56 protein-coding genes (2 of these 56 only partly in view) are annotated in these 55915 nt (G+C 66.7%); 25 read left to right on the top strand and 31 right to left on the bottom strand.

Annotation, left to right across the window (positions count from 1 at the left end; genetic code table 11):
• Both E8P82_RS05145 and E8P82_RS05140 read right to left on the bottom strand, forming a co-directional pair.
• Positions 1-1399: the 5' portion of a heavy metal translocating P-type ATPase gene (locus E8P82_RS05145; RefSeq protein ID WP_136453421.1), read on the bottom strand. It extends 602 nt beyond the left edge of the window; only the first 1399 of its 2001 coding nucleotides appear in the window; the start codon lies at positions 1397-1399; its stop codon lies off the left edge, out of view.
• An 86-nt stretch (positions 1400-1485) separates the two neighbouring features.
• Entirely contained in the window at positions 1486-1719 is a 234-nt protein-coding gene (locus E8P82_RS05140; protein WP_136453420.1) for a heavy-metal-associated domain-containing protein, read from the bottom strand.
• Positions 1720-1879: 160 nt separating this feature from the next.
• On the opposite strand from E8P82_RS05140, the gene E8P82_RS05135 reads away from it, so the two are divergent.
• On the top strand, positions 1880-2563 hold the full coding sequence (locus tag E8P82_RS05135) for a Crp/Fnr family transcriptional regulator (protein ID WP_136453419.1): 684 nt from the start codon (positions 1880-1882) through the stop codon (positions 2561-2563).
• A gap of 9 nt (positions 2564-2572) precedes the next feature.
• On the opposite strand, the gene E8P82_RS05130 is transcribed toward E8P82_RS05135, so the two are convergent.
• From E8P82_RS05130 to E8P82_RS05110, 5 genes are all read right to left on the bottom strand, one after another.
• Positions 2573-3409, bottom strand: a complete 837-nt coding sequence (locus E8P82_RS05130) for an SDR family NAD(P)-dependent oxidoreductase (protein WP_136453418.1) — start codon at positions 3407-3409, stop codon at positions 2573-2575.
• Positions 3406-4797, bottom strand: a complete 1392-nt coding sequence (locus tag E8P82_RS05125; RefSeq protein WP_136453417.1) for a flavin-containing monooxygenase — start codon at positions 4795-4797, stop codon at positions 3406-3408. Before E8P82_RS05125 ends, E8P82_RS05130 begins: the two co-directional genes overlap by 4 nt.
• A gap of 76 nt (positions 4798-4873) precedes the next feature.
• On the bottom strand, positions 4874-5161 hold the full coding sequence (locus E8P82_RS05120) for a hypothetical protein (protein WP_168796492.1): 288 nt from the start codon (positions 5159-5161) through the stop codon (positions 4874-4876).
• A gap of 77 nt (positions 5162-5238) precedes the next feature.
• Positions 5239-5982 carry a hypothetical protein gene (locus E8P82_RS05115; protein WP_136453415.1) on the bottom strand — a complete coding sequence of 248 codons (744 nt, stop codon included), beginning with the start codon at positions 5980-5982 and terminating at the stop codon, positions 5239-5241.
• Between the two features lie 189 nt (positions 5983-6171).
• The gene (locus E8P82_RS05110) at positions 6172-7059 is read right to left on the bottom strand and encodes an HNH endonuclease (RefSeq protein WP_136453414.1); all 888 of its coding nucleotides are present in this window, start codon (positions 7057-7059) and stop codon (positions 6172-6174) included.
• A 170-nt stretch (positions 7060-7229) separates the two neighbouring features.
• Between E8P82_RS05110 and E8P82_RS05105 the strand changes: the two genes are divergently transcribed.
• Positions 7230-8300, top strand: coding sequence for an App1 family protein phosphatidate phosphatase (locus E8P82_RS05105; protein ID WP_425455990.1), 1071 nt, complete (start codon positions 7230-7232; stop codon positions 8298-8300).
• A gap of 133 nt (positions 8301-8433) precedes the next feature.
• Here the strand turns inward: E8P82_RS05105 and E8P82_RS05100 are convergent, their stop codons facing one another.
• Positions 8434-9381 (bottom strand): LysR family transcriptional regulator, encoded by a 948-nt coding sequence (locus E8P82_RS05100; protein ID WP_136453412.1) that lies wholly within the window; start codon positions 9379-9381, stop codon positions 8434-8436.
• Positions 9382-9906: 525 nt separating this feature from the next.
• Here E8P82_RS05100 and nrdH point away from each other — a divergent pair.
• From nrdH to nrdF, 4 genes are all read left to right on the top strand, one after another.
• Positions 9907-10152, top strand: coding sequence for a glutaredoxin-like protein NrdH (gene nrdH, locus E8P82_RS05095; protein ID WP_136453411.1), 246 nt, complete (start codon positions 9907-9909; stop codon positions 10150-10152).
• Positions 10153-10240: 88 nt separating this feature from the next.
• Positions 10241-10699, top strand: coding sequence for a class Ib ribonucleoside-diphosphate reductase assembly flavoprotein NrdI (gene nrdI, locus E8P82_RS05090; protein WP_136453410.1), 459 nt, complete (start codon positions 10241-10243; stop codon positions 10697-10699).
• Positions 10696-12855, top strand: coding sequence for a class 1b ribonucleoside-diphosphate reductase subunit alpha (nrdE, locus tag E8P82_RS05085; protein WP_136453409.1), 2160 nt, complete (start codon positions 10696-10698; stop codon positions 12853-12855). Before nrdI ends, nrdE begins: the two co-directional genes overlap by 4 nt.
• Positions 12856-12938: 83 nt before the next feature.
• Positions 12939-13913 carry a class 1b ribonucleoside-diphosphate reductase subunit beta gene (nrdF, locus tag E8P82_RS05080; protein WP_136453408.1) on the top strand — a complete coding sequence of 325 codons (975 nt, stop codon included), beginning with the start codon at positions 12939-12941 and terminating at the stop codon, positions 13911-13913.
• A gap of 20 nt (positions 13914-13933) precedes the next feature.
• Here the strand turns inward: nrdF and E8P82_RS05075 are convergent, their stop codons facing one another.
• Both E8P82_RS05075 and E8P82_RS05070 read right to left on the bottom strand, forming a co-directional pair.
• Positions 13934-14383 (bottom strand): pyridoxamine 5'-phosphate oxidase family protein, encoded by a 450-nt coding sequence (locus tag E8P82_RS05075; RefSeq protein WP_136453407.1) that lies wholly within the window; start codon positions 14381-14383, stop codon positions 13934-13936.
• Positions 14380-14847 carry a pyridoxamine 5'-phosphate oxidase family protein gene (locus E8P82_RS05070; RefSeq protein ID WP_136453406.1) on the bottom strand — a complete coding sequence of 156 codons (468 nt, stop codon included), beginning with the start codon at positions 14845-14847 and terminating at the stop codon, positions 14380-14382. Before E8P82_RS05070 ends, E8P82_RS05075 begins: the two co-directional genes overlap by 4 nt.
• A 75-nt stretch (positions 14848-14922) precedes the next feature.
• Here E8P82_RS05070 and E8P82_RS05065 point away from each other — a divergent pair, with 75 nt between their 5' ends.
• Positions 14923-16584 (top strand): GAF domain-containing sensor histidine kinase, encoded by a 1662-nt coding sequence (locus tag E8P82_RS05065; RefSeq protein WP_136453405.1) that lies wholly within the window; start codon positions 14923-14925, stop codon positions 16582-16584.
• Here the strand turns inward: E8P82_RS05065 and E8P82_RS05060 are convergent.
• Positions 16581-17261, bottom strand: a complete 681-nt coding sequence (locus E8P82_RS05060) for a response regulator (RefSeq protein ID WP_136453404.1) — start codon at positions 17259-17261, stop codon at positions 16581-16583. The genes E8P82_RS05065 and E8P82_RS05060 overlap by 4 nt on opposite strands.
• Before the next feature lie 180 nt (positions 17262-17441).
• Here E8P82_RS05060 and E8P82_RS05055 point away from each other — a divergent pair, with 180 nt between their 5' ends.
• The 5 genes from E8P82_RS05055 (at position 17442) to E8P82_RS05035 (ending at position 20731) form a co-directional block, all read left to right on the top strand.
• The gene (locus E8P82_RS05055) at positions 17442-17933 is read left to right on the top strand and encodes a universal stress protein (protein WP_136453403.1); all 492 of its coding nucleotides are present in this window, start codon (positions 17442-17444) and stop codon (positions 17931-17933) included.
• Entirely contained in the window at positions 17930-18802 is an 873-nt protein-coding gene (locus E8P82_RS05050) for a universal stress protein (RefSeq protein WP_136453402.1), read from the top strand. Before E8P82_RS05055 ends, E8P82_RS05050 begins: the two co-directional genes overlap by 4 nt.
• A 117-nt stretch (positions 18803-18919) precedes the next feature.
• Positions 18920-19216: a hypothetical protein gene (locus E8P82_RS05045; protein WP_136453401.1), complete on the top strand. Its 297-nt coding sequence runs from the start codon at positions 18920-18922 to the stop codon at positions 19214-19216.
• Positions 19213-19656 carry a hypothetical protein gene (locus E8P82_RS05040; protein ID WP_136453400.1) on the top strand — a complete coding sequence of 148 codons (444 nt, stop codon included), beginning with the start codon at positions 19213-19215 and terminating at the stop codon, positions 19654-19656. Before E8P82_RS05045 ends, E8P82_RS05040 begins: the two co-directional genes overlap by 4 nt.
• 40 nt (positions 19657-19696) lie before the next feature.
• The gene (locus tag E8P82_RS05035; protein ID WP_136453399.1) at positions 19697-20731 is read left to right on the top strand and encodes an NAD(P)-dependent alcohol dehydrogenase; all 1035 of its coding nucleotides are present in this window, start codon (positions 19697-19699) and stop codon (positions 20729-20731) included.
• Positions 20732-20852: 121 nt separating this feature from the next.
• Here the strand turns inward: E8P82_RS05035 and E8P82_RS05030 are convergent, their stop codons facing one another.
• The 6 genes from E8P82_RS05030 to E8P82_RS05005 form a co-directional block, all read right to left on the bottom strand.
• Entirely contained in the window at positions 20853-22319 is a 1467-nt protein-coding gene (locus E8P82_RS05030) for an HNH endonuclease (RefSeq protein WP_136453398.1), read from the bottom strand.
• Between the two features lie 150 nt (positions 22320-22469).
• Positions 22470-23000, bottom strand: coding sequence for a hypothetical protein (locus E8P82_RS05025; RefSeq protein WP_136453397.1), 531 nt, complete (start codon positions 22998-23000; stop codon positions 22470-22472).
• Between the two features lie 36 nt (positions 23001-23036).
• Positions 23037-26234: a type I restriction endonuclease subunit R gene (locus E8P82_RS05020; protein ID WP_246020965.1), complete on the bottom strand. Its 3198-nt coding sequence runs from the start codon at positions 26232-26234 to the stop codon at positions 23037-23039.
• 119 nt (positions 26235-26353) lie between these two features.
• The gene (locus E8P82_RS05015; RefSeq protein WP_168796490.1) at positions 26354-27436 is read right to left on the bottom strand and encodes a restriction endonuclease subunit S; all 1083 of its coding nucleotides are present in this window, start codon (positions 27434-27436) and stop codon (positions 26354-26356) included.
• A 25-nt stretch (positions 27437-27461) separates the two neighbouring features.
• Positions 27462-29054 carry a class I SAM-dependent DNA methyltransferase gene (locus tag E8P82_RS05010; protein ID WP_136453514.1) on the bottom strand — a complete coding sequence of 531 codons (1593 nt, stop codon included), beginning with the start codon at positions 29052-29054 and terminating at the stop codon, positions 27462-27464.
• Positions 29055-29105: 51 nt separating this feature from the next.
• Positions 29106-31196 carry a hypothetical protein gene (locus E8P82_RS05005; protein ID WP_246020963.1) on the bottom strand — a complete coding sequence of 697 codons (2091 nt, stop codon included), beginning with the start codon at positions 31194-31196 and terminating at the stop codon, positions 29106-29108.
• A gap of 228 nt (positions 31197-31424) precedes the next feature.
• On the opposite strand from E8P82_RS05005, the gene E8P82_RS05000 reads away from it, so the two are divergent.
• Positions 31425-32102 carry an Rv1352/Rv1906c domain-containing protein gene (locus E8P82_RS05000; protein ID WP_136453394.1) on the top strand — a complete coding sequence of 226 codons (678 nt, stop codon included), beginning with the start codon at positions 31425-31427 and terminating at the stop codon, positions 32100-32102.
• A gap of 154 nt (positions 32103-32256) precedes the next feature.
• Positions 32257-33303: an NAD(P)-dependent alcohol dehydrogenase gene (locus E8P82_RS04995; protein ID WP_136453393.1), complete on the top strand. Its 1047-nt coding sequence runs from the start codon at positions 32257-32259 to the stop codon at positions 33301-33303.
• Between the two features lie 3 nt (positions 33304-33306).
• Here the strand turns inward: E8P82_RS04995 and E8P82_RS04990 are convergent, their stop codons facing one another.
• Entirely contained in the window at positions 33307-33672 is a 366-nt protein-coding gene (locus E8P82_RS04990) for an SdpI family protein (RefSeq protein ID WP_136453392.1), read from the bottom strand.
• 233 nt (positions 33673-33905) lie between these two features.
• On the opposite strand from E8P82_RS04990, the gene E8P82_RS04985 reads away from it, so the two are divergent.
• Both E8P82_RS04985 and E8P82_RS04980 read left to right on the top strand, forming a co-directional pair.
• Entirely contained in the window at positions 33906-34676 is a 771-nt protein-coding gene (locus tag E8P82_RS04985) for a CPBP family glutamic-type intramembrane protease (RefSeq protein WP_136453512.1), read from the top strand.
• Between the two features lies 1 nt (position 34677).
• A complete protein-coding gene (locus tag E8P82_RS04980; protein WP_246020962.1) occupies positions 34678-35172 on the top strand; it encodes a DNA alkylation repair protein in 495 nt (164 codons plus the stop codon).
• Here the strand turns inward: E8P82_RS04980 and E8P82_RS04975 are convergent.
• The 3 genes from E8P82_RS04975 to E8P82_RS04965 form a co-directional block, all read right to left on the bottom strand.
• Positions 35169-35930: a glycosyltransferase family 2 protein gene (locus E8P82_RS04975; protein WP_136453391.1), complete on the bottom strand. Its 762-nt coding sequence runs from the start codon at positions 35928-35930 to the stop codon at positions 35169-35171. The genes E8P82_RS04980 and E8P82_RS04975 overlap by 4 nt on opposite strands.
• A 107-nt stretch (positions 35931-36037) precedes the next feature.
• A complete protein-coding gene (locus E8P82_RS04970) occupies positions 36038-36895 on the bottom strand; it encodes a pentapeptide repeat-containing protein (protein ID WP_136453390.1) in 858 nt (285 codons plus the stop codon).
• Position 36896: 1 nt separating this feature from the next.
• On the bottom strand, positions 36897-38429 hold the full coding sequence (locus tag E8P82_RS04965; RefSeq protein WP_136453389.1) for an MDR family MFS transporter: 1533 nt from the start codon (positions 38427-38429) through the stop codon (positions 36897-36899).
• Between the two features lie 207 nt (positions 38430-38636).
• On the opposite strand from E8P82_RS04965, the gene E8P82_RS04960 reads away from it, so the two are divergent.
• The 3 genes from E8P82_RS04960 (at position 38637) to E8P82_RS04950 (ending at position 40908) form a co-directional block, all read left to right on the top strand.
• Positions 38637-39413, top strand: a complete 777-nt coding sequence (locus E8P82_RS04960) for a thioesterase family protein (protein WP_136453388.1) — start codon at positions 38637-38639, stop codon at positions 39411-39413.
• 99 nt (positions 39414-39512) lie between these two features.
• Entirely contained in the window at positions 39513-39797 is a 285-nt protein-coding gene (locus E8P82_RS04955; RefSeq protein ID WP_136453387.1) for a DUF427 domain-containing protein, read from the top strand.
• A gap of 229 nt (positions 39798-40026) precedes the next feature.
• The gene (locus E8P82_RS04950; protein WP_136453386.1) at positions 40027-40908 is read left to right on the top strand and encodes a manganese catalase; all 882 of its coding nucleotides are present in this window, start codon (positions 40027-40029) and stop codon (positions 40906-40908) included.
• A 57-nt stretch (positions 40909-40965) separates the two neighbouring features.
• Here the strand turns inward: E8P82_RS04950 and E8P82_RS14985 are convergent, their stop codons facing one another.
• Complete coding sequence (locus tag E8P82_RS14985) at positions 40966-41130, bottom strand: hypothetical protein (RefSeq protein ID WP_168796489.1); 165 nt, start codon at positions 41128-41130, stop codon at positions 40966-40968.
• Between the two features lie 150 nt (positions 41131-41280).
• Positions 41281-41922: a hypothetical protein gene (locus E8P82_RS14980; protein WP_168796488.1), complete on the bottom strand. Its 642-nt coding sequence runs from the start codon at positions 41920-41922 to the stop codon at positions 41281-41283.
• 389 nt (positions 41923-42311) lie between these two features.
• On the opposite strand from E8P82_RS14980, the gene E8P82_RS04940 reads away from it, so the two are divergent.
• Together E8P82_RS04940 and E8P82_RS04935 are read left to right on the top strand one after the other, a co-directional pair.
• Positions 42312-42950 (top strand): DUF2238 domain-containing protein, encoded by a 639-nt coding sequence (locus E8P82_RS04940; RefSeq protein WP_136453385.1) that lies wholly within the window; start codon positions 42312-42314, stop codon positions 42948-42950.
• Positions 42951-42987: 37 nt separating this feature from the next.
• Positions 42988-43728 carry a lipoate--protein ligase family protein gene (locus E8P82_RS04935; protein ID WP_246020960.1) on the top strand — a complete coding sequence of 247 codons (741 nt, stop codon included), beginning with the start codon at positions 42988-42990 and terminating at the stop codon, positions 43726-43728.
• 27 nt (positions 43729-43755) lie between these two features.
• On the opposite strand, the gene E8P82_RS04930 is transcribed toward E8P82_RS04935, so the two are convergent.
• The 3 genes from E8P82_RS04930 to E8P82_RS04920 all read right to left on the bottom strand — a co-directional run bounded on the left by E8P82_RS04930 (position 43756) and on the right by E8P82_RS04920 (position 45834).
• Positions 43756-44385: an MBL fold metallo-hydrolase gene (locus tag E8P82_RS04930; protein WP_136453384.1), complete on the bottom strand. Its 630-nt coding sequence runs from the start codon at positions 44383-44385 to the stop codon at positions 43756-43758.
• The gene (locus E8P82_RS04925; protein ID WP_136453383.1) at positions 44385-45470 is read right to left on the bottom strand and encodes an S-(hydroxymethyl)mycothiol dehydrogenase; all 1086 of its coding nucleotides are present in this window, start codon (positions 45468-45470) and stop codon (positions 44385-44387) included. The genes E8P82_RS04930 and E8P82_RS04925 overlap by 1 nt, the downstream gene beginning before the upstream one ends.
• A 106-nt stretch (positions 45471-45576) precedes the next feature.
• Positions 45577-45834, bottom strand: a complete 258-nt coding sequence (locus E8P82_RS04920; RefSeq protein WP_136453382.1) for a mycoredoxin — start codon at positions 45832-45834, stop codon at positions 45577-45579.
• A 199-nt stretch (positions 45835-46033) separates the two neighbouring features.
• On the opposite strand from E8P82_RS04920, the gene thrS reads away from it, so the two are divergent.
• Genes thrS through pgsA form a run of 3 tightly spaced genes read left to right on the top strand, consistent with a single transcriptional unit; the run spans position 46034 to position 49268 of the window.
• Positions 46034-48046, top strand: a complete 2013-nt coding sequence (gene thrS / locus E8P82_RS04915) for a threonine--tRNA ligase (protein ID WP_136453381.1) — start codon at positions 46034-46036, stop codon at positions 48044-48046.
• Positions 48046-48648, top strand: a complete 603-nt coding sequence (locus E8P82_RS04910; RefSeq protein WP_136453380.1) for an HIT family protein — start codon at positions 48046-48048, stop codon at positions 48646-48648. The genes thrS and E8P82_RS04910 overlap by 1 nt, the downstream gene beginning before the upstream one ends.
• Positions 48648-49268: a phosphatidylinositol phosphate synthase gene (gene pgsA / locus E8P82_RS04905; protein WP_136453379.1), complete on the top strand. Its 621-nt coding sequence runs from the start codon at positions 48648-48650 to the stop codon at positions 49266-49268. Before E8P82_RS04910 ends, pgsA begins: the two co-directional genes overlap by 1 nt.
• A 61-nt stretch (positions 49269-49329) precedes the next feature.
• On the opposite strand, the gene E8P82_RS04900 is transcribed toward pgsA, so the two are convergent.
• Positions 49330-50133: a sigma-70 family RNA polymerase sigma factor gene (locus tag E8P82_RS04900; RefSeq protein WP_136453378.1), complete on the bottom strand. Its 804-nt coding sequence runs from the start codon at positions 50131-50133 to the stop codon at positions 49330-49332.
• Positions 50134-50354: 221 nt separating this feature from the next.
• Entirely contained in the window at positions 50355-51515 is a 1161-nt protein-coding gene (locus E8P82_RS04895; RefSeq protein ID WP_136453377.1) for a methyltransferase domain-containing protein, read from the bottom strand.
• A gap of 105 nt (positions 51516-51620) precedes the next feature.
• Here E8P82_RS04895 and pdxS point away from each other — a divergent pair, with 105 nt between their 5' ends.
• The gene (gene pdxS / locus E8P82_RS04890) at positions 51621-52535 is read left to right on the top strand and encodes a pyridoxal 5'-phosphate synthase lyase subunit PdxS (protein ID WP_136453376.1); all 915 of its coding nucleotides are present in this window, start codon (positions 51621-51623) and stop codon (positions 52533-52535) included.
• Positions 52536-52664: 129 nt separating this feature from the next.
• Here the strand turns inward: pdxS and E8P82_RS04885 are convergent, their stop codons facing one another.
• The 3 genes from E8P82_RS04885 to E8P82_RS04875 all read right to left on the bottom strand — a co-directional run.
• Positions 52665-54674: a M3 family metallopeptidase gene (locus E8P82_RS04885; RefSeq protein ID WP_136453375.1), complete on the bottom strand. Its 2010-nt coding sequence runs from the start codon at positions 54672-54674 to the stop codon at positions 52665-52667.
• Positions 54675-54799: 125 nt separating this feature from the next.
• Positions 54800-55570 carry a type 1 glutamine amidotransferase gene (locus tag E8P82_RS04880; RefSeq protein ID WP_136453374.1) on the bottom strand — a complete coding sequence of 257 codons (771 nt, stop codon included), beginning with the start codon at positions 55568-55570 and terminating at the stop codon, positions 54800-54802.
• Positions 55570-55915: the end of a Mur ligase family protein gene (locus tag E8P82_RS04875; RefSeq protein WP_136453373.1), read on the bottom strand. It continues 926 nt past the right edge of the window; only the last 346 of its 1272 coding nucleotides appear in the window; its start codon lies off the right edge, out of view — the gene reads right to left on this strand; it ends in the stop codon at positions 55570-55572. The genes E8P82_RS04880 and E8P82_RS04875 overlap by 1 nt, the downstream gene beginning before the upstream one ends.

Genomic DNA, 55915 nt, shown 5'->3' with positions numbered 1-55915 from the left:
CGGCGACGGCGACGACGCCGGTCACCCTATCGTCCACGGCCACGATCATGGGCGTCTTGCCCTCGGCGGACAGCGCCTCCGCCGCCCGAACCGCACTGCCGTCATCGACGACCCCGTACTCGGCCAACAGCGGCGGGTTGCCGATGAGCACCCGACGACCGTCGACGACGGACACGATCCCCTTGCCCGGAACCGGGGTGACAGTGTCCGGGACACCCTGCGGGCCCACACCGTCGGCCTGGGCGGTCTCCAGGATGGGACGGGCCAGCGGATGTTCGGAGCCGGCTTCCGCGGCGGCAGCCCAGCGCAGCACTTCGCTGCGCTCCAGCGCTGAGTCAAGGACGACGACGTCGGTCAGCTCCGGGCGCCCTTCGGTCAGGGTGCCGGTCTTGTCCAAGGCGACCGCGGAGATCTTCGCCGAGGTCTCCAGGAACTCGCCGCCCTTGATCAGGATGCCGTTGCGGGCAGCGCGGCCGATGCCGGCCACGATGGCGACCGGGATGGAGATCACCAGGGCGCCGGGGCAGCCGATGACCAGTAGGGTCAGTGCGAGCACCGCATCGCCGGAGACCAGTCCGGCCGCCAGTGCCAGCACCATCACCGCAGGGGTGTACCAGCCGGAGAAGCGGTCGATGAACGCCTGGGTGCGGGCCTTGGCGTCCTGCGCTTCCTCCACCCGGTGAATGATCCGCGCCAGGGTGGTATCGGCGCCGATGCCGGTGGCCAGGACCTGCAGGAAGCCACCGCGGGACACGGTGCCGGCGAAGACCTGCGCTCCCTCGGACTTCTCCATGGGGATCGACTCGCCGGTGATCGACGCCTCGTCGATGGCTCCGGTGCCGGAGACGACCTGTCCGTCCACGGGGACCTTGGCGCCGTTCTTGACCAGGACGATCTCGCCCATTCCCACCTGTGCGGCAGGGACCTCCCGCTGCTGACCGTCGCGCACGACGATCGCTGAATCAGGGGCGACGGCGACCAGCTCGGCCAGTGCCGACCGCGTCCTGTTGAGGGTGGCAGCTTCCAGGGCGTGACCGACCGAGAACAGGAACGTCACCGCTGCAGCCTCCCAGAAGTTGCCGATGATGACCGCGCCGATGGCCGCGACCGATACCAGCAGATCGATGCCGATGACCCTGACGGTCAGCGCCCGGACCGCCTTCACGACGATCCCGTAGCCGGCGATCACGGCCGCGGCGATCATGAGGACATCGCCGAGGGTGAAAGCTGCGCCGGGTTGCGTGGCGTGAACGCCGGCGTCGAGCCACCACTGCGGGCCGATGGTGGGATCGGCGGCACCGTCTGCCAGCTGCCGGATGGCGAACGAGATGATGATGAGCACGCCGGACGCGACGGGAACGAACCAGTTCCCATGGACCCATTTCTGGAGCCTGTTCACTTTCGGATACGACCTTCCTGCGTTTCGAGCCGGTGGACCGGGATGACCGAAGATTGCCGGCGGGACCCCGCAGGGCCCCGCTGGTCTCAGATGGCTGCGGGAGCGGCCCTGTAACCGGCCTTCGCGACGGCTGCGACGATGTCGTCCACGGAAACGCGCTCGGCGTCGTGGTCGACCTCGATCCGGGCAGATGCGAAGCGGACCTCCACGTTCTCGACACCCTTCAGGCGGCCGATCTGCTTCTCGATCTTGGCGACACAGGAGGGGCACGAGAACCCCTCTGCCCTCAGGACCGTGTGCGTCGTGGTTGTGGTCGTCATGGTGGAGTCCTTTCGTCGTGGTGTTCCTTGATGACACCTTCACGATAGGTCGACCGCACCGCGAACTCCTTGACCTGGGTCAAGTTCGGGCAACGCCGCCGGAGCGCTGCCCACACCGTTCCACGGTGCCCGCCGCGCCGTCGTGCGATACGCTCACTCCATGCCCGAGGACGACCTGTGCGTCACCCGCGTCCCGATCTTCCAGGGTCTCACCTTCCAGGAGCAGGTCCGGGTCGCGGACTTCGCCCGACCGGTTCTCGCAGAGAAGGGGGAGATCGTCCAGTTCCCCGGTCAGCCGGTCTCACGGCTGCTGGTGATGCACAGCGGACAGCTCAAGGTCAGTCGCGCCGCCGCCAACGGTCAGGAGCAGATCCTGCGAACCGTGAGCGACGGCGACGTCGTGGGGGAACGGGCCTTTTTGACCGGCCGCCGCCCCAGCGACCTCGCTGTCGCGTTGGAAGACAGCAGGATGTGCGTCTTCGACCATGCCGACCTGGCAATCCTGCTACGCGACTACCCCGACATCAGTCGGCGTATGCTGCACACGCTGTCCGACCGGCTCTCCTCCGTCGAGCGACTCCTGGCCGCCATCACGTCCAGCGATGTCACGGCCCGCGTCGCCGCCTACCTGCTGGACCTGCCCGGCAGCATCCGTGACGGAGCGGCCACCGTGAGACTGCCGATGGCGAAGCAGGAAGTCGCCTCCTACCTCGGCACGACGCCGGAAACCCTCAGCCGGCGCCTCGCCGCGCTCGCCGCCTCCGGGCTCATCGAACTCGACGGGCGCCGGAACGTCAGGATTCTCGACGTCGATGCACTCGAGGACGTAGCCACACCTCGATAGCGGGCCCCCTCAGGGCGCCATCTTCCGCGCCATGGCTGCCTGCTGCCGGTGGGCCAGGCGCACCACGTACGGCGCAACCCGCACGGCAAGGCCAGGGACCAGGTCGAAGAGCCGGACCTGCACACCCCGCCACACCGGCGCCGTCGTGACCGGCCGGGGCTTCGCCACCACGCGAAGGACGAGCTCGGCGATCTCCTCGGGCTGGAACAGCCTGCCGGAGAAGGACATCGCCGCATCCGGATCGTGCACCTTGTCGAACAGCATGGGCGTCCACATGCCATCGGGGCACACACAACTGATGTCGATGGCACGCTCGCCCTCCACGCGGAGATCGCAGAGCGCGGACGTGCTGAACCCCATGACGGCGTGCTTGGACGCCGCGTAGACGCCCTCGCCGGGGACGGAGACGAGTCCGGCGAGGGAGGCGATGTTGACGACGTGACCGCGATGGGCCGGGCGCATCACCTCCAGCGCGGCGATGGTCCCGTGCATCGTCCCGAGGGCGTTCACCTCCATCATCAGGCGCCGCTGCTGGTCGCTGTGCGACCAGACCGGACCGGTGGTCAGGACTCCGGCGTTGTTCACCCAGAGACCGAGTGCGCCGCTCTGTGCAGCTGTCGCCCTGGCCGCTGTGCGACACGCGTCGGGATCGCGGACGTCGACGGCGGACGAGCTTGCGGAGCCGCCCGCATCCCGGATCTCCGCCGCGACGGACCCGGCGAGCGCCTCGTCCATGTCCGTCGCGTGAACGTGCCACCCGAGCCGACCGAGCCGCAGGGCGATCTCCCGGCCCAGGCCGCTCCCCGCGCCCGTGACGACGGCGCCGCCGTCACGTGGGCTGCTCATGCGGCCACCTTGCCTGCGGGTGCATCCTCGGCGCGGCGGGCACCTCGTCTGCGTTCGCGCGCCAGGTCCCACAGGTAGTGGTCGAAGTCGACCTCCATCGTGTGCCGGGGCGAATCGTAGAACCGACGTCGAACCCGTTCGTGCTCCGACATCATCTGGCGACGGATCTCGCCCGGAGCCGGCTGGACGTAGCGGCCGGTGAGGTGTTCGGCGACCCACTGGGACTGCGCCTCGGCCAGCGGCATGACCGCCCCGACGGGCTGCAGCAGCCCGATGAAGAACAGACCGGGCAGGTCGGGGTGGACCGTGCGCTTCCACAGAGGCAGGTTGTTGTTCTCGGCCTTCAGCAGATCGGCGTCGAAGAACGGGAAGCTCACGTTGTACCCGGTGGCCCACACGATCAGATCGGCGCGGCTGGAGCTGCCGTCCGTGAACACCACCTCGTGGCCGTCCAGCCGCTCGATGCCGGGACGGGGAGTGACGGCACCGGAACGCAGTGCATCGCGGATCTCCTCGGACTGCACGGGGTGCGATTCACCGGGCGCGTGCTGCGGCTGGGGCAGACCGAGTCGCGCAGCATTGCCGGAGGTGAGTGCTCCGAAGCGGAGCCGTGCCTTCGTGGCCCACCACGGCATCCAGCCGGGCAGGGCGATCAGGTCCGAGGCGAGGCCGAGGGTGAACTTGCGCAGCACCCACTGGCCCCGGCGCTGGGACAGCACGGTGCTGCGGGCCACCCTGCCGGCCTCGGAGGCGATGTCGAGAGCCGAGTTGCCCGATCCCACGACGACGACGTCCCGGTCGCGTAACTGGTCGCCCGAGCGATAGTCGTGGGAGTGCATCTGCTCACCGTCGAAGTGCCCGGGATAGGCGGGATCCGGCCAGCGCGGGTCCCAGTGATGACCGTTGGCGACCAGGACGGCGTCGTAGTGGCGGGTGAGCTCACCGTCGGCGCCTCTCGTCACGACGTCCCACCCGGAGTCCGCGCGGGAGACGTGCACCACTGTGGTGTTGAAGGTGATCCTGTCCCGGAACGCGAAGTGGTCGACGTAGGCGTCGAAGTAGGCCGCCACCTGGTCGTGCCGCGCGTAGGGCGGATAGTCGCGGGGCATCGGGAAATCGGAGAACGCCATGCGCGGACACGAGGTGTTGATCTGCAGTGTCTCGTAGCAGGCGGAGACGCCGTTCGGGTTGTCGAACACCCAGTTACCGCCTATGGCGCTGCCCTGTTCGAAGCAGTCGAAGGGTATACCTGCGGCGTGCAGTGCCTTGGCGGCGGCCAACCCCGACGAGCCTGCACCGATGATGCAGGCGCGGGGAAGATTCGGGTCCGGGGGAACCGGGCGGATGACGGCGGGAGCACGGTGGCGTTGCCTGACGACGTAGGGCATGCGCCCAATGATGACACGATCCAGAACCGGCCGGAACCCGCCTTCCGGTATCAACGGTCCGGCGCCGGAGTGTCGGCTACGGCTCGTCTCGGCGGGCCATGCGCTGCCCGGAGAAGCGACGCACCAGATCCGTCAGGGCGAGGACGGCGACGATGATCGACGCCGCAACGGCCACCAGCATCAGGTAGAGACCTGTGAGCATCGCCATCGGTGAGGTGGCGTCGTGGAGGAAGCTGATACCGCCGAAAGCGCCGACGACCCAGAACACCGCCACCCCGAGCAATGCGAGGACGGATGGCAGGGCCGTCCGGTTGTCCTTGAGCCATTGTGCTGGTCGTGCCGTTTCGATCCCCATGAGTACCATGCTTCAAGTGTCCCGCCCCTCGGTCGTGAAACCTCCGACGACACGTGTCGAACTGGTCACAATTGGCGGGGCGGACGTCAACGCGGCACCCGCCTCCCGGGCACACCGAACAGTGCGACGAGGCCGGCGATACAACCGACGATCACGACCGACAGGACGGCGAGGAGAGGCACGTTCAGCGGTGTCTGCGACTCGGTCGGCTCCAGCGCTGCAGGATCAGCGCCCGTACTTGCAACCGAGGTGGGAGACGGCACCTGGGTTGCCGACGCCGTGGCAGTCGGCGGTGTCGAGGACGGAGAAGGATTCGTGGTCGCCTTCGGAGTCCTCGTCGGGGAGGGACGGCGTGCGGGTGCGTCGTCCAGCGGGGGCGGGAGTTCCGCGACGAAGCTGTCGGGAGCGGGGACCTGCGGCGGTTGTGCCGGCGGGATGATCTGCTGTTCCTCAGGAGCGGGAAGCTGGGGAGCTGGCGCGGGAGCCGGGGGCGCGGGAGCTGGCGCAGGCGCGGGATCCGGGGGCGCGGGAGCGGGAGCCGGGGGCGCGGGAGCTGGTGCAGGCGCGGGAGCGGGATCCGGCGCCTCCGGGACCACGGACGGCTCTGGCTCGGGATCCGGAGGCGGGTCCACTCCCGGTTCGGTGACCGGCGGCGTCGTGGGGGAGGACGGCGGAGCAGTGGGCGGACTCGGCTCGGTGGGCGGACTCGGCTCGGTGGTCGGCGCGGGCGGGCCGGGCTCGACTGCGGAAGCGGCAGTCCCGCCGAGCACCAGCCCCGTCCCCAGTACGGCGGCGGTCGCCATCACCGTCCGTGTCCGCTTCTTCTCCATGACGAGCTGGTCTCCAGACCATGTCCGAGCATCAGACATACCACCCCATAGTGTCACGATCGCGCGGTATCGGATCCTGCTCCTGATCCGCGTCACTCGTAGTCAGACGTCGAGATCAACGGCCACCGGCGAACACACGGACGTGGGGCGCAGGGAGTCAGGGAGCGAAGATGCTCGGGCCCCAGCCACTCACGGAGTCCCGGATTCGCGGGCGGTCACGCCGAGAATGCGCGCTGCGGCTGCCTCGGAGGCACGCTGCTCGTCCGTGAGGATGCTGCCACGCAGGAAGCCGTTCTCCCGCAGCATCCGCTTGATCTCCTCGGTGGAGTAGGGCTCCGGCCAGCGACTGTGCGCCACCACATGGCAGCTGGCACACAGTGGAACCAGGTCGGTCAGTGGGTCGGGCTCGTACCCGGGCCCGAGGAGTTCGAGAGGCGTGATGTGGTGTACCTGGATGAGGTCGCGGCCTGCGGCACCGTAGCGTTGTTCCATGTCCAGGCCGCAGGCGTGGCACGCAGAGCCACGGTGGGCCAGCACGATGCGCCGGAGATCCGGATCCCGTTCGAATCTGTCGGCCCGTACTCGTCGGGTTGCGTTCGGTGGAAGCCAGCCCGGCAGCGGTTCCACGACGGCCCGCTCGGGGCGTGCTGCTTCGGTCCACAGGCGACGCAGGATCCGTGCCGATGCCGCGCCCACCACCTGCACACTCTCCTCGTCGAGGGGATCGGGCAGTTCCCCGACGAGCCGGGACAGTGTGAGCTGGTCACCGTGCTGGAGCAGGGCATCGAAGTCGACATCGATCTGGAGGGTCGATGCGTCGGTTCGCGGCCCGGGTACGCGTGTCACGGTACCGTGTCCGCTGAGCCCGCGCATGGCGGGCCGGCGCCCGACGACGACGAGCCAGACGTCCATCTCCACAGTCTCGTCCGGCGACGCCCACAGGTCGCCTGAGAGCACGGAAGGAACGCTCCAGCTCTGCCTCACCGAGCCACTCGCCCGCACGGCCAGCACGGCCTCGGCGTAGCTTCCGGACCAGACCGGCCGCTCGGGGTCCCAGGCGAGGATGAGTGCCTCCATGGGGTCGAGTCTTCCACGCTCGCCGGCAGGACCCTGCACCCAGGACGTCAGCAGCGGCGCACCGCTCGTCGCCGTCGTCGCTGCATGCCAGACTGGGGATCATGCGTCTTCGTCGTGCCGTGTCGTCGTCCCTGAGGTCTCTCCGATCCACCACCGGAGCTCCCTCTCCCGTGAGCGAGGCGAGCAACATCGCCCTGCGCCTCGACGACGCCTGGCTGGGGTTCCAGACCCGGCGCGCGGTGCGCCTCGGGAGAACCAAGACGGTCATCGGGTACACGGGCTACGGGACGACGTCGTGGGTACGGGTGCTGGCGCGCGTCGTCCTCAGCGATCCGAAGGACAACGACCGCGATCCCGAGGAGGGTCCGCTCAGGCCGCTGCAGGAGGGCATCCGGGGGTGGCGGAACTTCACGAGTCCACCCGTGGGCGATGCCGTCGTGAGCGTGAGCGTCGGAGACACCGTGCACGAGGTCCGGTCCGACCACGGGGGAGTGGTCGACGCCCGGATTCCGGTCTCCCTCGATCCAGGGTGGCACACGGTCTCCCTCCGGTCGGGCGATTCGCGATCGGTGGAGGCGCCGATCCGCATCGTGGCCGACAGTGCGGACTTCGGGGTGGTGTCCGACATCGATGACACCGTCATGGTGACTGCGCTCCCGCGGCCGTTCCTGGCTGCCTGGAACACCTTCGTGCTCGACGAGCACGCTCGCACCCCCACACCGGGGATGGCGGTGCTCTACGAGCGGATCGTACGCACCCTTCCCTCCGCGCCGGTCTTCTACCTCTCCACCGGTGCCTGGAACGTCGCGCCCGCCCTGTCCCGTTTCCTTTCCCGCAATCTCTATCCTGCAGGACCCAAACTCCTCACCGACTGGGGGCCCACCCGCGACCGTTGGTTCCGCAGCGGACAGCAGCACAAGCGGTCCTCCCTCGAGCGGCTCGCCGAGGAGTACCCGAACGTGAAGTGGCTGCTGGTGGGGGACGACGGCCAGCACGACGAAGCCATCTACTCGGAGTTCGCGCAGCGCCACCCGGAGAATGTCCGGGCCATCGCCATCCGGCAGTTGTCGGTCGGCGAGGCGGTGCTGGCCGGAGGCCGCTCGAAGTCCGGTGTCCGGCCGACACCGGGAATACCGTGGATCTACGCACCGGACGGCGCCGGGATGTCGGCGGAGCTGGAGAGAATGGGAGTCATCCGCAGTGGCTCGCGCCCGGCGGGTACCTCCGAGCGCACCCGCTGACCCGGCTCGTAGCAGATCCGACAGGCTGACCGGGCAGGCAGAGCACCGCTGAGGCGCCCGGAGGGCTCGCTGCCGCGCTCGTCGTCCGCAGGGCAGACGGCGGCGCGCCGGTGTCCTGTCGTGCGCCGCTACCCTACTGTGTGGCGGTGTCCGGTGCGGCGGTATGTCGTGGCCCTATGCTCCGGCTGCGCAGGATGTCGGCCAGCTGGTCCATGAAGAGCCGGACATGCGCGTCGTCGGCGTCGCCCGTTCTCAGCGCGAAGATGCTGCGGGCCAGGCGGATCTCGGGGACATCCAGGGTCACGATGCCCTCGGGCCGGTTCACCATGGCCAGTTCTGGGACGAGGGCTGCGCCCAGTCCGGCGGACACGAGTTCGAGGCTGGCGTTGAAGTCGTCGCAGTAGGCGGAGATGCGGGGATGGAGGTTGCAGCTCGCGAAGAGCCGTTCGATCACCGTCGCGTCAGCCGTCCCAGGATGGTGCATGATCCAGGGCATGTCGGCGAGCTGGTCCGCTCGCACCCGGGATCCGCTGCGGATGCCCCAGCTCGCGGGCAGGACGACGCGGAAATCGTCGTCGCCGATCCACTCGCGGCTCAGTGTCGACGGCCACGCGAGCCCGGCCTGGCCGACCTGGTAGACGAGAGCGAGATCGAGATCACCTCCGGTGCGCAGACCCTGGATGGTGTGGGCGGGCTCGCCGACGAACAAGCGGAGCGAGATGTCCAGGCGCTGCCATTCCGCCAGGCGCAGGAGGCGGGGGAGCGCGAAGGTCGCAAGGCTCGGGAAGATGCCGAGCCGGAGTTCCTGCGTGGTCCCCGAGTGCGTACGGGACGTCGATGCGAGCAGTGCGTCGATGTCGGTCAGGACCTTCGCGGCGTGCCGGGACAGCGTGAATGCGGCGTCGGTCGGGATGGCGCTTCGGGCGGCGCGGGTGAACAAAGTGGTACCCGTGTCACGTTCCAGGGCCGACATCTGCTGCGACACCGCCGACGCCGTGTACCCGAGGCCGGTGGCTGCTGCGCTGAACGAGCCGTGGCGGATGACCTCGAGCAGGGTTCGCAGGTGAGTCGGATTGACCACTCGTGTGTCTCCTTCAGCGTCGTTCGCCCGGCGATCCGACGGGGGCCGTGGCGCGGCTCCGTCGAGCCTACCCGGGGTCGGGGATGGACGAACCGACGGCCTCGGTCGGCGGGTCGCACGGGCCTCGGGCGACACGCCGAGGAAGTGCGACACGGGATGAATTTTCCTGTGGTGGAACTCCTCCACAGGGTGTGGGCGAAGGCGCCATTCACGCTGTTGAATCGCGTGATGGCGGGCTTTGCAGGGCACTCCATCTGTGGACATCGTGTGGACTGCCCCGGGGGTAAATGACATACTTGTAATACATCATCTAGGGGTTGGTTCCGCCGACGTGCACTAGATGTAGTATCGAAGAGCAGAAGCAGCCGCTGGGTGCACAGAGGCGGGGAGGCCCGGAAATTGACGGATTTCCGCCCTTCACGCCGTACACCACCCATGACGCCGGACCTCTGTCACAGCAGACTTCAGCAGCAGATTCCACGAGCAGGACAGAAACCCAGTAGTAGAGGAAAAGGGGACCAGGACATGACAGTCACGGTGTACACGAAGCCGGCCTGCGTGCAGTGCAATGCCACCTACCGGGCGCTGGACAAGAAGGGCATCGCCTACCAGAGCGTCGACATCACGCAGGATCCCGCGGCACTCGACCGACTGCGCTCTATGGGCTACCTGCAGGCACCCGTCGTCATCACGGACAACGACCACTGGTCGGGGTTCCGCCCCGACAAGATCCAGTCGATCGCGGACTCCGCCGTCAGCTCGGTCGCCTGAGCCGTAGCTCCGGGGAACCAGCGAAGCAGCACCGCCGCAACACCGACGCAGCACCGTCGAGATCGGAGTCAGGATGACTGGAATCAGGATGGATGAGCGAAGCGCCACCGGTGTGTCGGGTGATACCGACACGACGGACGGTGCCTTCACGGAGGCACCGCTGATCTACTTCTCGTCGGTCTCCGACAACACACATCGCTTCGTCGGGAAGCTGGGCATCGAGTCGGCGCGCATGCCGCTGCTGACCAGGGAGCCGACCCTGCGGGCCACGCGGCCCTACGTGCTCGTGCTACCGACATACGGCGGGATCGCGGGCGAGCGCGCAGTGCCGCGCCAGGTCGTGAAATTCCTGAACAACGAGCAGAACCGGAGCCTCCTGAGGGGAGTCATCGGTGCCGGCAACACCAACTTCGGGGAAACCTACTGCCTGGCGGCAGACATCGTCGCCGCGAAATGCGCTGTTCCCGTGCTGTACAAATTTGAAGTCATGGGCACGTCCGAGGACGTGGACCGAGTAATCAACGGATTGGAAGAGTTCTGGACATGAGTGTTGTAGAGACCGAGACGGGAGCGCCCGCTGCAACGGTGGACCGCTTCAAGGACATGGGGTACCACGAGCTCAATGCCATGCTCAACCTGTACGGGCCGAACGGCGAGATCCAGTTCGAGGCCGACCGCGAGGCCGCGCACCAGTACTTCCTGCAGCACGTCAACAACAACACCGTGTTCTTCCACGATCTCGAGGAGAAGCTGGACTACCTCGTCAAGAATCAGTACTACGAGCGCGAGACACTCGACCAGTACACGATGAACTTCGTGCGGGACCTCTATAAGCGTGCCTACGCCAAGAAGTTCCGCTTCGAGACCTTCCTCGGTGCGTTCAAGTTCTACACCTCGTACACGCTGAAGACCTTCGACGGGAAGCGCTACCTCGAACGCTACGAGGACCGCGTGTGCATGGTCGCCCTGCACCTGGCACGCGGCAACGAACAGCTCGCCGAGCAGATCGTCGAGGAGATCATCGAAGGCCGCTTCCAGCCGGCAACCCCGACCTTCCTCAACGCCGGCAAGCGCCAGCGCGGTGAGCTGGTCTCCTGCTTCCTGCTCCGCATCGAGGACAACATGGAGTCGATCGGGCGCTCCATCAACTCGGCGCTCCAGCTCTCCAAGCGTGGCGGCGGCGTCGCGTTCGCCCTCACCAACATCCGCGAGGTCGGCGCTCCGATCAAGCAGATCGAGAACCAGTCCTCCGGTGTCATCCCCGTGATGAAGCTCCTCGAGGACAGCTTCTCCTACGCCAACCAGCTCGGCGCCCGCCAGGGCGCGGGAGCGGTGTACCTGCACGCGCACCACCCCGACATCAATCGCTTCCTGGACACCAAGCGCGAGAACGCCGACGAGAAGATCCGCATCAAGACGCTGTCCCTCGGCGTCGTCGTCCCGGACATCACCTTCGAACTCGCCAAGCGCGACGAGGACATGTACCTGTTCTCGCCGTTCGATGTCGAAAAGGTGTACGGCATGCCGTTCTCGGACGTCTCGGTCACCGAGAAGTACTACGAGATGGTGGACGACGCCCGCATCAAGAAGACCAAGATCAAGGCACGCGAGTTCTTCCAGACCCTCGCCGAGATCCAGTTCGAGTCCGGGTACCCGTACATCATGTTCGAGGACACCGTGAACCGGGCGAACCCGATCGACGGCAAGATCATCATGAGCAACCTGTGCTCCGAGATCCTCCAGGTCTCCGAGCCCACCACGTACAACGAGGACCTGTCCTACGAGAACACGGGCAAGGACATCTCGTGCAACCTCGGGTCGCTGAACATCGCGAAGACCATGGACTCACCGGACTTCGGCCGGACCATCGAGACCTCCATCCGCACCCTCTCGGCCGTCTCGGACATGAGCCACATCAATTCGGTGCCCTCGATCGCCAAGGGCAACGACGCCTCGCACGCCATCGGTCTCGGGCAGATGAACCTGCACGGCTATCTGGCCCGGGAGCGCGTCCACTACGGTTCGGAGGAAGGGCTCGACTTCACGAACATCTACTTCTACTCCGTGGTGTACCACTGCATCCGGGCGTCGAATCTGATGGCCATCGAGACCGGCACCACCTTCGCGGGTTTCGAGAGGTCCAAGTACGCCAGCGGCGAGTTCTTCGACAAGTACACCGACCAGATCTGGGAACCGGCGACGGCACGCGTGCGTGAACTGTTCGCCGACATGCACATCCCCACGCAGGAGGACTGGCGTGCGCTGAAGGCCTCCGTCATGGAGCACGGCATCTACAACCAGAATCTGCAGGCCGTTCCGCCGACCGGATCCATCTCGTACATCAACAACTCGACGTCGTCCATCCACCCGGTCGCCTCGAAGATCGAGATCCGCAAGGAAGGCAAGATCGGCCGCGTGTACTACCCGGCGCCGTACCTGACCAACGACAATCTGGAGTACTACCAGGATGCGTACGAGATCGGGTTCGAGAAGATCATCGACACCTATGCCGCCGCCACGCAGCACGTGGACCAGGGACTCTCGCTGACGCTGTTCTTCAAGGACACGGCGACCACGCGCGAGATCAACAAGGCCCAGATCTATGCCTGGCGCAAGGGCATCAAGACCATCTACTACATCCGTCTCCGCCAGCTCGCGCTGGAAGGGACGGAGGTGGAGGGTTGCGTCAGCTGCATGCTTTAGGCAACTGAATCGACCCGGCCGGGCAGTGTGCCCGGCCAGTGCCCGGCACACCAGGCAGTACCCACGCAGACAAGGAACACCACATGAGCGAGAAGCTGAAGCTCGTAGACCAGGTCCAGGCCATCAACTGGAACCGCATCCAGGACGACAAGGACGTCGAGGTCTGGAACCGCCTGGTGAACAACTTCTGGCTGCCCGAGAAGGTGCCGCTGTCCAACGACGTACAGTCGTGGGCCACGCTCACGCCGGAGGAGCAGCAGCTCACCATGCGGGTGTTCACGGGCCTGACGCTGCTCGACACGGTCCAGGCCACGGTCGGCGCGGTCAGCCTGATCCCGGACGCGATCACGCAGCACGAGGAGGCCGTGCTCACGAACATCGCGTTCATGGAGTCGGTGCATGCCAAGAGCTATTCCTCGATCTTTTCGACGCTGGCCTCCACCAAGGAGATCGACGAGGCATTCCGCTGGTCCACGGAGAACGTGAATCTGCAGAAGAAGGCGCATATCGTCACCGACTACTACCGTGGCGATGATCCCCTGAAGCGCAAGGTCGCCTCGACACTGCTGGAGTCGTTCCTGTTCTACTCCGGCTTCTACCTGCCCATGTACTGGTCCTCGCGCGCCAAGCTCACGAACACCGCAGATCTGATCCGCCTGATCATCCGCGACGAGGCCGTGCACGGCTACTACATCGGGTACAAGTTCCAGCGGGCTCTGGAGAGTGCGACGCCGGAGCGTCGTCAGGAGATCAAGGACTACACGTTCGAGCTGCTCTTCGAGCTGTACGAGAACGAGGTCCAGTACACGCATGATCTGTACGACGGTGTGGGCCTGGCCGAGGACGTGAAGAAGTTCCTGCACTACAACGCCAACAAGGCCCTGATGAACCTGGGCTACGAGGCCATGTTCCCGTCGTCGGTGACCGATGTGAATCCGGCGATCCTCTCGGCCCTGTCACCGAACGCCGACGAGAACCACGACTTCTTCTCCGGCTCCGGCTCCAGCTATGTCATCGGCAAGGCCGTGAACACCGAGGACGAGGACTGGGACTTCTAGCAGAAGCCAGCAACCCTGCCTCAGCGCGCGGTGCCCACCCGGCGTCCGCGCAGCCGGACGGGTGCCAGGCTGTAGAAGCGGTCCCGCCGGCCAGGCGCCAACGGTTCATCCATGGTCCTGCCCCAGAGCCTGGTCAGGAGTGCCTCGTCCTCGACCGGCGTCGCGGGCCCGTTCGCGAGGACGCTCCATCCGGTGCGGGCTTGCTGGTTCACCTGATCGACCTGGAAGGCGACTCTGCTGAGATCGCTGGTGGCGATGACGCCGTCGGGAGAGGTGCGGAAGTACAGCCGCTCGTCGAGGACCAGATAGCTGACGGGGAAGATGTCGAGCAGACCCTCGCGGAAGAAGCCCAACCGGCCCGTGGACTGGGTGGTCGCCAGTGCCCAGCACTCCGAGGGTGTGAGCGCGTCGGAGGCTCGCAGAGCGCCGGGGGTGTCCCAATAGGCGTCGTTGTTCGTCGTCGACGTCATGACCGCCCCGTATCCGACGAGGCGGCGGCACCCGCGACGATCGGCACGAACGCGCGGCCGCTGATCGCATCAGGACTGAGCCGCATGAACCGGTCCTTCCTACCGCTCTCCCAGGGATGGAGGGGCAGCTGGACGGTGGCCAGGAGTTCCGCCGTGACGGCGATGGTGGAGGTGCGTCCCTTCAGGACCACGCTCCACATCATGTCCTGCTCCACCCAGTCCATGCTTCCCGGTGCGAGGCGTCCATCCGCCTCGAAGGCCGCCGCAGCCTTCTCCGCTGCGGCCGACTTTGTGCCTTCGGACGTCCGGTAGACGATGCTCCCGTGGTCCACCACCGCGTTGATGGGGAAGATCTCGGGCCGACCGTCCGGACACAGGGCCAGTCGGCCGAAGGGTACGGTCCGCAGCAGCGCCCAGCACTCGTTGGCGGAGAGGATTCTGGTGGAAGTCGATTGAGTGTCCATAGCGTGAGATTATGGCAGTGTTGCCGGGGCAACCAGGGCCTTCAGACCCTAATCAGGACACCTTTGGAGCATCGAGTGGTATCACCAGCAGAGCAGCCGAGCGGGGTCCCGCCACTGGGGGGCTCGGACGCGGCGAATACTGCGGGTATCGGCAGCCTGCTGGATGCCTTCGGCGCCATGGCCGAGGACATGGACCTCGATACCGTTCTCGAGCGCGTGACGACGGCGGCCTGCCAACTCGTCGACGCCCGCTTCGGTGCGCTGGGGGTCGTGGGTCCTGACCGCAAGCTCAGCCAGTTCGTCGTCGTCGGACTCGACGACGACGCGGCGCGGCGGATCGGATCGCTTCCGGAGGGCCATGGTGTCCTGGGTCTGCTCATCACCGACCCGCGGCCGCTGCGTCTCCACGATCTCCGGGAACACCCCCGCTCCGTGGGCTTTCCGGCCCACCACCCCCGGATGACGTCATTCCTGGGCGTACCCATCCGTATTCATGGCAAGGTCTTTGGCAATCTGTACCTCACCGAGAAGAACGGAGGCGAGGACTTCTCAGCGACCGACGAGCAGCTCCTCGTGGCGCTCGCGGCCGCAGCCGGTGTCGCGATCGAGAATTCCCGCCTGTTCGACGACGCGACACGCAGGACCCGATGGCTGGAAGGAGGGCTGAATGCTGCTCGAGAGCTGCTGGAACAGGACGATGCAGCACGCAACGACTTCGGCGTCCTGACGCGTCACGCCCTGTACGCATCACACAGCAATGTCGCCGTGGTGCTGCGTGACTTCGGTCATGACCGTGGAGTGATCTGTGAAGCCGCGGAGGGCGAGCATGCGGACGCGTTCGTCGGGCGATCGGGGGCGGAAGCTTCCCTCCTCGAGGACCTGTCCGCTGCCTCCGAGCCACTCCTGCTCACCGCGGCGGACGCGGCACGTCTGCTGCCCGGAGCCCCGCCGGGGGTGATCGACACACTCATGTGCACCATGCTCTCCGGCACGGAGGACCGTCAGTTCCTGCTGATCGGCCGTTCGGCTGCAGCTCCGCCGTTCTCTGCCGTGGACCACGAGATGATGCAATCCTTCACCTCGCATGTGTCACTGGCACTCGAGCTTCTCGGAGCGCACCGCCGTCGGGAACAGCAGGCGGTCTTCGGGGACCGCGACCGGATTGCCCGGGACCTGCACGACCTGGTCATCCAGCGCCTCTTCGCTGCCGGGCTCAGTATCCAGGGCCTGCGCAAGTTCCTCACCGACAGTGAGCCCCTGAACCGGATCACCGCAGTGACGAGCGAGCTCGATTCGACGATCAGGGAACTGCGGGACACCATCTACTCCTTGCGGTCGGTCCCGCAGATCACGCCGACGTTCACGTCGAGCATCTTCGCTCTGGTCGCGGAGGTCTTCGACGGCCACGAGCTCGAACCGGTCGTGCAGCTCTCCGGCCCATTGGACGCCGTCGTCGAGCAGGCCCTCGCCGCTCACGTCCGGGCGATCCTCATCGAGGGCCTGTCCAACGCACTGCGTCATGCGGATGCGTCGTCGGTCACCGTCGCGCTCCAGGCGACGAGGGACCGCCTCGAGCTGACGATCACCGATGACGGGCGCGGGTTCGAGCAGGCTCCGTCCACGGGCGGTCTGGCGAACATGAGGCATCGGGCAGAGCTGAGCGGAGGCGTCCTGAACATCTCGAGTACACCGGGACAGGGGACCGTCGTCGTCCTCACGGTGCCGCTCGGCCTCTAGTGGGAACCCGGCGAGGGCGGTCGCGAGATGTAGACGGCCGCCTGGGTACGGCTCTGGAAACCGAGTTTCGCCAGAATGGAGGACACGTAGTTCTTCACCGTCTTCTCCGCGAGGAACAGTGCGGTCCCGATCTCCCTGTTCGTGAGGCCGTCACCGATGAGTGCAATGACCTTCTTCTCCTGTGTCGTCAGCCCGGCAAGACGAACGTCTTCGACCGGCGCGTCGAACATGCCCTCGACGATGCGATCCTTCAACCCCGGTTCGAAGAGCGATTCTCCGGCAGCGGCCCTGCGCACCTTCCCCACGAGGTCGGAGCCGAGGATCTCCTTGAGGATGTACCCGGAGGCACCCGCGAGCACAGCGCCGCGGAGCGCCTGATCGTCGTCGTAGCTGGTCAGGATCACGCAGACGAGCGAGGGATCGACGGACCGCACGTCCCGGCAGACCTCGATGCCGGACCCGTCCGGCAGGCGTGCGTCGAGGATCGAGATGTCGGGTGCCAGGGCCGGGATACGTCTGGAGGCCTCATCGGCCGAACCTGACTCACCGACGATCACGCACCCCTCGGTCTCCAGGAGCTCGCGCAAGCCGAGACGGACCAGCTCGTGGTCGTCGAGGATGAACACGGTCAGATCTTTCACGGGCGGCTCGTCCTCATTCTCGGTGTGCCAACTCATCGTCTCCGCCAGGTGCTCGTGCCTGGAATCCGGTTGCTTCGTCCCGATCCTGTCCCAGCCCACCTCGACCGGACAGGGTCCAACGTCCCGGATCCGCTGACCGGGCCATTCGGCCCTAGTGAACGCGGTCCGCATAGGAGAAGGTCGGATCAGTACATCTGCGTCGAGGTAAGGATAATCATGACCCACGTTCCCGCATCACAGGTACGCACGATCGTCGTCGGCGTCGATGGCTCCGCGTCCTCGGTTGCTGCTCTGCAGCTCGCCGCGAGTCTGATGCCGCTCGCGGGCGAGGTGATCCATGCGGTGGCGGCCTGGCAGCAGCCGTTCGTGCTCAGTCCCTACACTCCCATGGAATGGAACTACGAGGAGGTCTCACAGAGGGCCCTCGACCAGGCGCTGACCGACGCGTTCCCGGATGGAGGACCGGCCGGTCTCGAGAGCCGGACAGTGCAGGGCGCTCCCGCTCCCGTCCTCATCGAGGAGAGCAAGCATGCCTCGATGGTCGTGGTGGGTTCGCGAGGTCTCGGCGGTTTCGCCGGCCTGCTGCTCGGATCGGTGAGTTCAGCCGTCGCCGAACGGGTGTCCTGCCCCGTCCTGGTGTCCCACGGCGCCCCGCAGATCGTCGAGGGGCAATCCGTGGCTCTGCCGTCGACGGAAGCGTCAGCATGAGTGAGCCCGGCACGTCCTCCGGTCAGCTCAGCTCCGAAGCCACCCAGCTCAAACCTGTGATCGTCGGCTTCGACGGCTCGGATGGTTCGCGGCGTGCTGTCCAGTGGGCTGCCAGCCATGCGGCAGCGGCCGGGTTGCGGCTCGTCGTCGCCCACTGCTGGGTGTGGCCGCTCTTCACGCAGAACCTGGGACCGGTGACGCACGTCCAGGACAGCGGCCTCCAACGGGAAGCAGAGAGGACGGCCGCTGAGGGCCTCGACCTGGCTCGGCAGACCGAGCCGCACGTCGACGCCGACATCCAGCTGGTCGCCGGGTTCCCCTCGGAGGTGCTGTCACGACTCTCCACCGAAGCCTCCCTCATCGTCACGGGAACCCGAGGACTCGGCGGCTTCACCGGTCTGCTCGTCGGATCGGTCAGCCTGCACCTCGCCGCCAGCGCATCCTGCCCGATCGCCGTCATCCGCGACGAGCAGCCGGGTGAGGGCGACATCCTGGTCGGTGTGGACGGATCACCCGAGAGCGACCGCGCGGTGCGGACAGCAGTCGACCTGGCACGAACCCTGCAGGCATCGCTGCGTGTCCTGCACGTCCGACCGTACGGCCGCAACGTACCCACGCGACTGGACGAGCCCGAGACCGACCCCGTCATCCAGCAGGCCCTCGGTCTGCTCCCGAACAGCACGGAGCTCAGGGTGAGCGCGGAATCGCTCTCCGACCCGTCAGTGCCGGGAGTGATCGTTCACCACGCGCGCGGAGCCGCCTGCGTGGTGCTCGGAGCGAAGGGACGCAACACCATCGGAGCCCGGCTGGGCTCGGCGGTGCACGCCGTCCTCCATCATGCGAAGGGCAACGTGATCGTTGTCAGGTGAGCATCAGCTGACGCGTCAAGAGGACTTTCTGCCCTAGTTCTCCACAGCGGTGAGGCATTGGACTATAGAAGACTGCTCATGCAGTCGAGACGACGGTGAATCAGGGGACCCTCGACCATGACCAGCATCAGTGACCTGTGGTCAGCGCTCGACGCCGATGTCCGGCAGTGGCTCCTGGCCAACCCGGGAGCGAGGATGCTGCCCCGAACGTACGTCAACCATGTGCCTGCCGGGGGTACGGAGACGGGTCAGTGCCTCCGGCTCGACGAGCACGGTGACTACTGGTTGACGGCGGACGAGATCGCGTTCCTGACAGCCAGGAGAGCAGAGGGCCTGGAGCATCGTCCCTCCACCGAAGGCGCGAACACCAGCCCGGAGGATCCAGTTCGACCGGAAGGAAGTCACCGCCGATGAACGCTACGTCGAAGGGCAGGCGCGGGTCGCTGCGCCTCGTGCCGTCGGACTCGAACGTCGAAGGCCCCGACGAGGCGCGGCTCGAAGACGCGAGCGGAAGGGCTGGGCTACGACGGCGCTCCGCGGCGGTGCATCCCGCGGCCGGACGGCAGAAACTGCAGGTCCTCGTCCAGATCGATGAGGAGTGCCGGTGCATCCGCATCGTGGTGCGTGGCTGTCTGACTCCGTTGAACGTCCACGGCCTCGATCTGGTGATCGCTCGTGCCGGCACCCTGAGCCGCGATTCGACCATCGTCGTCGATACCTCGCAGGCAACCCGCTGGGACGGTATGGATGCATGGCTGCAGCCGGCCGCCATCGACCACCGCATCCACCACATCCACCGCGACCCTTCAGGGAACAGCATGGTCGACCAGCTGACCGTCCTCCCCGCGAGCTGACTGAAGCAACTACTTGTACACGCCATCGAGAGGAAGACCAATGAGAGCACTCCAGTACCGAATCATCGGATCCGCACCCGAGGTCGTGGACATACCTACACCGACGCCTGCGGCCGGGCAGGTCCTGGTGAAAGTGACCGCCGCGGGCGTCTGTCACTCCGACGAGTTCCTGATGAGTCTGCCGGATGACCAGTACACCTACGGGCTGCCGCTCACCCTCGGACATGAGGGGGCCGGAACGGTCGAGGCACTCGGCGAGGGTGTGACCGGGCTGCAGATCGGCGAGTCCGTCCTGGTGTACGGTCCCTGGGGATGCGGACGGTGCTATCCCTGTTCCAAGGGTGAGGAGAACTACTGCGAGAGGGCTGCAAACCTGGAGATCAAGCCGCCGGGACTGGGAGCTCCAGGAGCGATGGCCGATTACCTGATCGTCGACGACGCGAGGCACCTGGTGCCGCTGGGCGATCTCGATCCCGTTGCGAGCGTGCCCTTGACGGATGCCGGACTGACCCCGTACCACGCCATCAAGAAGTCACTGCCGAAGCTGGTTCCGGGCTCGGTGGCCGTGGTCATCGGCGCCGGCGGCCTCGGGCACGTGGCCATCCAGATCCTGCGGGCGATCGCGCCGTGCACGGTCATCGCCGTCGACACCTCCGAGGACAAGCGCGCCCTGGCCCGCAAGGTCGGTGCTCACCACGCAGTGGCCTCCGACGAAAGTGCGGAGGAGCAGATCCTGGAGCTGACCGGTGGTCGGAAGGTCGACGTCGTGTTCGACTTCGTGAGTATCGACCCGACCACTGGTCTCGCCTCACGGCTCATCGGTGTGGGAGGCGAGATCGTGCTCGTCGGTGTGGGCCCGGGTGCCGTGAAGGTCGGTTTCTTCTCGACGCCGTGGGAGGCTTCTGCCCGGGCACCCTACTGGGGATCGCGTTCCGAACTGATCGAAGTGATCGAGCTGGCTCGCGCCGGGAAGATCAAGGTCGAGGTGGAGGCCTTCGGTCTCGACCAGGGACCGAAGGCCTACGAGAGGCTGGCTGCGGGCACCATCCCCGGCCGCGCCGTCATCGTCCCCTGAGAGGTGTGTCGGGCGGACGCTCCCGCCCGAGGCCGGCAGGTGACCGGGTTCCGATAGTGTGGCGCTCTTGGCTGGCCTGTTGGTTCCGACAGCAAACAGGACGCCGGCAACGATGCCGGGTTCAGCTGCTGCCGGACGTCGCGAGCACCGCGGTCCGACGTTCGCTGTGGCGCGGAACCCCGGCCTGCCGGATGGAGGAATCCAATCGGCCGGTAGACGCACTGGCGACATCGGCCGCTCCACCGCCGTTGACCGGACCACTGCCGTTGACCGGACCACTTCCGGGGAGCGGGGGTGCCAGCGATCTGTACGTGTGGCCGGTAGGAGTTCGGACATCGATGGTGTGCCTCGGACCGGAACGGGTCGAGGATCTCCAGCCGGGAAGTTCCTTGGTGTGATTGCAGGCCTCGCACAGACCGGCGCCGTTCGAGGTGCTGGTCGGTCCGCCGTCGTGCCAGGGAATCACGTGATCGTGGTGCCGGATCGGCGCGTCGCAGTACGGCGTTCTGCAGGAATGGTCGCGGGCCTCGAGGAAGCGGCGCTGGTTCGCGCTGAACAGCCGGGCGCGGGAATCGGCTCCGAGCAGATCTCCGGTCCCGGGAGCGGTGTACAGGCGCCGGAGGAAGACCTGGAGGTCCTCTCCGCGTTGACCCTCTCCGGACGACACCATTGTCCTTGCCCACTCGGCCGGCACCACGCCGTACCCGCTCAGTCTGGCCGGTTCGCTGTCGCCCTGGAAGAGCGAGCGGTCGGTCATGACGAGCTGGATCTCGACACTCGAGACGCCTCCCGGGGTGCCGGTGGTGCGTTCCACCAGGGTGTCGGCCATGAGCTGCCCGCGGCTACGGGGATCGCCGTGTGAGCGGAGGGAATCGGTGTGCCGTGTCAGTTCGGCGTAGACAGCGACTGCCTCGGCGACGGGAAGCAGAGCCGTCAGGTAAGCCATGGTGTCGGGCGCGGGCTGCAGACTGACGTGGCGCTCTCCGGCGGCATGGCGTGCCCGGTCGGTCGCCGAGCGCGGATCCCTGCGGTACGCCGCCGCGCGCGCTGCGCCGACGACGGCGCGGTCGCCGGCCCCGCTGAACGTTCCGGTGTCCGCGGCGAGTTCTTCATCGACGGCGCAGCGGTCCGAGACGCTCAGGCATGCGGTCTCCCGGACCAGCAGGGTGGCACGCCATTCGTTGAGCTGTCCGGTCTCCAGCGCCGCCAGTGTGTGCGGCATCTCGACGACGAGCGCACGGGCCAATCCGAGCAACCGGCCACCACGTGAGGGGGACTCCCTGCGGGCCAGCGCGATCTGGGCGCTGACTCCCTCGCCCTGCTTGGCTGGGGCCACACCCGCGGCGGCCTGGTCGCGCCGCTGGGCGAGATCGAATGCGACGGCCGCGCGGGCCTGCATCGCGGCGATCGCGGAGGTGAGGTCCTCGAGGTCGCGGATCTGGTCGATCAGCTGGGTGCTGTCGCCAGCGAGACGGAGGGACGCAACGTCCGAGATGAGCTCCCGGACATTCGTGGGGAGGGCGTCGCCGGAGGTGGGGCCACGGCGTGCGGTGGCTTCCTCCTGCAGTACTTCCCGGTTGCTGTCCATGATTTATTCTCGCGTGCGCCACTGACATTTTGAGGTTCGCGAAACACGTTATCCACAGGCGTTGTCGGCGGTTCGGAAAATAATTCGTCGTCGCCTGGAAGTCGAGGACGTGCTCGTCGCTCGACGTCGCGACAGCGTGCCGGGATGCCGCTACGAGGGCGGCCCCGACCGTAGCGGTGCAGTACGAGGACGCCGGACGCGCTCCGCTCCCCGGATGATCACCTCACCCGCGATCCCGAGCCCGAGCAGGAGCAGCAGAGTGCCATTCGTCGTGGTCCTCAGGGCCAGATGAGTATTCTGCTCGGCCTGAATCACTGCGAGCTCGTTGGCGTACCAGCCACTGACGACCGCCTGTTGGGGAGCGCCCTGAGCCTCCGCATTGTTCAGGTCGTTGACCGTCGACGCGCTGGCGAGGTCCACGGCCCAGTCCTCGGCAGAGCCCACCTCGTCCGCGCTGCGCGTCCCACTGACCCACGTGACAATGAGCAGGACGGCAAGGAGCGTCCCGAGGATGATCCTGGCCAGTCGGGCCGGTCCGACAGCTCGACGGACGGATCGGGACTTGGCTTCACCGACAGCCGGGTCTGATGGTGGCTCGTGCGGCGGGACGGGCGGTTCCACGGGCGGCACCGGAGGCAGGCCCTTCGGCCCGGGAGCAGCTGATGAATTGTACGTGGACATGGTTTCCCCATTCAGTGAGACGGTCGATGACGAGAGCTATCGTCGGGCTTCCGCGAAGCGCGGCGCCATTGATTCCATCTGCTCCATGACCAGCTTGATTGCCGCGGGCTGCTTGTCGGGCGGGTAGCCGTACTTGACCAGCAGCCGCTTGATGGAGGACCGCAGTTTCGCCCGGACGTCGTCGCGCACCGTCCAGTCCGTGCGCACGTCCCTGCGCATCACCGAGACCAGGTCACGCGCGATGTCGGCCAGGATGCCTTCGCCCTGGATCTCGACGGCCGAATCGTTCGCGGAGACGGCGTCGTAGAAGGCGAGTTCGTCGGAGTTCAGCGGCGGGGTGAAGTGTGCGCCGCGGTTGCCCTCCTTCGCCACCTCCCGGGCGAGTTCGACCAGTTCGGCGATGACCTCGGCGGAGGTGAGCTGTGCGTTGGTGTACTTCTTCATCAGATCGGTGATTCGCTCCGAGAAATTGCGCTGCCGGGTGATGTTGTTCCGGGTGGTGGCGGCCGACTCGTCCGCGATGAGCTTCCGGAGCGCCTCGATGGCCAGCTGGGGGTTCCGCGCCTGCTGGGTCCTCGAGATGAACTCCGGGGTCAGCTCATCCAGCGACGGCTTGGGCATGCCAGCGGCGGCGTAGATGTCGAGGATCTCCCCGGTGGAGGTCGACGTCGCGATCAGGTTCCCGAGGAGCCGCTGGATGTCCTCGGGGACGGGCTCGCCCGACGCCTGACGGTCCGCGGCGTCGAACTTGGCCATCCACACGCGGGTCTCCTCGTAGAACTTCACCTCCGGCAGCAGCGGTGCCATGCTCTCCGCTCCCGAACACAGCGCCCACGCACGGGACAGCTGGCCGGACAGGCGCCGGTAGGCGGCCGCGACCGTCTCGCCGTCGTCGCCCGGTCCGGACGACGACGGCTCCCGGAGATGGTTCACCGCACCCGTCACCGCCGTCAGATAGGCCTTCGGCCCACCGCGCAGCAGGACGGCGCGCCAGTCGTAGCCGGTGAGCAGCGCGGCGATCCTGCCGACGAGGTCGGTGGTCACCTCGATCGCGTCGTCGATGCTCCTGCCGACCGGCTTGTTCCGCTGATCCTCCGCCGTGTACTCGGCCAGCGCCTTCGGGAGATTCTCGGCCAGCGGCGCGTACGCCACCAGCAGGCCGTCCTCCTTGCCGCGGAAGGTCCGGTTGACGCGGGCCAGGGTCTGCATGAGCAGGGCGCCGCGCAGCGGGCGGTCCAGGTAGAGCGTGTGCAGGGGAGGGGAGTCGAAACCGGTGAGCATCATGTCCTTGACGATCACCAGCTCGAGCTCGTCGTCCACGTCCTTGAGGCGTTCCTTGACCAGCGCGTTCGCGGAGTCGCGGCGCACGTGGTCGGCGATGGGTTGCGGATCCGACGCCGTACCCGAGTACACCACCTTGATCCTCCCGCGGGACAGGTCCTCCGAGTGCCAGTCAGGACGGAGAGCCACGATCGCGGCGTACAGATTCGCGCAGATCTCGCGCGTGCCGCCGACGATCATGGCCTTGCCGGGGGCCTCGATGAACTTCGCCATCCGGTCGCGGCGGTTCTCCCAGTGCGTCACCAGATCCGCGGCGAGGGTGGCAATGCGCTCCGGCGCCCCGTACACGGCATTGACGACGGCGACGCTCGCCTCGATGCGAGCGCGCTCGGTGACGTCGAGACCCTGGGTGAGCTCGTCGGCGGACCGGTCCAGGTCCTCCTCCGTGACCCCGGCGGCGAGCTCCACCCGGATGAGCCGGGGCTCGAAGTAGACCGGCACCGTGGCGCCGTCCTCGACCGCGCGCGAGAGGTCGTAGATGTCGATGTAGTCGCCGAACACGTCGCGGGTGTTGCGGTCGTCGAAGGAGATGGGTGTGCCCGTGAAGGCAATCAGTGTGGCGTGCGGGAGGGCGTCGCGCAGATGACGGGCATAGCCGTCGAGATCGTCGTAGTGGCTGCGGTGCGCCTCGTCCACCACCACGATGATGTTCCGCCGGTCCGAGAGCAGCGGGTGCTCGGCACCGGCATCCTTCTCGGCCTTGCTCCGGCCGAACTTCTGCAGGGTGGTGAAGTAGATGCCACCGGTGGTGCGGTTGGAGAGCTCGTCGCGGAGTTCGGCGCGACGCCGGACCTGCTTCGGTGCCTCCGCGAGCAGCATGCTGCGTGCGAAGCCCTCGTACAGCTGCCCGTCGAGTTCGTTGCGGTCGGTGATGACGACGACGGTGGGGTTCTTCAGGCGCGGATGCCGGACCACCAGATTGGTGTAGAGCTCCATCTCCATCGACTTGCCGGAGCCCTGCGTGTGCCAGACGACGCCGGCCTTGCCGTTGCTCTCCACGGCCACGATGGTGCTGCCCACGGCCTTGGTGACCGCGAAGTACTGGTGGGGTTTGGCGATGCGCTTCGTGAGCCCGTCGGAGCCGCCGTCGAACGCGGTGAAACTGGTGAGCAGTTGCAGGAAGCGGGTCTGGTTGTAGAGCCCGTCGAGGCTGGTCTCGAGCTGGGTGACGGCGTCGCCGTCGCGCATGAAGTCGGGCGGTACGGGCACGCCGTCGTCGTCGACGTTCCAGGGCGAGAAGTGGTTCAGCGGCGTGAACGGCGTGCCGTAGCGGGCGTCGATGCCGTCCGAGGCGAGCGTGAAGACGCAGAACCGGAACGCGAGGGGGAACTCGCGCAGGTAGGTCTGGAGTTGTGCGTGGGCTGCGGCGACGTCAGCGTGGTAGCTGCCGGCCTTCTTGAGTTCGATGATGCTCACGGGCATGCCGTTGCAGTAGAGCACGAGGTCGAAGCGGCGCTTGTGGTCGCCCTGGACGAGGGTGACCTGGTTGACGGCGAGCCAGCTGTTCTGGTCGGGCTCGGAACTGATCAGCCGGAGGGTGGGGTTGACCTCCAGCCCGTCGGTGTCGATGTAGCTGAGCCGGTAGCCGTCCACGAGGTAGCCGTGGATCCGGTGGTTCTCCGCCAGGGCGTCGGTCGATTTCGGTGCGGTGATCTCCGCGAGTGCCTGCTGCAGGTACTGCACGGGGACCAGCGGGTTGAACTTCTGCAGTGCGGCGAGCAGGCGCGGGCGGATCAGCAGCTCGTCCCAGGAGTCCCGTTCGCCGGTGCCGGGTGCTATCTCCTGGCCCGTGGTCGGGGCCCAGCCCAGTTCACCGAGCGACTCCTTGGCGATCCCCTCCCAGTCGGCCTCCGAGAATCCGATGGCCGGAATCCCGGCGGATGCTGTGCTCACGGTTGTACCCCCTGGTTGACCGGGCCGGCTGGTGGTGGCGGTGCGGTTGCTGCTGGTGCTGCTTCCCCTGCCGTGGTTGCCGTGAGCCGCGGCGTTCGAACTGTTCCCCCCGTGTGGCGTCATACCCCGGCGTCCTCCAGCGCCTTCTCGGCGTCCTTCACGCGGAGCTTGCCGGACATGAGCTGGGGGAGCAGGGCGTCGCGGGTGGCGGCTAAACGTTGATTCTCCACCACAGCTTCTGACACGCAATCCAGCAGTGGACTTATCTTCTCCTCTATTGAGGCTGCCATCTCCGACCGAAGATCAGGGATCGACAGGTGGTCGAATGTCTTCATGGTGATGGTGTCAAAGACTGATCCGTGAGCAATCGCCTTGGCTCGTTGAGTCGCCCGCTTGATCGCGAGGTACAGCATGCCCGATGGAATTGTGTCGGGGATGAAGCCGTAGCAGGACTGGTTGAATGAGGCTGGTACTGCAAGTCGAGCGACTGCACCGACGGTGCCACGTGCGGTGAGGATGACACTACCGGCCGGAAGTGGTTTAGCTTTGGTTTTTGTTGTTGCAGAAAGTGAAATCTGCTCGATTGTTCCGGTGATAACGCCAAAGTTTGCACTTGTGATGTCTTTTGCCGATGCCCAGTATTGATCTCCAACCCAGAAGTCCGCTTGGGTGCGAGAGGGCGTGCCTCCCAATATCGGATTCAGTACCTCGCTCATTGCACGAGTACTGAAGCCAGCAACTGCATGGTCGTAGATCACACCGGCAAGGTCGTCGGCAGTAGTGGCCAGCTTGGTGTTGGCGGCAATCTTGTCGTCGAACGCCCCCAGAACCTCCGCAATCGCCTGTTGTACATGAATTGTAGGCCAGGACACTCTTAGTGGGTGTAGATGATTGCGGTTCAATGTCGGATTAGCTGAGCCCGCGTCGAGCCAACTTGTATCAAATTGTTTCATAAAGTAGTAGACAAACCGCGGTAAATTACCTTTGAAGTCTTGGATCCACAGAGTAGTGTCGTGCGGCCAGTAGTGTCCCGGTAAGTAGAATACTTTCCCCAAAGTTCCCTTGCGACCGATTACTACGCCTGGCCCAGCTGCCGCTGCCGTGTCGTGAAAGCTTGCAATTCCTCCAGAAGATACAACTGGTACACCGCCAGAAGCTTGTGTTTTTCGTGTGATGTCGAAGCCTCGCTGGAAATTGAGCACCTCCCCGAGCGTTGTGTCGCGCCAGTCAGACATCGACCCGCCCCAACTGCTCGCGCACAACCTGTGCCAGCCGCTCCGACTCGTCAAACTGCTCGAATAGCTCCTTCGACAACCGGGCTATCTTCTCCTCGATCGGTTCGCCGTCGTCCTCGACCTCTGCTGCGCCAACGTACCTACCCGGGGTCAGCGCATAGTCCGCAGCCTTGATCTCCGCGAGGGTGGCCGAATAGCAGAAGCCGGGCTCGTCGTCGTACGTCAGCCCGGCCTCGAGCGCCGACGCTGTTCCGCGCCAGGCGTGGAAGGTGCCGGCGATCCTCGCGATGTCGTCGTCGGACAGCGCACGCTCGGCACGGTCCACCATGGAGCCCAGGTTCCGGGCATCGATGAACAAGACCTGCCCCGTCCGGTCCACCGATCCTCGTGGTCCCGCCGCCTTGTCCCTGGCGAAGAACCAGGTGCACACCGGGATGCCGGTGGAGCGGAAGAGCTGGGTGGGCAGCGCCACCATGCAGGAGACCAGATCGGCCTCCACGAGCTCCGCACGGATCTCGCCCTCACCACCGGAGTTGGAGGACATGGACCCGTTGGCCATCACCACACCCGCGCTGCCACCCGGTGCGAGCTTGGAGATGATGTGCTGGATCCACGCGTAGTTGGCATTTCCGGCCGGCGGGATGCCGTACTTCCAGCGGGGATCGGACTCGGACCGCGCCCAGTCCTTGATGTTGAACGGCGGGTTGGCCATGACGAAGTCCGCGCCGTTGGCGCCGGTGAGCTCCGGGTGCTGGTCACGCGCGAACGTGTCTCCCCAGCGGGAGGCGAGATTGGCGTTCAGCCCGTGGATGGCCAGATTCATCTTCGCCATCCGCCAGGTGCGCTCGTTGAGCTCCTGCCCGTACACCGAGATGTCCGAGCCCTCCTTGTGGTGGGACTCCAGGAACTTCTCGGTCTGCACGAACATGCCGCCGGAACCGCAGCAGGGATCGTAGACCCGCCCGTGATCCGGCTCCAGCACCTCCACGAGCACCCGCACCACACCGGCGGGAGTGTAGAACTCACCGCCCCGCTTGCCCTCGGCCCGAGCGAACTTCTCCAGGAAGTACTCGTACACCTCGCCCAGCAGGTCGCGCGCCTTACTGACGCCCTGGCCCGTGAACCGGGCCGAGTTGAGCAGATCCATCAGCTCACCGAGGCGGCGCTGATCCACGTTGTCCCGGTTGAAGATGCGCGGCAGCGTGGCCGCGAGCGTCGGATTGGCCCTCATCACGGCGTCCATGGCGTCGTCGATCAGTTCGCCGATGCTCCTCGGCGCTGCACCGTCCATCGCCGGCATGCCCTTGCCGTTCGCCGCGAGATAGTCCAAGCGGGCCTCGTCCGGAACCCAGAAGACGCCGCGCCCGGTGTACTCGTCCACGTCGTCGACGAGCTGGTCGATCTGGTCCTCGTCGAGACCTTCGGCCTCAAGTTCGGCGACGATCTGCGTCTGCCGTTCCTCGAACGCATCGGAGACGTACTTGAGGAACACGAGCCCCAGGATCACATCCTTGTACTGCGAGGCGTCCATGGATCCGCGCAGCTTGTCCGCAGCCTTCCACAGCGTGTCCTTGAGTTCCTTCATGGTGGACGGGGTGGCAGGAGCCTTGGTGGCTGCCTTCGTTCTCGGGGGCACTTACGCGGTTCCTTCGGTCGGTACGGGATGGGTCGGCGCGTCGGGCACTTCGATCCCGGTGAGGGTGAGGCTTCCGCCGGCGACGCCGTCCAGGATCAGCCTAGCGAGTTCCTCCACGAGTCCGAGGCGTTCCCGCAGGGCATCCTGTTCGTGGCGCAGGCCGCGCAGCGCCGCCTGCAACGGAGCCCGCTGCTGCTCCGGCGTCGTGCGTAGCAGCCACCGGCGCCACTCCTTCTCGGATGCGCCGAGGGCGTTGATGTCCGCGGCCACCACCTCGGCGAGCAGGCCGCCGGGATCACCGGCGTCGATCCGGAATGCGCGGGCGGGAAAGACGACGACGGATCCGCCGGCGGTGTCCACCATCGCGGCCGGTCGCGGGCTGGTGCAGAACACGACGTCGCCCGGCTCGGTCAACCGGCCCCCGGGAACTTGCTGGACGAAGTCGAGCACCGGGATCCGGCGTGGCTGCGCCGTCGGGTCGAGGATCTCGGCCGGGCCGAGGAGAGCTGCACCCGTGGCGGTCTCCTCGCTTGGAGCGTCCCAGCGGTTCCCCGGCAGGTAGCGCAGGGTGCGCGCGGCGAGCAGGCGTGCCACCGGGACACGCTCCGGGGCGCGCTGACCCCCGGCGGACCGGTCCGGCCCGGCGGGCACTGCGCCTACGGCGAAGCCCGCTGTCCCGAGGATCCGGTTCAGGTGCTCCACCCGGAGGGCGTCCTCGGCTGGACTGCGTTGTGCATCTCCGTGGTGCCCGGTGTCGGCCACAAGGGACCCGGGCGCCGCGAGCAGGGATCGTGTGCGCACCAGCCGGGCGAACCGGAACGCATGCGCGCGGACGGTCGCGAGATCGCCCATGGACGCCACGAGGTCACTGACGAGGTCACGCGACACGTCCTGAGTGAGCGCTCGCTGACCGAGATCCGCCACCATGGTCCAGCGATCTGCGATGGGCACATCGGCGAAGGACGGGCCGAGGACCCAGAGGGCCTGCACCTCCCGGGGCCGGGACCGCAGGAGCCCGGCCGGCAACCGGACGATCGCGCGCACCCGGTCCGTGCGCAGAATGCCGGACCGGAGCTCGGCCGCATCGCGGTCGGCGACGGTGTCGCTGAGCACGCGCGCCGGAGCGAGGACCACCGCGCGCTGGTGGTCGTCCAGCCGATCGCTGATCCGTTCGATCGCGGTGAGGATCTCGGCAGTACTCATGGTGAGCCGGTCCGGCGACGGGTACTGGGCGAGGTACACCAGCGATGGACTGCCCTCGATCCGGTCTGCCCCGGCAGCGGGGCCGGCGTCCACGCCGTGGACGCGCAGCCGACGGCGGAGGAGCCGGGCCGCCGGGCCGTCGTCGTCCGACGGGACGACCCTGACCTGGTCCCTCTCGCTCAGCGCATCGACGACGGCCATGAGCACGTCGCCGCCGCCACCGGCCGCGTCGACGAAGCCTGGCTCGCCGTCGAGCCCGGCGGCCAGTTCCACGGCGGTCATCGCCAGGAGCCGCTCAGCGGCATCAGTGAGCGCCGTTGCTGCGAGCTCGGGTGGACCTGTGCGGAACCGGTTGGCGAGCAGCCCTTCGAAGGCCTCGGCTGCGGTGTAGGCGCTGTCCGCGAGTCGGTCCGCGAAGTGTGCCAGGGAGACGAGGTCGCCGCCCACCGAGGCGATCTCGGAGAACAGGAACAGATCGTCCGGGTCGTGGTCGTCGGCGGTATCCAGAAGTTCGTCGGTGTCGAGGTGCCCCAGCATGCCGCCGGTCAGGGCCTTCAGGGTGAGCAGGGCCGTCAGGCCGTCGAAGCGTGGTCGGCTCGTCTGCTGTTCCGTCCCCTGCGTCTGGGGCTGCGCGAACGCGGCGAGGTCAGCGCCCGCCTCCGTGTTGTTGCCGCGGCCCGTCACCGCAAGCCACGCCGCGACCTCGTCGGCGTCGAAGTGCGGCCGGCCGTCGTCCACGACAACCGGGTCCGGGAACGGATGGGCGGACCCTGCGCTTCGTGTCCGCCACAGGGAGACCACCGGTCGTTGCACGTGCGCCAGTGCCGCAATATCGGTGAGCGTCATGCGCAGGGGCACCCTGTCGGAGTGCGCCGGTGTGCCGTCCATGGAAGTCCCCCTCGTGATGCATGGCTTCAGGTTAACCAGCCTCACCCGTGTACTACGGCAGAACAGTGATAACGGGGGTTATCGCAAGAGTGTGACGGTGCGACTCATTCGGCCGATAGGTTTCATCAGGTGACAGCCGGACGGTTCCGGCGTCACAGCAGCGGCGGCCCCGGCCCTGGGGGACCGGGTCCCGCCGCTGCCCGATCGTCGAGACATGAGGAGTACAGGATGAGCACGACAGAGCCGGAGTTCGACGAGCAGTGGACCACCGGAGACCAGGACGATCAGGAGGCCGGCCCGGTCCGGAGGACTCGATCGAAGGCGCGCATTCTCGGTGCGCTCGCCGCACTCGCCCTCCTCGGAGGAGCTGTCGGTCTTGGGACGACCCTGCCGGATCCGACCACGAGCGACGCCTACCTGGAGCTCGAAGACGACAGGGACGAGCTGCGGGCAGAACGGGACGAACTCCAGGCCGAGTACAACGCCGTCGAGGGACAGTACGACGCCGTACGTGCCGACTACGACGCCCTCAGCGGCGACATCGAGGACCGTGAGGCCGAAGTGGCCGCTCGCGAGGCCGACGCCGAGGAAGCGGCCGCAGAGGTCGAGGCGGCCGAGGCGGCGGTGAAGAAACGCGAGGAAGCGATCACCGCGGCCGAGGACGCCAAAGCAGCCAGCACGATCAGCGACGGCATCTGGACCGTCGGGACCGACATCGAACCCGGCACGTACCGTTCCGCCGCCGAGGTGGGCTCCAGCTGCTACTGGGGGATCTACCGCAGCGGAAGCAACGGCGATGACATCATCGAGAACGACATCCCCGGCGGCGGCCGGCCCACCGTGACCCTCTCGGACGGTCAGGACTTCAACTCCACCCGCTGCGGCAGCTGGGACAAGCAGTCATGACACCGCGTCAGCAACGAGCGGCGGAGCCCGACCCGTAAGGGCAGGCGAAGGACTCCTTCATCCCGACGCCGATCGATCCCCGGATCGAGGAATACGAGGCCGTCGACGCACGCTGCGCAGGGGGAACCCTTATCCCCATCCGCAGGAGTAACCCATGCCCACCACCGTCAACGCCTACTCCGCACCCTCAGCCGGAGCGGACCTCATCCCCACTACCATCGAACGCCGTGACGTCGGCCCCGACGACGTGCGGATCGACATCAAGTTCGCCGGCATCTGCCACTCGGACATCCACACCGTCCGCGGCGAATGGGGACCCCAGTCCTACCCGCTGGCACCCGGCCACGAGATCGCCGGCATCGTCGCGGAGGTGGGGTCAAACGTCAGCAAGTACGCGGTCGGCGACCGCGTCGGAGTGGGCTGCATGGTCAACTCCTGCGGCGAGTGCAAGAACTGCCTGGCCGGCGAGGAGCAGTACTGCCTCAGGGGCAACACCGGAACCTACGGCGCCGAGGACCGCGATGGCAGCATCACCCAGGGCGGCTACTCCACCCAGGTGGTCGTGACCCAGGACTTCGTCCTCGGCATCCCCGAAGGCATCGAGCTCGACGTCGCGGCACCCCTCCTGTGTGCCGGGATCACCACGTATTCGCCCCTGAAGCACTGGGGTGCAGGCCCCGGCACGAAGGTGGCCGTCGTCGGACTCGGCGGGCTCGGCCACATGGCCGTGAAGCAGGCCGCCGCGATGGGCGCCGAGGTCACGGTGCTCTCGCAGTCGCTGAAGAAGCAGGAGGACGGGCTGCGCCTGGGCGCGAAGCACTACTACGCGACCAGCGACGAGAACACCTTCAACGATCTCGCCGGGACCTTCGATCTGATCATCAACACCGTCAGCGCATCGCTGCCCATCAGTGATTACCTGGGTCTGCTGAGCCTGGACGGAGCACTGGTCAGCGTGGGCGCACCGGCCGAGCCGCTGCCGGTCAACGCCTTCGCCCTCATCGGCGGGCGGCGCTCCTTCGCGGGCTCCATGATCGGCGGCATCCGCGAGACCCAGCAGATGCTCGATTTCTGCGCCGAGCACCACCTCGGCGCCGAGGTGGAGGTCATTCCGGCGGACAAGATCAACGAGGCCTACGAGCGGGTAATGGCCTCCGACGTCCGCTACCGCTTCGTGATCGACACGGCGACACTGAACTGATCCTCAGCCCTCGGGCGACAGATCCTGCGCGGCCCGGCTACCTACCTTCGCTCCGTACAGCACGAAGCCGAGGAGGGCAGCTGTGCCCACGAGTACCGAGGTGACGGCAACCGACAGCGGCACCGGAAGAAGGGCAGGAATCGCGCTGACGATGGCGCACCAGCCGGCAATGACCGTCGGCCGCTTCGCCGCCCGATGGGCGACGAGCCAGGCCTCATCGCTCGCCATGGTCGAGGCCAGCCGGATCCCCGCGACGGGGTTCCTCCCCAGCCGCCCACTGGCAGCAGCATTCGCCATCCAGAGCATCAGAAGGCCCGCCCCCACCATGACCGCCGCCAGAACAGCTCGTGCGACAAGGTCCTCGTTCATGAGGGCACCGTAGCAAAGCGCAGGCACCTTGGCTTCTCGCGGCCGTAGGACACGCCGACCGACCGATGGGCGACACCGGGTAGCGTGGCAGGACCAGTGCAGACACGGACCACCGGAGAGGCGTGATCAGGGTGCAGCAGCAATCCCGTCGAATCCCCGGCAGCAGTGTCCGGGGGAGGAGCGACGCCGCGCGGGAGTGGAAGCCCGGTGCCTGGTACTCGCTCACTCCCGAGCTGCTGCCCGCCGCCCTGGTGTCGATCGCAGGTTTTCTGCTCCTGGTGCTCCACCAGTCCGTCATCGGCTACGGGCTGCTCGTCGCCGCCCTGGGCATCGCCGCCGTCATCTCGATGGGTCTCTTCCGCGATCTGCTCCTGATCGTCGTCGGCGTGACGGTGATGAGCCTGGTGCCGATCAGCACCGACATCGGGCTCGATCACATGGGCGTCATGGGAGCGGCGATGATCCTCGCCGTCGGCGTTCCGTATCTGGTTTCCCGCTTCGTCTACCGGGACCACGCCATCAGATTCCCGATCCGGACCGGTCAGCGCTGGACCCGGACCGAGAAGTGGTACCTGCCCGCCGTCGTCGTGATCGGCTACGCCCTGCTCCCGGTCTACATGATCGGAACCGGCGTCTACACGAACTGGCCGGCGGCGTCGGATCCGGGCGGCATAGCCCGCCTGTTCGTCGGCACCAACGGCCTCGGTATCTGGGACGAGCTGTTCTTCATCTGCACCGTCTTCGCCCTCCTGCGCCGCCATCTGCCCATGGCCCAGGCGAACGTGCTGCAGGCCGTCCTCTTCACGTCCTTCCTCTGGGAGCTCGGCTTCCATGCGTGGGCGCCGCTGTTCATCTTCCCCTTCGCCCTCCTGCAGGCCTTCATCTTCACGCGGACCCGCTCGCTGTCCTACATCATTTGCGTGCACCTGCTCTTCGACTTCGTCCTGTTCCTCGTCCTGATCCACGCCCACAACCGGGCCTGGATCGACATCTTCATCTACTGACGTGGGCAGCAGCATCACGGGTGACGCCGCCGAGTTCATCGACGCAGCGCTGCAGTACGAAAGCTCCTGGGAGCGGGCAGAGGAGTACGAGCAGCGCCACGGTACTCATGTGGAGTACTACGGTGCGTCCGTGGGCGCCATTCGCGGCACACTCCGCAACGCGGCGCGCCGGTATCCGGATCTCGGGCACGACGACGTCGTTCTCCTGGCATCCGAGCTGTGGTCACTGCCGGTCTTCGAGCGCCGGCTCGCAGCGATAGTCCTGCTGCAGTCGTCCGTCCAGTTGCTGCGCCACACGGATCTGACGCGTATCGAAGGCTTCCTGCGGACGGCGGCACTGCGGTATCTCGAGGACGCGCTCGCCGTCGACGTCGTCGCCCCGCTGCTGGGACGCCTGTCCGGGCAGGACGCCGCCCGCGCCGGCGTCGTGCTCGAGCGCTGGGCGGCAGCCGACCAGGCTGCGCTGCGCCGAGCGGCGGAGCTCGCGCTGAGCTAACGGACGTCGACCGAGCGGATGAGCCTGCCGCGCACCACCGGGAGGAGATGATGGATACCCATCAGTCCTACGCCGTAGCGGCGCACACGCCGCATCGACGTCGCCACGCGGATGCGCGGATCGAGCCGCACTGCTCCGGCTCCGAAATAATGGGAGATCGCCACGGAGAAATCGATGTCCTCGTCGCGTTGATCGATCGCGGTCCGACCGATACCTCCGACGGCGAGATAGGCCGAGGCGCGCACCGCCATGTTGTGTCCGGCGACGAAGCGCATGTAGGTCGGATCAATGTGCTTGACCGTCATCATGATCCGCAGCAGTACCAGGGCGCCGGGCATCAGGAGGTCGTCCCTCCGGCGGTAGTACCGGTCGCGCAGCGGAACGCTCCTGCCGCCCACCAGGTGCACCCCGTCGTCGCTCGCGAACACGCTGCGGATCCGGCTGGACCAGTCCGGCGCCGGTTCGCTGTCCCCGTCCGTGCGTGCCACCAGCTGGTGACCAGCCGCGATGGCTGCGCGGAACCCGGTGTCGGAGGCAGCGCCCGTCCCCTTCTGCTGCTCGTGCAGCACCCTGATCGCCAGGTTCGGGTGGTCGGCTGCGAAGCGCTCGACGCGGTGGAGGGTGTCATCCGTGGAGCCGTTGTCCACGACGTAGACGGTCAGTGCGCCGCTCTCATGCTGCCGGTGGAGCGCAGCGAGGGTGCGGGTGATCTCCGGTTCGTTGAAGACGGGGATGACGACGGCGAGCCGCTCGTTCACTGCTGGTGCCTGTTCTGCTGCGGGTGGGGGTGCTCACGATCACTGCGGCTCATACGGCAACCATAGGCCGAACCGGACAGCCGGTGAGGGCCATTCTGATCGATGCCTCAGCCCCAGTGCGCCGGGGCACTGAGCCGGGTGGGGAGCCTGGTACTTTCGTCCCCGGCAGCCGCGGCAAGCTGCAGGGGGGTGAGGAAGAGGGCGTGGGAGAGATCGGCTCCGTGGAGCCTCGCGTCCCGCAGATCGGCACCGAGCAGATCCACCCAGCGCAGATCGGCGCCGGAGAGATCGGCGGCAATCAGGTAGGCGCCCCGGAGGTTCGCGCCCCGAAGGTCCCGTCCGGTGAGATCCGCCCCGAGGAGATCGGCACCCGGTGCCAGCCTCCGGGACAGCCGCACGCCGCGGACCCCGTTCCGAACAGCGCCGCTCACAGCGCCCAGGGCCGGACCCACCCGACCGCGAAGCCCGTCGAGGTCGACGGCGGCGAGACCGGCCGGGTCCAGCTGAGCAAGCTCCACGGTCTCCGCCACCAGTGGCCCGACCAGTGCCCGTATATCGCCCGGTACAGCGGTCGACGTGTCCGCGAGTCGCTGAGCTTCGTCGAGATACCAGAGCACCTCGTGCAGCTGACGCACGATCGGGAAGGCGGTGAACGTGGCTGAGCGCAGCTCGGGATGGTCCGTCCAGCTCCGTCCGCCGAACGTCCGCTGCGCAACCTGCTGTCCTGCGCCGAAGCAGTCGAACACCGTGCAGCCCCGATACCCCGACGACCGGAGTCGTGCGTGGATGGTGCAGCTGAAGTCCGTCGCCAGGTTCCTGCACGGTTCCCCCGCCGGTTTGTCATGGGCGAAGTCGCTGGACCGCTCGAACCCGAGGGCGGAACAGCACAGCGCGAAGCACTGTGTGCAGTCCGCCGTCAATGGAACATCGGGGCGTCCGGAGAGGTGGAGCGGAACAGCCGGCACGCTAGTGCACTGGAGCCTGCTCGTCGTCGTCGGTCTCCTGAGGTGCTCGAACGAAGAACGAGGCGACGATCGCGAGCAGGAAGATGAAGGCACCGTACATGAACGCGGCACGGACGCCGCCGGCCATCGCTGCGGCAGCGGCAACGCCCTCGTCGGCCAGGACCGTGCTCTGGATGGTCAGCACCGAGATGAACAGCGCAGTGCCGGCGGCACCGGCGAGCTGCTGGGCGGTACCGAACACGGCGCTGCCATGCGAGTACAGCTTCGGCTTGACCGATCCGAGGGCCGAGGTCAGCAGCGGAGTGAAGATCAGGGCCAGACCGATGCTGAGGAACACGTGGGCCACCACAACGAGCATCAGCGGCGTCGTCTCCGTGACCTGGGTCAGTGACCAGAAGACCGCGCTGACCACGAGCGTCCCTGGCACGAGCAGGACCCGCGGCCCGCGGCGGTCGTAGATGCGCCCGACGACGGGGCCGAGCAGACCCATGGTCAGCCCACCGGGAAGCAGGATCAGACCGGAGACGAACGGGGTCATGCCGAGCACGTTCTGCACGTAGATCGGCAGGAGGATGATGGTGCCGAAGAGCGCCATCATGGCGATCGCGATGGCGACGATGGAGATCGTGAAGTTCGCCGAGGCGAACACGCGCAGGTCGAGCAGGGCGGCGTCGCGCCTCTGCAGGCGCAGCTGGCGCCAGACGAACAGGCCCAGGCCGACGACGCCGATCACCAGCGGCAGCCACGGCGGTACGGCGCTACCGGCAGATGCCTCACCGAGCTGGCTGAGGCCGTAGACGATGCCGCCGAAGGCCAGGGCGGAGAGAATGACGGAGACGACGTCGATGGCCGAGGCTCGCGGTGTCGTGACGTTCTGCATCTTCAGGGCACCGAGGGCGAGCATCAGAAGGGCGATCGGCAGGACCAGCCAGAACATCCAGCGCCAGTCGAGGGTGCTGAGGATGGCACCTGAGATCGTGGGACCGAGCGCGGGGGCGACCGAGATGACGATCGAGATATTACCCATGATCCGGCCACGCGAGGTTCGCGGGACGAGATTCAGGACCGTCGTCATGAGCAGGGGCATCATGATGGCCGTACCGCTGGCCTGCACGACCCGCGCGGCGACCAGCACACCGAAACCGGGCGCCAGCGCGGCGATCAGCGTCCCGATACTGAACAGGGTCATCGCGGTGATGAAGACCGGACGGGTGTTGAAGCGCTGGAGGAGGAACCCGGTCACGGGAATCACCACGGCCATGGTCAGCAGGAACGCGGTGGTGAGCCATTGACCGCCTCCGACGGTGATCCCGAGGTCGGTGACCAGACTCGGGATCGCTACGCCCATGATGGTCTCGTTGAGGATCACCACGAACGCCGAGACCATCAGCAACCCGATGACCAGCTTGTCGCGGGCCGGGAGGGTCTCCTGCCCACTGGGCGAGGTGCGCGCTGTATCGGACGGCGCCTTCGGCCGGACGCTTCGCAAGGGCGGGGGTGCGTCGGAGACGCGGGAGGGCGTGCTTTGGGTCATGGTGATTCCGCTCGGGTTGTTCTATGGTGCGGCCGCGGGCGGTGTTCCGCCAGTGCGTGACGACAGGGGGCGTAAAGATCGGTGTGGGCTGACGTCACCCAGTGGTGTGCCGGCCCGTTCATTGGGCTGAACCCCCGAGCGACCGACTCTATTCCTCCTCAACTAGCATGGAGCGTTCCCGGTTCTCAACGATGAAGGAGATGATCCGTGCCTGATTCCTTCTACCGCTCTCTCGGCGGCGGAAAATTCGAGTCCACTGTTCACGCGCAGGGGGCGTGGAATCCCCAGGAGCAGCACATGGCTCCGATCTCCGGACTCCTCACCCAGTGCCTGCTCGAACACGAGCCCCGGGAGGGCTTGCAGCTGAGCCGTCTGAGTTTCGACATCCTCGGCATGATCCCCGGTGGAGAGTTCCAGGTGAGTACCGCCGTCGTGCGTCCCGGCCGGACCATCGAACTGCTGGAGGCGCGCATGGAGTCGGGTGGCCGGACGGCGATCGTGGCTCGGGCATGGCGCTTGAGCACGCAGGACACCTCCGCCGTCGCTGCGGTCGAGGACCGGCGTATACCCGGCCCCGAGGAGGCCGGTCCGCACGAGGGGATGACGGCCTGGCCGGGCGGCTACATCCGCTCGCTGGAGGTCCGGGTCCTGCCCGGGCATCGGCCCGGACGTGGCCAGGTGTGGCTGCGCAATCCCTACCCGATGCTCGACGACCGGGCCGTGCCCGACGTCGTGCGGCTCGTGGGCATGATGGACGCCGCGAACGGCATTGCATCGAGGGTGCCTCCGGGAGGGGACAGTTGGATGTTCCCCAATGTCGACCTCCAGATCCACCTGCACCGGATGCCGCGCGGTGAATGGCTCGGGCTCGATACCCGGGTGACCTTCGGCGAGCACGGTGTAGGACTCACCTCCAGTGTGGTCCATGATCTGGACGGGCCCTTCGGGCGACTCGAGCAGATCCTGACGGTGCGGAAGCTCTGAATCCCGGTCCGGTGGGGTGGGCGGAATTGCACAGCCCTCTCGTGAGTTGGATGAGGCAAGGAAGCGCAGGGGAACCGTATCTCTGGAGGATGAGGAATCATGGCTACAGCGCAGTGGAACGACACAGTCATCGCGGAGTCGGACGAGACGGTGATGGTCGAGGGAAATCACTATTTCCCGCCCGAGTCGATCTCGGACGAATTCTTCACACAGACCGAGCAGCAGACCGTGTGCCCGTGGAAGGGTACGGCGAGCTACTACACGCTGGAGGTCGACGGCGAGAAGAACCGGGACGCGGCCTGGAGCTATCTGGAGCCGAAGGAGGCGGCGGAGAACATCCGCGGCTACTACGCATTCTGGAAAGGCGTCACGATCAGCGACTGAGTCCTCCCATTGGATGCGGTCTGCACCGACTCGGCGGATGACCATCCGGCTGCCGTGAGTATAGGCGGCACCGGCATCTCGGGGTAGCCCTGAGTCGGTGCGCAGTCCGACGGACAGTAAGCTTGCTTGCGATTTTCGTCGCTACTAGGTTGTGCAGTGGGACAACCGGTGGCCATCTGTTCGACATGTGGTCACCACCGAACGGTCCCTTCACTACGGAGGTAGCCACATGTTTTTCCATAAACAGGAATTGCAGTTCAAGTCAAAGCCCAGCAAGCCGGATGCGGTGTACGCGCGGAAGCTTCAGGAAGTCCTGGGTGGGCAGTACGGCGAGATCACCGTCGCCATGCAGTACGGATTCCAGGCGTGGAACTCCCACCTTCCCGGTAAGTACCGGGACATGCTGTTCGGCATCGGAGCCGAGGAGATGGGTCACGTCGAGATGCTGGCCGTCATGATCGCCCAGCTCCTGGAGAAGGCACCGCTGGGAATCACCGAGGATGCTGTCCAGTCGGATCCGACGGTCGCGGCGGTCGTCGGCGGGATGGACGTGCAGCACGCTATCGTCGCGGGTGCAGGGGCGCGCCCGGTGGACAGCAACGGCAATCCGTGGCAGGGATCGTTCATCACGGCGAGCGGTAACCTGCTCGCCGACTTCCAGGCCAACGCCAATGCGGAAATGCAGGGTCGGCTCCAGGTAGCCCGGCTTTACCACATGACCGATGATCACGGCGTGCGCGATCTGCTGTCCTTCCTCCTGGCGCGTGACACGATGCACCAGAACCAGTGGATCGCGGCAGCGCGCGAACTTCAGGAGGAGGGTCTGGAATCTCTCCCGGTCCCGAGCAACTTCCCGATCAAGAAGGAGGAGCGGCCGGTGTCCTACCAGTACCAGAACTTCTCCGACGGTGCTGCGGCAGCAGAAGGTTCATGGGCGAGCGGTCCTGCGCCGGACGGGCTGGGCGAGTTCACCTACCACGACGGACCGACGACCTCGGCTCCCATGCCGCCGGCGACGCAGCCCGACGCGCGGTACTACGGCACGACGCCCGTCCCGAACCGGGTCGAGAAGATAGCCGGCGCGGTCCAGGACAAACTGCACAGGGAGTGATCCTGCGCAGGAAGTGATCACTCGGGCGGGGGGTCTGATGACCCCCCGCCCGACGCGTCAGTTCGACCCGCTCATCCCCTGGATCCGGGCGAGTACGTCCTCGAGTTCGTGGCTGAGTTCCTCCAGCCGTGCTGTGCGGGATTCGGTGGTCAGGGCCAGAACGATGTCGTCCTGTCGTGCTCTCAGCTGGGTGAGTGTCATGGAGGAGCCCGTTTCGGTCATGCCTCGATCATGCCAGACAGTGATCACCTGACAGGCAGCGGAAACAGGACGAGGGAGAACAGCGAAGGGTGCCGCCCGACACTTTCGTGTCGAACGGCACCCTTCGCTGTCATCCGTCAGCAGAACAGGATAGTTCTGCGGCCGAGTGGGTCAGTCAGCCTGGCCGACGCGGCGGCTGCGCAGCCAGACCATTCCGCCACCGGCGAGGGCGAGGGCGGTGCCACCGGCCAGAGCCAGAGCAGTGCCATCGCTGACGTAGCTGACCTCGACGGGCGTGCCGCCGATACCGGTGTCAGCGCCGCCGTTGGGCACGGCTGCTACCTGATCGTCGTCGTCGCTGTCGTTGTCATCATCGTCGCTGTCGTCATCGTCGCCGTCATTGTCGGTGTCGGTGTTGTTGGCGGCAGGGACTCCGGTGTCGGCGCCACCCTCAGGCGTGGTAGCTACCTGATCGTCGTCGCTGTCGTCGTCGTCGCTGTCGTTGTCATCATCGTCGCTGTCGTCATCGTCGCCGTCATTGTCGGTGTCGGTGTTGTTGGCGGCAGGGACTCCGGTGTCGGCGCCACCCTCAGGCGTGGTAGCTACCTGATCGTCGTGATCGCTGTCGTCGTCGTCGCTGTCGTTGTCATCATTGTCGCTGTCGTTGTTCATGGCGGCGATGATCAGGTTGCCCTGACGGTCCGTAGCGACCGAGACCGCTTCGTCGGCGAAGCTCGGAGTCGCCGAACCCAGGGCCATCAGGCCGGCAACTGCTACAGCAACGCTGACGCGCGGAGCAATGTTCTTGTTCATAGAAATACCTTTCGTCTGGTAACCACTGTTCAGTGGCTGCCGTGGCGATACCGCGAAGGGGGTTCTCGCGGTCCTTCTGGTTCTTGCCTGCTGCCGGTTTTCTCGTGTGGCACTGTGAGGCCGGCGGCCGGGCTGGTTGTTCCCGGCTCCCAGCATGGCGGGAGAAAGTTCGATGTGCAAGGGGCGCGCCGTGGACCAGAAAACTTGGTCCGTCGACCTTGACCACAGCGGATCGGCCCGTTATGACAGATACTCCAGGAGCTCCCCGCGTGTGTGGGTCAGCACAACCGCGCCGATGTGGGCGCGCGGCACCATGGTTCATCGGCAGCGCTTCCGGTTGGCAGAATGTACCCGAGTCATCCATCCGTCACTATCGAGAGCTGCCCACCATGCGGTCCCTGCCAGAAGTGTCCTCCCGCCGTGGGAACAGTCGCGGGACCAGCCGATGGATCGCGGACGCCGTGCGGCTCCTGGCACTGCTGAGCGCTGTCGTGGGCGCCTTTTCACTCGGTTTCCCGCAGACATTCGGGCTGGCGATCATGGCCCTCGGCCTGCTGTTCTCCAGGATGTTTCGGCTGCCTGCTCCGGTCGACGCGGTCTTCTGTACCACGATCTTCGTAGCGACGTGGAGCGGCATGCTCGGGCTCTACCGGACCGTCCCGTCGTGGGACCTCGTGGTCCACTTCGCGACGATCGGTGCGGTATCCGCCGCCCTCTATCTCGTCGTCGCCGGGTGGAACGTCACCCGGGAGCCCGGATCTGGAACCCCGGCCCGCGCCGTCGTCATTCTGACCTTCTCCCTCGGCATGACCGTTGCGGTGCTCTGGGAGTTCGGGGAGTGGATTGCGCACCGCTACTTCACGGATGTGATCATCGTGGGCTACGACGACTCGATGGGTGATATGGCGGTCGGTGGCGTGGGTGCAGCGCTGGCCGGCTTCGTCCTCGCCTATCGGGGCGGCGCCGCGGGGGAGACGGCCGGTCATGGGCCGAGCGGGGAGCCGGCGGCCGAGCAGGTGGCCCCTTGAGGACTTCCAGTGCCCTGTCGCTGTGTACCGTGAACGGATGAGTACTCCGTGGCACGGGTCGGATGAACTGGAGCTTGTCGTCGACCTGCCCGCGCATGACGCGGCAGCCGAGCTCGACCGGGGTCTGACCCTCCTGCGTGAGGTTGCGCAGGGCACTCGCCCTGCGACCCTGCGCCTCTACCGGCCGAGTTCCACGGTCGCCTTCGGGCAGCGTGACGCACGGCTGCCGGGGTACGACAGGGCCAGGGAGGCCTCCCTGGCCCACGGGTTCCAACCGCTGATCCGGCGTGCCGGTGGCCGCGCGGCCGCGTACCACTCCGGGTGCATCGTGGTGGACCACGTCGAACCGGCTCGCGACGGCGTTGCCGGCACGCGTCGCCGGTTCGCGGCGTTCGGCGACTTCTTCGCCGGTGTGCTCACCGGGATCGGTGCGGATGCCGGGGTCGGGGAGGTCCCCGGGGAGTACTGTGCGGGCGAGTTCAGTGTCCACGGAAGAAGGGACCGTGTCCCCACGCTGAAGCTCGTGGGCACGGCGCAGCGCGTGGTTGCGGGAGCGTGGCTGTTCTCGTCCGTGCTGGTCGTGGAGCGTTCGGCTTCCTTGCGCTCCGTGCTCACCGAGGTGTACGCGGCGCTCGATATCCCCTGGCGACCCGCTACTGCAGGAGCTGTGGAGGATCTCGTACCGGGAGTGGGCGTCGACGACGTCGAGGCTGCGCTCCTCGCGGCATACCGCACGGCCGTCCAGCTCCGTACCAGCGAGTCGTCCGGCGTCCCCTGAGAAACGGGACGCCGGACCGAACGGCGATCAGTGTCCTCGCTGGATCCACTCCTCGAGGTGAGGAGCCTCCTCGCCGATGCTCGTACTGTCCCCGTGGCCGGGTCTGGCGACGGTCTCCGGCGGCAGGGTGAGCAGCTTCGAGCGGATGGAGTCGATGATGGTGGGGAAGTCGCTGTACGAGCGGCCGGTTGCCCCTGGCCCGCCCTGGAAGAGCGTGTCACCGGTGAAGACCGTCCCGGCCTCCTCGAGGAGGAAGCAGACCGACCCGGGCGAGTGACCGGGGGTGTGCAGCGCCGTGAGGGAAGCACCCGCGACGGCGAACGCGTCGCCGTCGGTGATCCAGTGATCCGGGCCCCGGTCGGGGAAGACCATGTCCCACAGCACGCGATCGTCCTCGTGCAGATGGATCGGGGCGCTCACGGCATCGGCGAGTATACGCACCACCCGGATGTGGTCGTCATGGGCATGCGTGAGCAGGATCGCCCTGACCCTGCGCCCGGCGACCTGCGCCACGATTGCATCGGCATCGTGGGGGGCGTCGATGATCACGCACTCGTCGTCGTCGCCCACGAGCCACACGTTGTTGTCGACGTCCCAGGTGCCGCCGTCGAGGGAGAACGTGCCGGACGTGACGAGATGTTCGATACGTACCGCCATCAGAGTTCCACCACCGAGCGCAGCACCGTGCCCTCGTGCATCTTGTCGAAGGCCTCCTCGACCTGATCCAACCGGATGCGCTCGGTGACGAAGGCCTCCAGATCGAGAGTGCCCTGCAGATAGTGGTCCACGAGCATCGGGAAGTCACGGCTGGGCAGGCAGTCCCCGTACCACGAGGACTTCAGCGATCCGCCGCGACCGAAGACATCGAGCAGGGGGAGCTCCAGGGTCATCTCCGGATTCGGGACACCGACGAGTACGACGGTTCCTGCGAGATCACGGGCGTAGAACGCCTGTTTGTAGGTCTCGGGGCGGCCGACGGCGTCGATGACGACGTCCGCGCCGAAGGTGTGGGTCAGCGCACGTATCGCCTCGACGGGATCCGTCTCCTTCGAGTTGACGACGTGCGTGGCGCCGAGGCCCCTGGCGAGCTCGAGCTTCCGGTCGTCGATGTCCACGGCGATGATGGTGGTGGCTCCCGCGAGCTTCGCACCGGCAATGGCAGCGATGCCCACTCCGCCGCACCCGATCACGGCCACTGAGTCCCCGAGCGAGACGTTGCCCGTGTTGATGGACGCCCCGATGCCGGCCATGATCCCGCAGCCGAGCAGACCGACAGCCGCGGCGTCCGCGGCGGGGTCGACCTTAGTGCACTGGCCCGCGGCCACGAGGGTCTTCTCCGCGAAGGCACCGATCCCGAGTGCCGGGGTGAGTTCCGTCCCGTCCTCGAGCGTCATCCTCTGCGTCGCATTGCGCGTGTCGAAGCAGTACTGGGGTTCGCCTCGACGACACGCCCGGCACTGTCCGCACACGGCCCGCCAGTTGAGGATCACCCGATCGCCGGGGGCGACCGTGGTCACGTCGTCGCCCACGGCGCTCACGACGCCGGTGGCCTCATGGCCGAGCAGGAACGGGAAGTCGTCGTTGATCGCGCCCTGCTTGTAGTGCAGGTCAGTGTGGCAGACGCCGCACGTGAGGATGTCGACGAGAGCTTCGCCCGGGCCGGGATCCGGTACCAGGATGGTCTCGATGGCCGCCGGCGCGTCCTTGGCCCGCACGACGACGCCCTGTACTTTGTGCACCATGTCTCGTTGGTCCTTCCGCTGGGTGGTAGCGGGCCGATCCATCGGCCCATCTCTGCCAGCATATGGGGCAGGGCCGCCCGGGTCACCGCACGGGTGAGCGGGTGGATCAGGCAGAGACCCGGCTCCTGACCTCTGCCGCGGAGGGATTCGTGGCGGTGCTGCCGTCCGGGAAGATCACGGTGGGCACGGTCTGGTTCCCGCCGTTGAGCGAGGCCACGAGCTCGGCCGTTCCCTCGACCTCCTCGATGTTGACCTCGGTGTACCCGATACCCGCGGCGTCGAGCTGGGACTTCAGGCGTCGGCAGTACCCGCACCAGGTGGTGGAGAACATCGTGATCGATCCGGCTTCTGGCGTGTAGTCCACGGGGCTCCTCTGGTCTGTGTGCGGTGGGGTCCGCACGTCGTATGGTGCTCAACACCGGACGGCGCAGAGCCATTCCTGACCTGTTTCCGGCGAGCTTGTTGGGTGCCTTCTGATGCACCCGATACGATCAGGACGGCGGCCCGGCTTCCCGGCTGGTCCCGCCGAACACTCACCTGTTCCAGCCTCGAGGAGACCATCCGTGTCAGCGCAGCAGCCCATCACCCTCATCGTCGACGACGAGGAGCAGCAGGCGACGGCGGGCACCACCGGAACCGAGCTGTTCAGTGAGCGGCGCGACGTCGTCGTCATGCGGGTGGACGGCGAGCTGAAGGACCTCGACCAGGAAGTGCCGGAGGGAGCGACCGTCCAGGGGGTCACTCTCGAGGATCCCGCGGGTCTCGAGGTGCTGCGCCACTCCACCGCCCACGTCATGGCGCAGGCCGTGCAGCAGTTGCGTCCGGAGGCGAAGCTCGGCATCGGCCCCTACATCACCGACGGCTTCTACTTCGACTTCGACGTCGAGGACCCCTTCACGCCCGATGAGCTCAGGCAGCTCGAGAAGATGATGCTGAAGATCGTCAACGCCAACCAGCGCTTCGTGCGCCGGGTGGTCTCCGAGGACGAGGCCCGCGAGGCGATGCAGGACGAGCCGTACAAGCTCGAGCTGATCGGTCTCAAGGGAGCTGCCACCGACGAGGACGGCGCTTCCGTGGAGGTCGGAGCCGGAGAGCTGACCGTGTACGAGAACGTGGACAGGAAGACCGGCGACGTCGTCTGGCAGGATCTGTGCCGCGGTCCGCACCTGCCCAACACCAAGCTCATCTCCAACGCCTACGCACTGACCCGCTCGGCGGCCGCGTACTGGCGCGGCAGCGAGAAGAACAGGCAGCTGCAGCGCATCTACGGAACGGCCTGGCCCACGAAGGACGCCCTGAAGGCGTACCAGGAGCGACTCGCCGAGGCTGAACGCCGCGACCACCGGCGGCTGGGCACTGAACTGGACCTGTTCTCCTTCCCGGACGAGCTCGGTTCGGGGCTGCCGGTGTTCCACCCCAAGGGCGGCATCATCCGTAAGGCCATGGAGGACTACTCCCGCCAGCGCCACGCCGAGGCGGGATACGAATTCGTCTACACACCGCACATCACCAAGGCCCACCTCTACGAGGTCTCCGGTCACCTCGACTGGTACAGCGACGGCATGTTCCCGCCCATGCATGTGGACGAGGAGCTGAACGAGGACGGATCGGTGCGCAAGCCCGGCCAGGACTACTACCTCAAGCCCATGAACTGCCCCATGCACAATCTCGTCTTCAGATCCCGTGGGCGGTCGTACCGCGAGCTGCCCCTGCGCCTGTTCGAGTTCGGGTCGGTATACCGGTACGAGAAATCCGGCGTGATCCACGGGCTGACGCGCGTGCGCGGCATGACCCAGGACGACGCGCACATCTACTGCACGCGTGAGCAGATGAAGGACGAGCTCACCGACACCCTCACCTTCGTGCTGGGGCTGCTCAAGGACTACGGGCTCGACGACTTCTACCTGGAACTGTCCACGCGCAACCCGGAGAAGTCCGTCGGGTCGGAGGAGCTCTGGGACGAGGCCACGCGCACGCTCTCCGAGGTTGCAGCGGCGTCAGGTCTCGAGCTCGTCCCCGATCCCGGGGGAGCCGCGTTCTACGGACCCAAGATCTCCGTGCAGGCGCGTGACGCGATCGGGCGGACCTGGCAGATGTCCACGATCCAGCTCGACTTCAACCTGCCCGAACGCTTCGAACTGGAGTACCAGGCCGCGGACGGCTCACGCCAGCGACCCGTCATGATCCACCGCGCCCTGTTCGGCTCGATCGAACGATTCATGGCTGTCCTCACCGAGCACTACGCCGGAGCCTTCCCGGCATGGCTGGCACCCGTGCAGGTGCTCGCGGTGCCCGTCGCCGAGGCCTTCAACGAGTACCTCTACGACGTCGTCGACAAGCTGAAGGCCGAGGGCGTCCGGGCGCAGGTCGACGTGGGATCCGATCGCTTCCCGAAGAAGATCAGGACGGCGAGCAAGGAGAAGGTCCCCTTCGTGCTCATTGCAGGGGGCGAGGACCAGGAGGCGGGCGCGGTGTCGTTCAGATTCCGTGACGGGAGCCAGGACAACCAGGTCCCGGTGGACGAGGCCGTCCGCCGGATCGTGGAGGCGGTCCGTAGCAGGGAGGCTACACGCTGATGGCTGCGAGCGGTCAGGACGGCATATACCCCGGGGACGCGGAGGTGACGGACGACGTCGAGCTGGCAGGTGTCCCGGATGCCTTCCAGCGTCTCTGGACCCCCCACCGGCTCGCCTACATCAAGGGCGGACAGGACAAGGTGACCTCCGAGCACACGTGTCCTTTCTGCCGTGCACCCCATCTCAGCGACGAGGAATCCCTGATCGTCCATCGGGGCACCACGGCCTTCGTCCTGCTCAATCTCTTTCCCTACAATGCCGGTCACCTTCTGGTGTGCCCCTACCGGCACGTGCCCGACTACACCGACGTCGACGATGCCGAAACGGCGGAGATCGCGGCCCTCACCCAGACGGCGATGCGCGTCCTGCGGCGGGTGTCCAATCCGACCGGCTTCAATCTCGGGATGAACCAGGGCGTGACCGGCGGTGCAGGGATCGCCGCCCACCTGCACCAGCACGTGGTGCCGCGCTGGGGCGGGGACGGGAACTTCCTGCCGATCATCGCGCAGACCAAGGCCATCACGCAGACGCTCGGCGAGGTGCGTGAACAGGTCGCCACCGCCTGGTCCTCGGACGACGACCCGGCGCGAACCACGCCCTGATGCTCGACAAGTACGCGCGTGGCTTCTTCACCAGGCTCCTCACCCCGCTGGCCCGGCTGCTGCTCTCCTGGGGAGTGACACCCGACGCGGTGACCATTGCCGGCACCGTGGGGGTCGCCGGCGGTGCCCTGGTCTTCTACCCGCTCGGGCAGCTGTTCTGGGGAACGGTGTTCATCACCCTGTTCGTCTTCTCGGACGTGGTCGACGGCATCATGGCACGCATCAAGGGCCACGGCGGACTCTGGGGCAGCTTCCTCGATTCGACGCTGGACCGTATCGCGGACGGCGCACTCTTCGCAGGCGTCGCCCTCTGGTTCTTCACGGGAGGGGACAACGTCCTGATCGCCGTCGCGGCTCTTGCGTGCCTCGTCCTCGGGATGATCGTCTCCTACGCGCGTGCCAAGGCCGAATCCCTGGGGTTCACTGCGAACGTCGGGATCGCGGAGCGCGCCGAGCGGCTCGTGTCCGTCCTGGTGGTCACGGGACTCACCGGACTCGGGCTGCCCGAGGGGTTCCTCCTCGCGGTGCTGGTGATGCTTGCTCTCGCCAGCCTCGTCACGGTCTACCAGCGGATGAGAGCCGTACGGCTGCAGTCCCTCGAGGGCAAGCCAGCTCCCTGACCCGCTCCGGGTCCATGCCCGGACTCCCTTCCGCGAGCGACGAAAAGCTCTCCTGCCCGTTTCAGGACGCCGGTGAAAGGACCGGGGCAGGAGTGCGCCGGGGAGCGAGAGCGGAGCCCAGGGACGACAGGTATTCCGCACGTCGCTTGGGCGAGATCCTCGACACCGGAGGCGGCGTGGCACCGATGCTGTCCGCATAATGCGTGGACAGCCCGTCCTGCAGCAGCCGCAGCGCCTCGGACTTCTGCTGGGAGACGGCGGAGTGCGTGGTGCCGAGCTCTACGGCGACCTCCGTCACCGAGCGACCCTCGAAGAACACCTGCTCGACGATGTGCCGCATGCGTGCCGGTAGGTGCTCGACGGCCGCGCGGAGATGGCGGACCTGTTCCGCAGCCAACAGGGACGCCTCGGGAGCCTGATCGAGCGCCGGGACGATGTCGAGGACGGTCTCGTCGAGTGTCTGCACCGATCGGGCGGCGTCATAGAGCGCGGCGTGCACTTCCTGCCTGCTCACGCCGAGAGTGGCTGCCAGCTCATCGACGGTCGCCTTCCGTCCGAGGGAAGCAGACAGTGCGTCCTGCGCAGCGAGCACATCGCCGATCCGCTTCCTCACCGATCGCGGCGCCCAGTCGTTGGACCGCATCTCGTCGGCGAACGCTCCGGTGATCCTGCGTCGTGCATAGGCACCAAAGGGCACACCGAGCGAGGGATCGAACGACTTGGCCGACGTGATGAGCGCTATCGCACCCACCGATGCGAGATCATCGCGCGAAAGATGCGTCGCGCGGGCGCACAGGGTCGAGACGAGATAGCCGACGAGCGGCAGATTGTCGACGATGAGCTTTTCGCGGTCCCGTGAATGCATGAGCAAGCTCCCCAGCTGCTTGAGTGCAATGCTGCCCTAGGGAGGACGTGGTCCACGTTTCCCCTGAGCGGCGGATGACTTCCTGAAGTTATCAGCGGCTTTCCGGCCGAACGGCTCTGCTGGGGTAATCCTGCTCAAAGGCTGCGCTTGTGGTGCTACCGCTGGATATCAGGGGGTGTCACAGGTCTCGAATTCGGCGATCCATCCTAGTCAGGGACGGGTCAAGGTGTGCCGGCGACCACGATGATCTCGCGACTGGTCGCCGCATCGAAGGTGGCTCCGTCCCATCCTCCGAACCAGTGCACGTCGGTGTAGCCGGCCTCCTGGAGCAGGTCGGCGAGCCGCTCGGAGGTGACGAAGCGCAGGGTGCTGGCGTCCGCGAGGTCCGTCCCGTCCCGTTCGAAGCGCGTCCAGGCCTCGAAGGTGACGAGTTCGTCCCGTACGTCGATGAGCCGCCAGGCGGTCAGCAGTGGTCCGGCGCTGGAGTCGATGGCCTCCGGTCCGTGTGGGCTCTGCCAGTCCAGCCAGGCCTTCTGCGTCGGATTGCGGGTCTCGAACATGAACCGTCCACCGGGAACAAGACGCCGACGGACCTCGGTCAGAGTCTCGAGGATCTCCTCGTCGGTGAGCAGGCACTGGAAGGCATGCCCGGTCATCACGGCGGCATCAAAGGGGCCCGGACCGAGATCGCGGGCTGTTCCCTCGAGCCACGTGACGCGTTCGGCGTCGTCCCTGGACCGTGCGACGTCGAGCATACGCGGTGCCGGATCGATACCGGTCACGGTGTGGCCCTCGAGAGCCAGCCTGACGGCGAAGGAACCGGTGCCGCAGCCGATGTCGGCTATTCTCGAGCCGCCCGGCGACAACGCCGCTGAGTAGAAATCGGTGTCCCAGGTTCCTGCGTTGAATTCGTCGTAGAGGGCTACCAGTCGATCGTCGGCATAGCCGTCCACCGAGCCGGCAGTGCCGCTCAGGCTCACCTGCTCGACGACGAATCGCTCGAGTACCGCCTCGGTGCCATCGCTGACCGTGAAGGCCGGATCGCCGATCGAGGCCCGGAAGTCGGCACCGTGCCAGAAGCCCTCGTGGGCCGTGCGCCACTGCTCGGGTGTGGTGAAACCCTCGCCCTCGGCGTCCATGTGCTGCCACGGCACCTCGGCGAGAGGTACCTGGCGCACCTCGACCGTCCTGATGGTCGCCACCGGGCGTCCCGCTGAGTCGATGACGTACTGCCGGGTACCGACCGACGGCAGGGGATCGCCGTCGGGCTCGTACTCGAGAGCCAGCGACGTCGTCGTCGTCTTGGAGCCGTCGACGATCGCGCCGACGAGCCGGTCGCGGAGCGGTCCGGGGAAGCCGAATTCGGCGATGGGAAGACTCATGTCCCCATACTGGCGCATGACGCGAGTTCCGATGCCAGGTCCAGGACGCAACCCGCAGCGTCGTATCATAGGGAGTCAGCTTTCATCTACCTTTAGGGGCAAGTTGTGTCCACCGTTGAAGAGAATCCGGCCTCCGACGCACAGACCGGCGGCAACCGGGTCAAACGCGGGATGGCCGAGATGCTCAAGGGCGGCGTCATCATGGATGTCGTCACGGCCGAGCAGGCCCGGATCGCGGAGGATGCAGGCGCAGTAGCCGTCATGGCTCTCGAGAGGGTTCCCGCCGACATCCGCGCCCAGGGCGGCGTGTCCCGGATGAGCGATCCGGACATGATCGACAGCATCATCGAGACGGTGTCGATCCCGGTCATGGCCAAGGCGCGGATCGGCCACTTCGTGGAGGCACGTGTGCTGCAGTCCCTCGGCGTCGACTACATCGACGAATCGGAGGTTCTGACCCCTGCTGATTTCGCCAACCACATCGACAAGTGGAACTTCACCGTTCCCTTCGTCTGCGGTGCCACCGATCTGGGAGAGGCGCTCCGCCGTATCAACGAGGGCGCGGCCATGATCCGCTCCAAGGGTGAGGCAGGAACCGGGGACGTCTCCAACGCGACCATGCACATGCGGAAGATCCGTTCCGAGATCAACCGGCTCTCCTCGATGGCCGAGGACGAGCTGTACGTCGCCGCGAAGGAGCTGCAGGCGCCCTACGCTCTCGTGAAGGAGGTTGCGGCTGCCGGCCGTCTCCCGGTGGTCCTGTTCACGGCAGGCGGTATCGCGACCCCATCGGACGCAGCGATGATGATGCAGCTCGGCGCTGACGGTGTCTTCGTGGGATCGGGAATCTTCAAGTCCGGCAATCCGTCGGAGCGTGCCAAGGCGATCGTGCAGGCCACCACGTTCCACGACGACCCCGACGTGATCGCGAAGGTGTCCCGCGGTCTCGGTGATGCCATGGTCGGCATCAACGTGGACGAGATCCCGCAGCCGCACCGCCTCGCAGAGCGCGGCTGGTAGGCGGTTCGGAGAACGCACGGACACAGGAGGACCGCAGCTCAGCTGCGGTCCTCCTGTGTGGTCAGCACTACTCGCGGTGACCAGTACTGCTCGCTGGTCAGCACGCAGGTCGGCCGCGCCGGTCCCCGATCACGCCAGACCGCGCCGCACCAGCAGCGGCATGAGCTCGGCATCGCGTCCGCGGAATGCGCGGAAGGCCTCGAGCGGCTCGACACTGTTGCCGCGCGAGAGCAGTTCGCGCCGGAAGTGCTCGCCGTTCTCCCGCGTCAGTCCTCCGGAGGACTTGAACCACTCGACGGTGTCGGCGTCGAGCATCTCGCTCCAGATGTAGGCGTAGTAGGACGCCGCATAGCCGCCCGCGAAGATGTGCTTGAAGTAGGAGGTGCGGTATCTCGGCGGAACGGGAGCGAAGTCGACTCCCGCATCAGCGAGCGCAGCTGCCTCGAAGGCGAGCGGATCCTCGATCGACGTGCCGGCCGGAATGGAGTGCCACGCCAGATCGAGCAGTGTCGCCCCCAGATAGGCCGTCGTCTCGAAGCCCTCGCCCCAGGTGCCTGCAGCGTGGATGCGATCGATGATGTCCTGCGGGAGCGCTTCTCCGGTCTCGTGGTGGCGGGCATAGTTGGCGACGATCTCGGGCCACAGGATCCACATCTCGTTGACCTGCGAGGGGTACTCGACGAAATCACGCGGTACGGAGGTGCCGGCGAAGAGCGGATAGGTCACGTCCGAGAACAGACCGTGCAGGGCATGGCCGAATTCATGGAAGGTCGTGACCACCTGGTCATAGGACAGGAGAGTCGGTTCACCGGGTGCCGGCTTCGAGATGTTCAGGTTGTTCACGACGACGGCGCGTGTGGCCTCGAGCTCCGACTGGTCCACGAAGGAGTTCATCCACGCGCCGCCGCTCTTCGTGTCCCGCGTGTAGTAGTCGCCGAGGAACAGGCCGAGGCCGGAGCCGTCCTCGTTGAAGACCTCCCACACCCGGACATCGGGGTGATAGCCCACGAGGTCGGGGCGCTCGGCGAACGTCAGGCCGTACAGGCGATTGGCGGCATAGAAGATGCCGTCGTTGATCACGCGCTCCAGCTCGAAGTAGGGCCGCAGGGCATCGAGGTCGACGTCGAACTTCGTCCTGCGCACCCTGGCGGCATGGAACGCCCAGTCCCACGGCTCGATGGGATGTCCGGCCTCGGCCTCCAGCTCCGCCGCCTCGGCCCGTGCGTTCCGGACAGCAGGAGCCGCGAGATCGCGCATCCGGTCCATGATCGCCTCCAGCGAGGGCGCTGTCTGGCTGTCCGTCGCAGCTGCCGCGTACGAGTCGAAACCGAGCAGGCGTGCCCGCTCCGCGCGAAGGGTCGCCATCCGGGTCGCGATCGCGAGGGTGTCCGATGCGTTCCCCCGGGCACCACGATTCACCGAGGCCTCGTGCAGACGACGGCGGACCTCCCGGTTGGTGAGCGACTCCAGCGCGGGCTGCGCCGTCGGCAGGATCAGCGTCAGCAGGTACTTGCCGTCATGGCCGGCCTCGCCGGCTGCCGTGGCAGCGGCCGAGATGGCATCGGCCGACAGGCCGTCGAGCTCCCCGGCGGTCTCGAGCAGGAGGGCAGAGGCATTCGTGTCCTTCAGCAGCTTCTGCGAGAACTCGGTACTCAGGGCCGACAGCGTCGAGTTCAGCTCGCGGAGCGTGGCCTGCGCGTCGTCGTCCAGTTCCGCCCCCGCCCGCACGAAGCTGCTGAGGTATTCCTCGACGAGGCGCGTCGATTCGGCGTCCAGTCCGTCCGTCGGCACCCGACGGAGGCGTTCGAACAGTGCACGATTCAGCCGGATGTTGTCCTCGTGCTCGGCCAGGCGTGGTGCGATGATCTGCTCGAGCTCCTGGACGGCCTCGGTCGCGTGGCTCACGGAGTTGCTGAAGAAGACCCGTGAGACGCGGTCGAGAGTGCCGCCGGCGCGCTCGAGGGCAATGAGCGTGTTCTCGAAGGTGGGTTCCTCCGCGGAGTCCGTGATGGCGTCGATCTGGGCCAGCTGCTCCGCGAACCCCGCCTCGAAGGCCGGAAGGTAGTGCTCGTCCTCGATGAGGGCGAAGGGCGGGAGGTGGTAGTCGAGGGTGCTGGGGTCGAGGAAAGGGTTGCTCATGAGAACCAACTTTTGCACGCCGTCGTGCTTTCAGCCATTGCTTCCTGCCGTAGACGCCCTGTCGTCGGGACAGTAGCGGCCGTCCACGGGGCAGGCTCCGCCGATGAGCGGGCTGAGCCCGTCTGCTACCTCGGACGCTCGGCGGCGTGCTTCCTGGCGAGCTCGGCGAGTGAGTCGTCCAGGCCGTCGTCGTCGAACGATCCGAACTTCCGCTTCGCGGCCGTGCGCAGCAGGAAGTCGGCGACCGCCGGGTTCTTCGGCAGCAGCGAGCCGTGGAGGTAGCTGGCCACGACGTTCCTGTAGCGCGCACCCTCGTACTGGTCCTCCGTGTTGTTGCCGGCGCCCTTGAGAACCGTGCCCAGCGGCGACACGCCGTCGCCGAGGAAGGTCTGCCCGCTGTGGTTCTCGTAGCCGTGGACCTCACCGAATTCGGTACTCGTGGCCACCACATTGCCGATCAGCCGTTCGCTTCCACCCCTGGTCTCGAGATCCAGCACGTTGATCCCCGGGATGTCGATGCCGTCGTAGGTCCGGAACACCGTACCGAACAACTGGTACATGCCACAGATCACCAGCATGGGAGTACCGTCCTCGGCCAGGCCACGCAGGGTGGGGGCGACCGACTGGAGGTCGTCCTGGATGACGACCTGGCCGCTGTCCTGTCCACCACCGCCGACGACGAGATCGACGTCGGACGGGAACGAGTCGCCCACGTTGTGCTCGAGGATCTCCGCGCCGTACCCGCGCCACGCGAGGCGCTGTTTGAGCACCAGCACGTTCCCGTAGTCACCGTAGATGTTCATGTCCCGCGGATACAGCTGCAGGATGCGCAGCGAACCCTTGGACGGATCCGCGGCCGGCTCCGACAGGGCACCGGCGGACAGAGCGTCGCTCATCAGGAGACCACCTCGACTTTCGCGATCTTGGAGAGCTCGCGGCGCACGGCGAGCATGGCGGTGTAGGTGCAGAAGATGCGCCGGGGCTGCCCGGCGGAGCCGGTGATGAACGCCTTGAGTGCTGCTGTGATGTCCGGTTCCACGCCGCCGATCCGCACGGCGTCGTACTTCAGGCGCAGCGCCATGTCGTACGCGCGGGCTCCACTGACCATGTCCACCCCGGCGGCACCCAGCGAATCGAAGTCCACGTCCCACAGCCAGGACATATCCCGCCCGTCGGCGTAGTTGTCGTTGATGGCGATCATGGTGGCGTGGCCCGCAGGATCGAACGATTTCAGGCCCAGC

This window comes from Arthrobacter echini (assembly GCF_004803505.1).
Lineage (GTDB): Bacteria > Actinomycetota > Actinomycetes > Actinomycetales > Micrococcaceae > Arthrobacter_D > Arthrobacter_D echini.
This window is presented reverse-complemented; position numbering and strand designations above follow the sequence as displayed.

Bases quoted from the DNA above. Each gene is read 5' to 3' on its own strand.
- E8P82_RS05030 (WP_136453398.1), bottom strand. From the start codon at position 22,319: ATGGACAGCAACCGGGAAGTACTGCAGGAGGAAGCCACCGCACGCCGT.
- E8P82_RS04935 (WP_246020960.1), top strand. From the start codon at position 42,988: ATGAGTACTCCGTGGCACGGGTCGGATGAACTGGAGCTTGTCGTCGAC.
- E8P82_RS04940 (WP_136453385.1), top strand. From the start codon at position 42,312: ATGCGGTCCCTGCCAGAAGTGTCCTCCCGCCGTGGGAACAGTCGCGGG.
- E8P82_RS04900 (WP_136453378.1), bottom strand. From the start codon at position 50,133: ATGCATTCACGGGACCGCGAAAAGCTCATCGTCGACAATCTGCCGCTC.
- E8P82_RS04965 (WP_136453389.1), bottom strand. From the start codon at position 38,429: ATGACCCAAAGCACGCCCTCCCGCGTCTCCGACGCACCCCCGCCCTTG.
- E8P82_RS04910 (WP_136453380.1), top strand. From the start codon at position 48,046: ATGGCTGCGAGCGGTCAGGACGGCATATACCCCGGGGACGCGGAGGTG.
- E8P82_RS04930 (WP_136453384.1), bottom strand. From the start codon at position 44,385: ATGGCGGTACGTATCGAACATCTCGTCACGTCCGGCACGTTCTCCCTC.
- E8P82_RS05060 (WP_136453404.1), bottom strand. From the start codon at position 17,261: ATGAGTTGGCACACCGAGAATGAGGACGAGCCGCCCGTGAAAGATCTG.
- E8P82_RS05005 (WP_246020963.1), bottom strand. From the start codon at position 31,196: ATGGACGGCACACCGGCGCACTCCGACAGGGTGCCCCTGCGCATGACG.
- nrdE (WP_136453409.1), top strand. From the start codon at position 10,696: ATGAGTGTTGTAGAGACCGAGACGGGAGCGCCCGCTGCAACGGTGGAC.
- E8P82_RS05070 (WP_136453406.1), bottom strand. From the start codon at position 14,847: ATGGACACTCAATCGACTTCCACCAGAATCCTCTCCGCCAACGAGTGC.
- E8P82_RS05110 (WP_136453414.1), bottom strand. From the start codon at position 7,059: ATGGAGGCACTCATCCTCGCCTGGGACCCCGAGCGGCCGGTCTGGTCC.
- E8P82_RS04885 (WP_136453375.1), bottom strand. From the start codon at position 54,674: ATGAGCAACCCTTTCCTCGACCCCAGCACCCTCGACTACCACCTCCCG.
- E8P82_RS04925 (WP_136453383.1), bottom strand. From the start codon at position 45,470: ATGGTGCACAAAGTACAGGGCGTCGTCGTGCGGGCCAAGGACGCGCCG.
- E8P82_RS04880 (WP_136453374.1), bottom strand. From the start codon at position 55,570: ATGAGCGACGCTCTGTCCGCCGGTGCCCTGTCGGAGCCGGCCGCGGAT.
- E8P82_RS14980 (WP_168796488.1), bottom strand. From the start codon at position 41,922: ATGAACAAGAACATTGCTCCGCGCGTCAGCGTTGCTGTAGCAGTTGCC.
- E8P82_RS05035 (WP_136453399.1), top strand. From the start codon at position 19,697: ATGAGAGCACTCCAGTACCGAATCATCGGATCCGCACCCGAGGTCGTG.
- E8P82_RS05120 (WP_168796492.1), bottom strand. From the start codon at position 5,161: ATGGTACTCATGGGGATCGAAACGGCACGACCAGCACAATGGCTCAAG.
- E8P82_RS05050 (WP_136453402.1), top strand. From the start codon at position 17,930: ATGAGTGAGCCCGGCACGTCCTCCGGTCAGCTCAGCTCCGAAGCCACC.
- E8P82_RS05140 (WP_136453420.1), bottom strand. From the start codon at position 1,719: ATGACGACCACAACCACGACGCACACGGTCCTGAGGGCAGAGGGGTTC.
- pgsA (WP_136453379.1), top strand. From the start codon at position 48,648: ATGCTCGACAAGTACGCGCGTGGCTTCTTCACCAGGCTCCTCACCCCG.
- E8P82_RS05130 (WP_136453418.1), bottom strand. From the start codon at position 3,409: ATGAGCAGCCCACGTGACGGCGGCGCCGTCGTCACGGGCGCGGGGAGC.
- E8P82_RS05045 (WP_136453401.1), top strand. From the start codon at position 18,920: ATGACCAGCATCAGTGACCTGTGGTCAGCGCTCGACGCCGATGTCCGG.
- E8P82_RS05125 (WP_136453417.1), bottom strand. From the start codon at position 4,797: ATGCCCTACGTCGTCAGGCAACGCCACCGTGCTCCCGCCGTCATCCGC.
- E8P82_RS05040 (WP_136453400.1), top strand. From the start codon at position 19,213: ATGAACGCTACGTCGAAGGGCAGGCGCGGGTCGCTGCGCCTCGTGCCG.
- E8P82_RS04995 (WP_136453393.1), top strand. From the start codon at position 32,257: ATGCCCACCACCGTCAACGCCTACTCCGCACCCTCAGCCGGAGCGGAC.
- E8P82_RS05075 (WP_136453407.1), bottom strand. From the start codon at position 14,383: ATGACGTCGACGACGAACAACGACGCCTATTGGGACACCCCCGGCGCT.
- nrdH (WP_136453411.1), top strand. From the start codon at position 9,907: ATGACAGTCACGGTGTACACGAAGCCGGCCTGCGTGCAGTGCAATGCC.
- nrdI (WP_136453410.1), top strand. From the start codon at position 10,241: ATGGATGAGCGAAGCGCCACCGGTGTGTCGGGTGATACCGACACGACG.
- E8P82_RS04990 (WP_136453392.1), bottom strand. From the start codon at position 33,672: ATGAACGAGGACCTTGTCGCACGAGCTGTTCTGGCGGCGGTCATGGTG.
- E8P82_RS14985 (WP_168796489.1), bottom strand. From the start codon at position 41,130: ATGACCGAAACGGGCTCCTCCATGACACTCACCCAGCTGAGAGCACGA.
- E8P82_RS04895 (WP_136453377.1), bottom strand. From the start codon at position 51,515: ATGAGTCTTCCCATCGCCGAATTCGGCTTCCCCGGACCGCTCCGCGAC.
- E8P82_RS05010 (WP_136453514.1), bottom strand. From the start codon at position 29,054: ATGAAGGAACTCAAGGACACGCTGTGGAAGGCTGCGGACAAGCTGCGC.
- E8P82_RS04950 (WP_136453386.1), top strand. From the start codon at position 40,027: ATGTTTTTCCATAAACAGGAATTGCAGTTCAAGTCAAAGCCCAGCAAG.
- nrdF (WP_136453408.1), top strand. From the start codon at position 12,939: ATGAGCGAGAAGCTGAAGCTCGTAGACCAGGTCCAGGCCATCAACTGG.
- E8P82_RS05115 (WP_136453415.1), bottom strand. From the start codon at position 5,982: ATGGAGAAGAAGCGGACACGGACGGTGATGGCGACCGCCGCCGTACTG.
- E8P82_RS05055 (WP_136453403.1), top strand. From the start codon at position 17,442: ATGACCCACGTTCCCGCATCACAGGTACGCACGATCGTCGTCGGCGTC.
- E8P82_RS05000 (WP_136453394.1), top strand. From the start codon at position 31,425: ATGAGCACGACAGAGCCGGAGTTCGACGAGCAGTGGACCACCGGAGAC.
- E8P82_RS04955 (WP_136453387.1), top strand. From the start codon at position 39,513: ATGGCTACAGCGCAGTGGAACGACACAGTCATCGCGGAGTCGGACGAG.
- E8P82_RS05025 (WP_136453397.1), bottom strand. From the start codon at position 23,000: ATGTCCACGTACAATTCATCAGCTGCTCCCGGGCCGAAGGGCCTGCCT.
- E8P82_RS05135 (WP_136453419.1), top strand. From the start codon at position 1,880: ATGCCCGAGGACGACCTGTGCGTCACCCGCGTCCCGATCTTCCAGGGT.